The following is a 52,367-nucleotide window of genomic DNA, read 5'->3' on the forward strand; positions in this document are numbered from 1 at the left end:
GCTGCCGTAGGCGGCTGTCGGGATGTGGTGGCGGTGCATGAAGTCCTTGGCGAAGCTCTTGGAGCCCTCGAGCTGAGCGGCCTTTGCCGTGGGGCCGAAGCAGCGCCGGCCGGCGGTGCGGAAGGCATCCACCACGCCGGCGACCAGGGGTGCCTCGGGGCCGACCACGGTAAACGCGATGGCCTCGCGTTCGGCCAGGGCCAGCAGCGCGTCGATGTCGGTGACGCCGACGTCGACGTTCTCGCACTTGGCCTCGCGCGCGGTGCCCGCGTTGCCGGGGGCCACCAGCACGCGCTCGACGCGCGGCGACTGCGCCAGCTTCCAGGCCAGCGCATGCTCGCGCCCGCCGTTGCCGATTACCAGTACGTTCATCAGGACCTCAGTGGCGGAAGTGGCGCATGCCGGTGAACAGCATGGCGATGTCGTGCTCGTTGGCGGCGTCGATCACCTCCTGATCGCGCATCGAGCCGCCGGGCTGGATCACCGCGGTGATACCGGCCTCGGCCGCGGCGTCGATGCCGTCGCGGAACGGGAAGAAGGCATCCGAGGCCATCACCGAGCCGGCGACCTGCAGGCCTTCGTCCGCGGCCTTGATGCCGGCGATGCGCGCGGAGTATACGCGGCTCATCTGGCCCGCCCCGACCCCGATGGTCTGCTGGTCGCGGGTGTAGACGATGGCATTGGACTTGACGTACTTGGCGACCTGCCAGGCGAAGCACAGGTCCTTCATCTCCTGTTCCGACGGCGCGCGCGCGGTCACGGTCTTCAGTTCCACATCGGCCAGGCTGCCGCGGTCCGCATCCTGGACCAGCAGCCCGCCGCCGATGCGCTTGTAGTCCAGGCCCGGGCCAACGCCCGCCGGCGGGATCTCCAGTACCCGGACGTTCTTCTTGGTGGCCAGCGCGCGCAGCGCGCCCGGCGTGATCTCGGGGGCGATCACGACCTCGACGAACTGGCGGCTGACGATCGCATGCGCGGTGTCGCCGTCCAGTGGGCGGTTGAAGGCGATGATGCCGCCGAAGGCCGAGGTCGGGTCGGTCTGGAAGGCGCGCTCGTAGGCCATCAGCTGGCTCGGCGCGACCGCCACGCCGCAGGGGTTGGCGTGCTTGACGATCACGCAGGCCCCGGCTTCGAACTGGCGCACGCATTCCCAGGCGGCGTCGGCGTCCGCCAGGTTGTTGTAGGACAGCGATTTGCCCTGGTGCTGGCGGTAACTGGCCAGGGTGCCGGGTGTGGGCTGCGGATCGCGGTAGAACGCGGCGCGCTGGTGCGGATTCTCGCCGTAGCGCAGGGTCTCGACGCGCTCGAAGGTGGCGTTCAGCTGCCCGGGGAAGGGCGCCGTTTCACCGTCCTCGTCGAGGGCCGACAGATAGTTGCTGATCACGGCGTCGTAGCGCGCGACGTGATCGAAGGCCGCGACCGCCAGGCGGAAGCGCAGCGACTGCGGCACCTCGCCCTGGTCACCAATGGCCGCGGCGATCTCGCCGTACTGGTCGGGGCTAGTGGCCACCGCCACGTCACGGTAGTTCTTGGCCGCCGCACGCAGCATCGCGGGCCCGCCGATGTCGATGTTCTCGATGGCATCCTCCAGGCTGCACCCGGGCCGGGCCACGGTCGCCTCGAAGGGATAGAGGTTCACCACCAGCAGGTCGATCGGGGGGATGTCCTGCTCGGCCATCACCGCGGAGTCGATGTCGCGCCGCCCCAGCAGGCCCCCGTGGATGCGCGGGTGCAGGGTCTTGACCCGGCCATCCATGATCTCGGGGAAGCCCGTGTGCGCGGAAACCTCGGTCACCGGAAGGTTGTTTTCGGCCAGCAGGCGGGCCGTGCCGCCGGTGGACAGAAGCTCCACGCCGCGCTCGTGCAGGGCGCGGGCAAGCTCCACGACGCCGGTCTTCTCGGAGACCGACAAAAGGGCGCGCTGGATGGGGCGGCTGGGGGTCATGCGGGGCCTCGGGATCGCTGCAAAAACCGCCATTATATCGAACGCGTGACGCCCGTGGAGGCGGCTTCGACCCGGCCGCGGCACAGCGGGAGGGCTGGGGCTCAACTTGTAATTTTTGCGCAAAACCTTCAGGGTATAAAAACGATTTCGGACACAACGCCCGCGTTCAGACGCAGCGCGAGGCGCCGTAAACGATCCCCGAGCCAGGCGGGATGGGCCCGCCAGACCACGGCTCGGCATCCGGGTAATGAAGAGCCCTCCGGATGTGCAGGATGAACCGGCCAGGCCGGTAGCGGGCGCTGCGAACAACGCGCCCGTTGCATTGCTACCCGAACACCAGGCCTGGCCTGGGCGGATCGGGCGAATGGCGAGACCGCCGGGACATGCGGGGGTCGCGGTTCTCTGCGTTTGCGGGGTGTTGTGCCGACGGATCGGCCGCGGGCCGTCCGTTCACGCTTACGACAGCAGCAAAAGCCAAGAGGAACCAGCATGGCAGCGAACATCAAGAATGATCAGGATTTCGGTGACAAGCCGACCGAACGTCGCGATACCGAGAACTACCTCAACGAGTACACCACCGGTTTCGTCGACAAGTGGGACGACCTGATCGACTGGGACAACCGCGCCAAGAGCGAAGGCACCTTCTTTATCGAGGAACTGAAGAAGCGTGGCGCCAAGCGCGTGCTGGACGTGGCCGCCGGTACCGGTTTTCACTCCGTACAGCTGCGCGAAGCGGGCTTTGACGTGGTGACCGCCGACGGCGCCCCGGAGATGCTCGTCAAGGCCTTCGAGAACGGCCGCAAGCGCGGGCACATCCTGCGCACCGTGCAGGCCGACTGGCGCATGCTCAACCGCGATATCTACGGCCGTTACGACGCCGTGGTCTGTCTGGGCAACTCGTTCACCCACCTGTTCAACGAACATGACCGCCGCAAGGCCCTGGCCGAGTTCTACTCCGCCCTGAACCACGATGGCGTGCTGATCCTCGACCAGCGCAACTACGACACCATCATGGACCATGGCTACTCGTCCAAGCACACCTACTACTACTGCGGCGACGACGTGCAGGTGCAGCCGGCCCATGTCGACGAAGGCCTGGCCCGCTTCCAGTATCGCTTCCCGGATGGCTCCGAGTACTTCCTGAACATGTTCCCGCTGCGCAAGGCCTATGTGCGCCGCCTGATGCGCGAGGTCGGTTTCCAGAAGATCGAGACCTACGGGGACTTCCAGGAGACCTATCGCGAGACCGATCCCGACTTCTTCATCCACGTTGCCGACAAGCGTTATATCGAGGGCGAGGAACGATGAGCGAGAACTACTCCGACGTCGTCGAGACGGCTCGCGACTATTACAACAGCGAGGACGCCGACACCTTCTACAAGATGGTGTGGGGCGGTGAAGACCTCCATATCGGGCTGTACGAGTACAAGGACGAGCCGATCGGCGACGCCAGCCGGCGCACGGTCGCCCATATGTCCGACCTGCTCGGCGAGCCGCAGCCGGAATGGCGCGTGCTCGACATGGGCGCCGGTTACGGCGGTGTCGCGCGCTACCTGGTCGAGAACTACGGCTGCGAAGTCACCGCGCTGAACCTGTCCGAGAAGGAAAACGAGCGCGACCGCGAGATCAACAAGGCGCGCCACCTGGACCACAAGATCACCGTGGTCGACGGCAGCTTCGAGAAGGTCGACGAGCCGGACGCGTCCTATGACGTGGTTTGGTCCGAAGACTCGTTCCTGCATAGCGAGAACGAAAACAAGAAGAAGGTGATTCAGGAGGCCGCTCGAGTGCTGAAGCCGGGTGGCTGGCTGATCTTCACCGATCCGATGCAGACCGACGATTGCCCGGACGGCGTGCTGGACCCGATCCTCGCCCGCATCCATCTGGATTCGCTGGCTAGCCCCGAGTTTTACCGTGAGGCGGCCAAGGCAGCGGGTCTGGAAGAGGTCGGTTTCGAGGAGCATTCCAGCCAGATCGCGACCCACTACGGCCGCGTGAAGCAGGAGCTCGAGTCCCGCGAGGACGAGCTGAAGCACTACATCTCGCAGGACTACATCGACCGCATGAAGCAGGGCCTGCAGCACTGGGTCGATGGCGGCAACTCGGGCTACCTGACCTGGGGCATCTTCCGCTTCCGCAAGCCGGCCCGCTAGGTCGCGCTTGCGAAGCAGGGACCGAGGGGCTGGCCGCCGTCAGGCGGGCAGTCGCCTCCAGACCCCGTCCATGCGGCCTTCGAGCGGCTGGAAGCGGGTCTTGTATTCCATCTTCGGCGCCTGGTCGATCCAGTAGCCGAGGTAGACATGGGGCAGACCGAGGCGGTGCGCATGCGCCACCTGGGTCAGGATCGCGAGGGTGCCCAGGCCGCGGCGCGGCTGATCCGGATCGAAGAAGCTGTACATCGCCGACAGCCCCTGCGGGGTGCGGTCGGTGACGGCTACCGCGACCAGCGTGCCGGCCTGGCGGAATTCGATCAGATCCACCGGGCCGTTATGGTGGGCCAGCATGCCCGTGTATTCCTCGCGCCCCATCTGCTCCATGCCCCCGCCCGCGTGGCGGGCGGTCTGGTAGCGCGAGAACAACGGCATGTGCTCGTCGAGATCGGCGGCGGGCCCGGTGCCCGGCTGCTCCGGCGGGCGCCGGATCGCCACCGCGAGATCCTGATTGCGGTCCAGGCAACGGCGCTGGCTGCGATTCGGGCGAAAGCGCGCGACCGGAATGCGTACCGGCACGCAGGCGGCGCATTCGGGGCAGTGATGCCGGTAGACAAACTGACCGCTGCGGCGAAAGCCCTCGGCCAGTAGCTGGCCGAAGCGGGCACCGCCCAGGCTGACCGCGGGGTCGACCAGGAGGCTCTGCATCTCGCGGTCGTCCAGATAGGGGCAGGCCTGCGGGGCAGTGATGAACCAGCGGATTGGATGTTCCTGCATGGCGCTATCGTGACATCTCCGTGCACGGGCGCAAACAGGGGCATCCCAGACCGCCACGAGATACGAAAGAGCCTGCCGGAAGGGTGGGCTCCACGACCGGGATGGAACCCCGGCGTGTACACTTATCCCATTCGAAACCAATGGTGTACGGCACATGACGGCAACACGTAAAGATATCGAGAAGGCGCTGAAAGAGCGCATCCTGATCCTGGACGGCGGTATGGGAACCACCATCCAGCTGTACAAGCTGGACGAGGCCGACTACCGCGGCGAGCGCTTCAAGGACTGGGAGTCCGACCTGAAGGGCAACAACGACCTGCTGTCGCTGACCCGTCCGGACATCATCGAGCAGATCCACAACGACTATCTCGAGGCCGGCGCCGACATCATCGAGGCCAACACCTTCAACGGTACCCGCATCGCGATGGCGGACTACCACATGGAGGATCTGGTCCCCGAGCTGAACCGCGAATCCGCGAAGCTCGCGCGCAAGGCCGCCGATGCCTGGACCGAGAAGACCCCGGACAAGCCGCGTTACGTAGCTGGCATCCTCGGCCCGACCAACCGTACCGCGTCGATCTCGCCGGACGTGAACGACCCGGGCGCGCGGAACGTCGATTTCGACACCCTGGTCGAGGCCTACAAGGAGGCCGCCGAGGCTCTGGTCGAGGGCGGCGTGGACCTGCTGCTGATCGAGACGGTGTTCGACACCCTGAACGCCAAGGCCGCGATCTTCGCGGTGAAGACCCTGGAAGACGAGCTCGGGAAGGACCTCCCGATCATGATCTCCGGCACCATCACCGACGCCTCCGGCCGTACCCTGTCCGGCCAGACCACCGAGGCCTTCTGGAACTCGGTGCGTCATGCGAACCCGGTCTCCATCGGCCTGAACTGCGCGCTGGGTGCGAAAGAGATGCGCCAGTACGTGGAAGAGCTGTCGCGCATTGCCGACACGTTTGTGTCCGCGCACCCGAACGCCGGCCTGCCGAACGAGTTCGGTGACTATGACGAGTCGCCGGAGCAGATGGCCGCGGACGTTGGCCCCTGGGCCGAGCAGGGCCTGCTGAACATCATCGGCGGCTGCTGCGGCACGCTGCCGGAGCACATCCGCGCGATGCGCGAGGCGGTGGAGAAATTCCCGCCGCGCAAGGTGCCGGAGATCGCCCCGGCCTGCCGCCTGTCCGGCCTCGAGCCGTGCAACATCACCGACGACTCGCTGTTCGTGAACGTCGGCGAGCGCACCAACGTGACCGGCTCGCGCAAGTTCCTGCGTCTGATCCAGAACGAGGAATTCGACGTCGCGCTGGAAGTCGCACTGAACCAGGTCGAGGGCGGCGCCCAGATCATCGACATCAACATGGACGAGGGGATGCTGGAGTCGCAGGACGCGATGGTCCGCTTCCTTAACCTGCTGGCCGGCGAGCCGGACATCGCCCGCGTGCCGGTGATGATCGACTCCTCCAAGTTCGAGATCATCGAGGCCGGCCTGAAGTGCGTGCAGGGCAAGCCGGTGGTCAACTCGATCTCCATGAAGGAGGGCGAGGAGAATTTCATCAAGCAGGCCCAGCTGTGCCGCCGCTACGGCGCCGCGATCGTGGTCATGGCCTTCGACGAGGACGGCCAGGCCGACAACGAGGACCGCCGTGTCGAGATCTGCACCCGCGCCTACAAGCTGCTGACCGAGAAGGTCGGTTTTCCGGCCGAAGACATCATCTTCGACCCGAACATCTTCGCGGTCGCGACCGGTATCGAAGAGCACAACAACTACGGCGTGGACTTCATCGAGGCCACCCGCCGCATCAAGAACGACCTGCCGCACGCGCTGGTCTCCGGCGGCGTGTCCAACGTGTCGTTCTCCTTCCGCGGCAACGAACCGGTGCGCGAGGCGATCCACGCGGTGTTCCTGTACCACGCCATCAAGGCGGGCATGGACATGGGCATCGTCAACGCCGGCCAGCTCGCGGTCTACGACGACATCGACGAGAAGCTGAAGGAAGCGGTCGAGGATGTGGTCCTGAACCGTCGCGATGACGCGACCGAGCGACTGCTTGACCTGTCCGAGGAGTACAAGGGCCAGGGCGGCGGCAAGAAGGAGGAGAACCTCGAGTGGCGTGAATGGGAAGTCACCAAGCGCCTCGAGCACTCCCTGGTCAAGGGTATCGACACCTACGTGGTGGACGACACCGAAGAGGCCCGTCAGGCCTACGACCGCCCGATCCAGGTGATCGAAGGGCCGCTGATGGACGGCATGAACGTGGTCGGCGACCTGTTCGGCGAGGGCAAGATGTTCCTGCCGCAGGTGGTCAAGTCCGCCCGCGTGATGAAGAAGGCCGTGGCCCATCTGATCCCGTACATCGAGGCCGAGAAGACCGGCACCGAGAACAACGGCAAGATCCTGATGGCCACGGTGAAGGGCGACGTCCACGACATCGGCAAGAACATCGTCGGCGTCGTGCTGCAGTGCAACAACTTCGAGGTCATCGACATCGGCGTGATGCAGCCGGGCGCCGAGATCCTGAAGGCCGCCAAGGAACACGATGTGGACGTCATCGGCCTGTCCGGCCTGATAACCCCCTCGCTGGAGGAGATGGCCAACTTCGCCGCCGATCTCGAGCGCGAAGGCATGAAGACCCCGCTGATGATCGGGGGCGCGACCACCTCGCGCGCCCACACCGCGGTCAAGATCGAGCCGAACTACTCCGGTCCCGTGGTCTGGGTGAAGGACGCCTCGCGTGCGGTGGGTGTGGCCCAGAGCCTGATCAGCCCCGAACTGCGCGAGAAGTACGCCGCCGAGATCCGCGAGGAGTACGAAAAGCTGCGCGTGCAGAACGCCGGGCGCAAGAAAAAGACCCAGTGGGTCACGCTGGAGAAGGCGCGCGCCAACAAGCCGCAGATCGACTGGTCAAGCTATACCCCAACCAAGCCGAAGGCGCTGGAGACCGACAAGCTGCCGGGCGAGCCGACCGTGCTGCACCCGCATGGCGACGGCTCCGTGCTGCTGCGCTTCGACGACTACGATCTGAACGAGGTCGCCGAGTACATCGACTGGACGCCGTTCTTCCACTCCTGGCAGCTGCACGCCGCCTACCCGCGCATCCTGGATGACGAGAAGGTGGGTGAAGAGGCGCGCAAGCTGTTCAAGGACGCCCAGGAGATGCTGCAGCGCATGATCGACGAGAAGTGGGTCACCCTGCGGGGCGTGGTGGGCTTCTTCCCGGCGAACACCGTCAATAATGACGATATCGAGGTGTACACCGACGAGAATCGCTCCAAGGTGCTGAAGAAGCTGCATCACCTGCGTCAGCAGACCGAGAAGCGCCGGGGTCAGCCGAGCCACTCGCTGGCCGATTTCGTGATGCCGAAGGAGGCCGGCGGTCCCGACTACATCGGGGCCTTCGCGGTCAGTGCCGGTGGCGATGTCGACGCCAAGGCCGCGGAATTCGAGAAGGCCAACGACGACTACCACTCGATCCTCGTGAAGAGCCTGGCGGACCGCCTGGCCGAGGCCTTCGCCGAGTGCATGCATCAGCATGTGCGCCGCGAATTCTGGGGCTATGTCCCGGACGAGTCGCTCGAAAACGAGGACCTGATCGAGGAGAAGTACCAGGGCATTCGCCCGGCCCCGGGCTACCCGGCGTGCCCGGAGCACACCGAGAAGTCCACCCTGTGGGAGCTCCTGCAGCCGGAAGAGAACGCTGGCATGACGCTCACCGAGAGCTACGCCATGCTGCCGGTCTCGGCCGTGTCCGGCTGGTACTTCGCGCATCCGGAGTCGCGCTACTTCGGTCTCGGCAAGGTCAACCGCGACCAGGTCGAGGACTACGCCAAGCGCAAGGGTATGTCGTTCGAGGAGGCCGAGCGCTGGCTCGCGCCGAACATCGGCTACGACGACAGCGACGAGGCCAAGGCGGAAGCCAAGGCCGAGCGCGAAGCCCGGACCGCTTAACACCCCGGTCCCGTCTCCGGGCCGACCCGTGCGAGCGGGCGGGTCCGGCAAACTGCGAGCCCCGCATCAGGGAATCCCCGGTGCGGGGCTCGCTTTGTCTGGGTGGCCGCGCCAAACTGTTCGGGTCCGCCCGCAACCGGAGTTCGTGCATGTCCGCCCGTGAACCCGCGATCGACGCCCGACCGGCGATGTTCCGCAACCACCCGTTCGGTTTCATCCTCAGCCTGGTACTGATCCCGGCCTTCGGGCTCGGCCTGCTGATCCTGCTTTGGTGGTATCTGCAGACCCGCTCGGTACGGCTGCGCATCGATGCCGACCAGGTCCATCTCGAGCGCGGTCTGTTGTCGAAGTCGCATGTGGATCTGGATATCGGCCAGATCCGCACGGTGAAGGTGGACCAGAGCTTTTTCGACCGCATCTTCCGGGTGGGCCGCATCGCGGTGTACACCACTGGCGACAACCCGGAGTTCCGGGTCACCGGCATCCCCGACCCCAATCGCGTGCGCGAGTACGTGCGCGGTCGCCGCGAGGCCCTGGCATGAGCCGGAGTGATCGCTCCGACAGCCGCCTGGCGCTGCGCATCCTGCTGGGCACCTCGGCGCTGGTGGCGTTGCTGGTGGCCCTGCTGGTGCTGGCGGCGGCGGTCTCCCTGCCGGGGCTGTCGGACTGGGTGGCGCTGACCTTCGACGACGGCATGGGCCTGAAGAACGCCGCGCTGGTCGCGGCCATCGTGTCGGTCCTGATCTCGATCGTGTTTGCCCTGGCCGCCGGCGAGGGCCTGATCGGGGAACTGCAGTTCATGATCCCCGGCTTTTTCCTGTTCTTCGTCTTCTTCTGGCTGATGCTGGCCTGGATCTTTTGATCCCGGCCGGTGCACCGTGCATCCTGCGTTTCCTTCTCAATCCCCGGAGCCCCGAGCGTGACGACCGACGCGGACAACGAATCCAATCCCCAGCACCACCTCACCCTGCGGCCGACCCGGATCGAGGACTACGAGGACATCCGCGAGATCATGGAGCGGGTCTACCACGACCTGGACGGCGCCTGGAGCGAGGCGCAGTTCCGCTCCCAGGTGAAGCGTTTTCCCGAGGGCCAGATCTGCATCGAGGACAACGGCAAGGTGGTGGCCGCGGCGATCAGCCTGATCGTCGAATACAAGCGCTTCGGCGATCACCACAACTACTGGCAGATCACCGGCAACGGCTTCCTGACCACCCATGACCCGGACGGCGACACCCTCTACGGCGTGGATATCTTCGTGCATCCGGACTATCGCGGGCTGCGTCTGGGACGGCGGCTGTACGACGCGCGCAAGGAGCTGTGCGAGAAGCTGAACCTGCGGGCGATCGTCGCCGGCGGGCGCATCCCCGGCTACGAGCAGTACCGCGACGAGCTGACCCCGCAGCAGTACGTGCGCCGGGTGAAGAATCACGAGATCACCGACCCGATCCTGACCTTCCAGCTGGCGAACGACTTCCACGTCCGCAAGATCATCACCAACTACCTGCCGGACGACGAGAAGTCCGGGGCCTACGCCACCCTGATCGAGTGGCTCAACATCTACTACGAGGAGAAGGAGAAGCTGATCGGCGGCAGCCGCTCGGACGTGCGCATCGGCGTAGTCCAGTGGCAGATGCGCCCGACGGTGGATCTCGATGCCCTGTTCCAGCAGGTGGAGTACTTCGTGGATGCGGTCTCCGGCTACCGCGCGGATTGCGTGCTGTTCCCGGAATTCTTCAACGGCCCGCTGATGGGGGCGTTCAATCAGGACTACCCGGCCGAGGCCGTGCGCCGTCTGGCCGAATACACCGAGGCGGTGCGCGAGGAGATGGTGCGCCTGGCGCTGGCCTACAACATCAATATCGTGGCCGGGTCGATGCCCGAATACACCGAGGATGTGCTGCGCAATGTCTCCTACCTGTGCCGCCGCGACGGCACCTGGGACCGCCAGTACAAGGTCCACGTGACCCCCGACGAGGTCTCCTACTGGGGCCTGCAGGGGGGCGACGAGGTACACGTCTTCGATACCGACTTCGGCAAGATCGGCATCCTGATCTGCTACGACGTGGAATTCCCCGAACTGCCCCGGGTGATGGCCGATCATGGCCTGCAGATCCTGTTCGTCCCCTACTGGACCGACACCAAGAACGCCTACCTTCGGGTGCGGCGCTGTGCCCAGGCACGCGCCATCGAGAACGAGTGCTACGTGGTGATGTCCGGCTCGGTGGGCAACCTGCCCAAGGTCGAGAACATGGACATGCAGTATTCCCAGGCGGCGGTCTTCACCCCGTCCGACTTCGCCTTCCCGCATGATGCGGTGGCGGCGGAGGCGACCCCGAACACCGAGATGACCCTGATCGTCGATCTTGACCTGGACAACCTGAAGGAGCTGCGCAACCACGGCTCGGTGCGCAACCTGCGCGACCGCCGACGGGATCTCTACTCGGTCAAGTGGAAATCCAAGCCGGTGTAGCCCGCGCGGACAAAACGTGAACGCGTTCCGGTTGCCCGTTGGCTGCCACTGGCATCGGCGCGCCCGGCAACTTAGTCTTGTGCGTACAGGGAGGACCGGACTCGGCCAGAATGCGGCGGGTGACCGGGGTTCGCGCCGTCGCCAGGCGGGCGCCAGATAGTCAGGGGACAGCATGAGCGACCAGATTCCGGATCCGAAACGCACCGCGATTCTCGTGGTGGATGACTCCAAGGTCATCCGGGTCGCGTTGCAGCGTATCCTGCAGGACCAGCACACGGTCTACGAGGCCGCCGATGGCGAGCAGGCCCTGGAGCTGCTGCAGCAGTATCCGGATATCGGCCTGGTCCTGACCGATCTCTCGATGCCGGGGATCGACGGCCAGGATTTGCTGCTCCGTGTGCGCGATGGCATCGAGAATGTCCCTGCCGATCTCCCGGTGGCGATCGTGACCGGCCAGGAGAGCGACGAGGCCGCCAGCGACGAATGGCGTTCGCTGGGCGCCAGCGCCGTCCTGATGAAGCCGTTCGTGCCGACCCGTGTGCGCGAGGTGGTGGCCGAACTGCTGCCGCCGCCCCCGGAGCCGGAGCTCGCGAGCGCCGGCGCGGAAGTCGATACCGCCGAGGCCGCGGCGCTGCGCGAAGAGGTCGAGCGCCTGCGTCGCGAGCTGATGCTGCGCCAGCAGTCCGCCAACGAGCGCGAGGCGCAGAAGGAACTGGAGCGCCTGCGCAATGCCCTGGGCGAGGCTCGCGATGAATCCACGGCGGCCTTCCAGCGCGCCGAGGAACGCGAGCGCGAGATCGAGACCCTGCAGGCCCGGCTGGAGGAGACCGAGACGGCGCTGGCCGAGGCGCGGGCGCGCGACGAGGAGGCCGCGGCCGCCGGCGAGCAGGCCGAGGCCCGCGAGGCCGAACTGGCCACGCTGCGCGCGCGGGTCGAGGAGCTGGAGGCCGAGGAGGCCGGGGCACCCGCGGCGGCCAGCGAGGCGACCGAGCAACTGCGCAGCCGGGTGCGCGAACTGGAGGGCGAGAACGTTCGCCTGGATCATGACCTGGTCGAGCTGGAGCGCCAGCGCGACGCGGTGCAGAAAGAGCTGCAGGACGCGCGAGCCGAGGCCGATCGCCTGCGCCGCGAGCGCAATCAGCAGTGCGAGCGGGCGGCCGCCGCGGAGAAGGCCCAGGCGGAGGCGGAGCAGCGCTGCGCGGACACCGGGGACTCGGCGGCGGATCTGGGCGAGCGCCTGGTAGCGCGCGAACAGGAACTGGCCGAGTCTCAGCAGCGCAATCAGGAGCTGCGTGGCCGTATCCGCGATCTGGAACACGCCCTGACCGGACACAGCACCACGGCCGCCGCAGAGCCCGAGCGCCCGGCCGATCCCGAGGGGTCGGTCAAGGCGGAGCCGGAGGACCGCCTGCGCGCGCCAGCGTCAGACCCGCCGCACAGGCGTTCCGAGCGCCTGGGGCGCCGGCGCTGGTTCCGGGTGGCCTTCGTGGGAGTGCTGGCGGTTGTGGTCGCCCTGGGTGTGGCGATCTACCTGCGTGGATACTGACGTCGCCGGAGGGCCCGGCGATTCGATGAGTTGTTGGGAGGTGGCGGGCCCGGGTGACCCGGGGCCCGCCGGGGGCATTTCCTACTGGTGGCGGTCGCGGAGTACGCCCAGCAGATGGTTCCAGGAGTCGTGGTCCGCGCGGGCGTCATAGCCCACCGGCATGCCGAATTCCTCGGCAATGGCGTCGGCCCCGGGGTTGGTGAAGCTGTGCTTCACCCCGGAGAATTCCACCACGGTGTAGCGCGCCTCGGCATTCTGCATCTCGTCCTGGAAGCCGGCGATCTGTTCCGGCGGGATCATCGGATCCGCGGTGCCGGTGAAGCTGAGCAGTTCCGCCGTGACCTTGCCGGCCTCGGCCGGGTGCTCGGTCCCCAGGCCGCCGTGGAAGCTGGCCGCAATGTTCAGGTCCATCCCGGCGCGTGCAGCCTCCAGGGCCACAGTGCCACCGAAGCAGTAGCCGACCGCGGAGGGTGCGGCATCGGCCGCCGCATCATGCGCGCGCAGCCAGTCGTAGGCGGCCTGGAAACGGCCCAGCATCAGATCGCGGTTCTCGCGGATCTCGCCGGCGAATTCACCGGCGGTGGAGGGGTGGTCGGCCAGCTTGCCGCTGCCGTACATGTCCAGGGCGAAGGCCGTGTAGCCCTCGCGGGCGAGTTGCTCGGCGCGGTCGCGGGCGTAGTCGTTGTGGCCCCACCACTCGTGGATGACCAGGACCGCCGGATGCGGGCCGTCGCCTTCGGGGTAGGCGAGGTAGCCGGTCATCTCGTCACCGTCGTGGTCGTAAGCGACCTCTTCGGTCTGGATGCCGGCGAAGGCGAGGCCGGGCAGGAGTCCGGCCAGCAGGACGGCGAGCGGCGCGAAAGCGGGTTTGGCGAACATCGAACACCTCCTTGATCGTCGAATCGACTCTCGATAGACCCGGACCCTCGAGTATGGTTCGTTGCCCCGCCGGGTTACAACGATCGGGACAGCGGCTACAGTAGAGACGTCCGGGCCGTGTCAGCGCGCCGGCCCGGGAACAGGACGAGTGGGGCGAAGCGATCGGCGCTTCGCTCCGGCAAGAGGATCCATCCATGTCCGAGCGTTCCGCCAACGATTCCCTGGAGGCCCGGGTCCAGTCGGCCGACAAGCTGCTGGCGATGCCGCAGGTGGTATTCGAGGTCGCGCGTCTTCTGGAGGACGACAACGCGACCGCGGTCCAGATCGCGAACAGCCTGAGCCGCGACCCCGGCCTGGTGGCCCTGGTCCTGCGTATCGCCAATAGCCCCGCCTACGCCCCCGCGCGGACCATCGACTCGGTGGACCGCGCGATCGCGATGCTGGGGCGCGATGCCCTGCAGCGCCTGGTGGTGGCCAGTGCGATCACCCGCGCGACGGCCAGCATCCCCGATCAGGAACGCCTGCCGCTGGAAGTCTTCTGGCGGCATTCCGCTTACTGCGCGGTGATCGCGCGTCAGCTGGCGATGCGGGTGCTGCCACGCCAGGCCAGCGGGATCTTCCTGGCCGGTCTGCTGCATGACCTGGGCAAGCTGCTGCTGTTCTCGCAGTCGCCGGAATCGGCCCATCGGGCCTTCCTCTCCAGCCTGGATGTCGGTGATGGGCTCAGCCCGCAGGGCGCGGAACGCGCCCAGCTGGGGTTTGATCACGCGGAGCTGGGCGGGGCCCTGGCCGAGCACTGGGGACTGCCGGAGCTGCTGGTCGATTGCCTGGCCGGTCATCATCAGCCCATGCAGGCGCCGGAGCGCCACCGCACCGCCGTGATGCTGGTGCACCTGGCCAATACCGGCGCTCATCTGGCCGAGATCGACTCGCGCGACTGGGCCGACGCCCCACCGGTGGACCCGGCGGTCTGGGAGGCCCTGCACCTGGCCCCCGAGGTCCTGCTCTCCGCCGTGGAGGAGGCCCAGCACGAGGTGCTGGCGGTGCAGGACCTCTGCGATCCGGCGCACGACGCGGAGCCGCGCGCGTGAGAGCGTGGCGTGAACCCGCGCCGGCCTCCGGGGTCGGAAGCATTATGTCGATGTCCGCCTGTATCAACCCGGGTCTGCGCATGTGGTTCGCGGCCGTCCTGCTGTTCCTGCTGGCGGGCTGCGCCGGGGTGCCGGCGTCGCTGGCCCCGTTGCCGGCCGCGGCACCGGATCGCGAGCAGGTGCTCGCCGACCCCGAGGCGGTGAAGGGCGAGGTCGTGGTCTGGGGCGGAGTGATCGCGGCCATCGAGAACACCGACGGCGGCACCCGGCTGGAGGTGGTCGCCCGCGAACTGGATCGCCAGGGCCGCCCGCGGGAGGCTGACCGCTCCCCGGGGCGCTTTCGCGCGGTCAGCAGCGGGTTCCTGGACCCCCAGGTCTACGCCGAGGGCCGCGAGGTCACCGTACGCGGCGTCATCCAGGGCATCGAGGAAGGCAGTATCGGTGACTACGCCTATACCTTCGTGACCCTGCAGGCGGATGCGGTGTACCTGTGGCCGCGCCGGCCGCCGCCGTCCGAGCGGTATTATCGCGACCCGTTCTACGACCCCTTCTACGATCCGTTCTACAGCCCCTGGGGCCCGCGTTACGGGGTCTACGGGCGTTATCACCCGCATCCGTGGTACTGGTGAGTATGTCCCGATTCCGGTTTCCCCTGGCAGCCCTTCTGCTGCCCCTGTTCCTGATCGCCTGTGCCTCCGGGCCGCTGGAGGCGCCTGACGACCCGTCCGTGCAGGTCGAACCGCGGGCCGTCACGGCGGACAGCCTGCCCGCCGACGAGCAGGTCTGGGGCGGCGTCATCGCTCGGGTGGACAATCGCGCCGAGGCCACCTTCGTCGAGGTGGTTGGCTACCCACTGAGCCGCCAGGAGCCGCAGACCCGGCAGTCCACCACCGGACGCTTCCGCCTGCGGGTGGACGGCTTTGCCGACCCGGTGGACTATCGCGCCGGTCGCCGCATCACGGGCGTAGGCACGGTTACCGGCGTCGAGGAAGGGCGGATCGGTGAACTGGACTACGTCTTCCCGGTGCTGGATGCCCACTCGGTGCATCTGTGGCCGGAGCCCGAGCCGCCGCGCTCATCCGGCGGTGTGCGCTTCGGCATCGGGATCGGTATCGGCCTGTAGCGCGGGACCGGGTCGTCCCGGCGCGCGGGCACAACCATTCGAATTTGTCTGGGAGGTTCCATGCGAGCAGTGGTGTTTGACGAACCCGGCACCGCCGAGGTCCTGCGCCTGGACGAGGTGGCGGAACCGGCGTTGACGGCCCCCGACCAGGTCCGTGTCCGGATGCTGGCTGCCGGCGTCAACCCGGTGGATACCAAGGTGCGCGGCGGCGGCATGATCGTCCCCGGCGCCCCCCGCAACACCCCCGGTTGCGATGGCGTCGGCATCGTCGAGGAATGCGGCAGCGCGGTACACCACACGCGGCCGGGGCAACGTGTGGCCTTCTGTTTTGGCGGGGTCGGCGCCGATCCGGGTACCTACGCCGAGCAGGTGGTGGTGCCGGAGGCCGCGGTGGTCCCGGTACCCTCGGCGGTGTCCGATATCCAGGCCGCGGCCCTGCCGCTGACCTGGCTGACCGCGTGGGAGGCCCTGTTCGAGCGAGCCGATCTGCAGCGCGGACAGAGTGTGCTGGTGCATGCGGCGGCCGGTGGCGTGGGCCAGATGGCGGTGCAGATCGCGCGTGCGGCTGGCGCTCGGGTGCTGGGGCTGGTGCGGCGCGACGAGGCCGCCGCCATTGTCACGGCCCTGGGCGTGGATGTCGCCGATCTGCGCAAGCCGGATGCCGGGGAGGCCATTCGCCGGTACACCGATGGCCAGGGCTTCGATGTCGTGCTGGATACCGTGGGGGGCGAGACCTTCCGCGAGGGCCTGGCCCAGGTGGCCTATGGCGGCGACCTGGTGACCCTGCTGGCACCCCCGGCGGATGTCGACTGGAACCCCGCGCGGTTGCGCAACCCGAGTATCAGCCTGGAACTGATGCTGACCCCGATGCTGGAGAACGATCGCCGGCGCCTGAAGCACCAGGGGACCCTCGTGGCCGAGGGCCTGGCCCGACTGGCCAGCGGGCGGTTGCAGGTCAATGTCGAGGACACCCTGCCCCTGGCCGAGGCGGCCGAGGCCCACCGCCGCATCGAGGCCGGCGGCCGCCGCGGCAAACTCGTCCTGCGCATCCCCGAGTAGGTATTGGGTTCACCACGAAGCACACGAAGGCACGAAGAAGGGCAGGGTCAAGGGCGGATTAACCACAGAGGGCACAGAGGACACGGAGAAAGGCATTACTTGGTTTGAGAGCACCCGCAGGGATTGGCCGCTCACCGGACATAAGAATTACAGCGGAACCGGGTCAACGCAGCTGGAAGGATGGGCCCTTTCTCCGTGAACTCTGTGCCCTCTGTGGTTAATCCGCCCTTGACCTTGCCCTTCTTCGTGCCTTCGTGCCCTTCGTGGTGAAATCAATCAGCCCTTGCTAGCCGCCGAAGAGGTGGCTGAAGACGCGGGCGCCGCCGATGTAGGTGCCGGCGGCGGAGCCCAGGGTGGTCAGCAGGAAGACCAGCAGCACGCGCGAGACGCGGTTGCGCCACCAGCCGCGCGGGGTGGTGGTGTCCTGGCGCAGGCTGGCGAAGTCGGAGACCCGGGGCTTGCGCAGGAACAGCTCGGCCGCCGCCGCGACAAAGCCCACCCCGATGGTGGGGTTCAGCGAGGTCAGCGGGGCGGCCAGGGCGGCGGTTAGCACGGTCAGTGGGTGGGCCAGCGCTACGATCGCGCCGATCGCCGCCAGGCCGCCATTGATCAGGACCCAGTCGGTGACCATCTGCACCCCGATGTCCGGGTTGCGCGAGAAGCCGATGGCGAAGCCGGCCAGGATGACCCCGATCACCACCCACGGGATGACCTTCGGCCAGCGCGCCTTGGGCGGGGCCTGGTCGAGCGCCTCGAGGATCGCGTCTGGCGGGGTCAGGTGATCCTCGGCCTGTTCGGCAATCCCGGGCAGGTGCCCGGCCCCGACCACCGCGAGGATGCGGCGGGTGTCCGGGTTGGCCGCGAGCCGGCGCAGGTGGGCGGCCATGTAGTGGTCGCGCTCCTCGATCAGCGTGCGGTAGAGATCCTCGGACTGCTCGGCAAACTCGCTGAAGGTGGACTCCAGCATGTCGCCTTCCTTGAGCCGCTCGATCTCCGATTCGTCGATCTTCTCGCGCGACAGCACCGAGCCGAACAGGCCGCCGATCAGCCCCATGCGCTCCCACCAGCGTACGGCGCGGTAGGTGCGGCGCAGGGTCAGGCCGATGTCGCGGTCGATCAGGGCCAGCGGCAGGCCGCGGTCCAGGGCGCCGTCCATCGCCGCGCGCATCTCGGCCCCCGGCTCGATGCCGTACTGGTCGGCCAGGCGTTGTTGATAGGCGCCCAGCGCCAGGCTGGCGGCGATCATCGGGGCCTGGCCCTTGCGCATCACGCTGAACAGGTCCATGCGGCCGATGGCATCTGGATCCAGCATGGCTCGCTGGCGGCTCTCGCACAGCTCGATGGCGACGCTGTCGAAGGCGCCGGTGTCCACCAGCGCGCGCACCTTGTCGGCGCTGGCGCGCGAGACGTGCGCGGTCCCCAGCACCACGACCTCGGTGTCGCCCAGCTGCAGGACGCGGTGGGGTTCGTCGGCGATCAGTTCCTGGACGGCGGGATTCATGCGTGGCGGGCTCTTGCTCCGGTGGGCGGGCGTATTCTACGGCGAATGCGTGCGGCCCGCAGCGCCGGAAGGGGGCGTTGCGGGGAGGTGGTCAGGGGGCCTCGGGTTCGGCTTGCGGCACGTCGGCGGGCGGGGTCGCCTCGTCGGTCGCGGGCAGGGGTTCCGGCACGCGCAGGCTCTCCAGGCGCTCGATTACCCGCAGGGCGCGCTCGTGGGCGGTGATCAGTCCGGCGTGATCGGGGGCCAGGTCGAGCCCTTCCTGCCAGTGCTCCAGGGCCTCTTCGATGCGCCCGGCGGAGTAGTGCCCGCGCCCCGCTTCCAGCAGTTCCTCGGCGCGTGCGTCGCGGCGTTCGCGCCATTCCTCGCACAGCACGCGGTGCGCCCGCTGCGCGGCCTGGTCCGGGCCGGAGGCGTCGGCATCGGGGGTGATCTCGCTGCGGCACCAGCGCGCGGCCGTGGCCAGGTCGTCGGCCTCCAGGGCCTGGCGCAGGCGTGCGTTGATGGTGGAGCGCGGGACCTCGTCCTCGACCGCGGGGGCCTCGGCCTCGCGCAGTTCCTGCTCCAGTTCCGCGATGCGCCGCGCGCGTTCCGAGGCGGGTGCCAGGTTCTGGGCCAGGCGCAGCAGCTCCAGGCGTTCCTCGCCCTCGGTATCCGCGGCGTAGCCGTCCAGCGACCGGGCCAGGGGGTCGCGGCGCTGGGCCAGGCGGTCGGGATCGTCCGGCAGCTGTTCGCTGCGCCGCACCAGCGGACGCATCACCTCCAGCAGGCGCAGCTGCTGGACCAGGGCGCGGGCCTCGAGGATGTCGTGGCGTTGTTCCAGGGTCTGCAGGCCGACTTGCCGCTGGCGCTCGAGTTGCTCGATGTACTGGCGCCGTTCGCTGGCGGGCGGCAGCTTCTGCTCGGCGTCCTCGAGGATCTCCAGGGCGCGGGCCACGGCGCCCTCGGCCGAGGCGGCGCGCGCCTCGTCCATGGCCGCGGCCGCGCCGGTCTCGGCCGCGCGCTCGATTTCCTCACGGCGCTCGGTCCATTCCGCTTGCGGTTCCGGCTCGTGCTGCTCGATCAGCTCCAGGGCGCGCTGGTAGTCGCCGGCCTCCAGCGCGCGCTCGATGCGCTGCTCCGGCGGGGCGAAGGGGTCCAGGGCCGCGCAGCCCTGGACCAGCAGGACCGCCAGCAGGATGCCCGCGAGCGGGAGGAGGCCGCCGCGTGTGGTCATGCGCGGTCCAGGACCCGGGTGACCGGAACGGCCTCGCTGACGCCGTGCAGCTCGTGGGTGCCCCAGTCTTCGGTGCGGAAGTGTCCCTTCACCTGCTCGTGCTCCATGAATGCGGCGGTCGTGACCAGCCCGCCGGGGGGCGCGACCGTGACCAGGCGGGCGGCCAGGTTGACGGTGTCGCCGACTACGGTGAACTGCATGCGGTCCTCGGCCCCCATGTTGCCGGCCAGCATCTCGCCGGCGTTCAGGCCGATACGGAATTCCACCCGGGTCTCGCCCCGGCGTTCGCGTTCGGCATTGATCGAGGCGACGGTTTCCAGCAGGGCCAGGCCGGTTTGCACAGCGGTCAGACGGTGGTTGCCGGCGTCCGTCCCGAGGCCGAAGACCGCCATGGTACAGTCGCCCATGTACTTGTCCACCGTGCCTCCGTGACGGGCAATGCATTCCGACATCGGGCCGAAGAATTCGTTGAGCATCCGGCCCAGGGCCTCCGGGCTGCAGCGCTCTGACAGCGCCGTATAGCCCTGGATGTCGGCAAACAGGACCGAGCCCTCCACCGCGCGCCCGCCCAGCTCGACCCGGTCCAGGTTCTCCAGGATGTCCTGGGCGATGGCGTCCGATACGTAGCGGCGCAGGGCGGCCTCGACCTGGTCCTTGCGCAGCAGGTCGCGCGCCATGTCGTTGAAGGCATCGGTCAGCTGGGCGATCTCGTCCTGGCGCACCATGGGCAGGGGGTTGCCCTCGGCGTCCATCGGCCGGAAGCGCGAGCGCATGCTCTCGGCCAGGCGTTCCAGCGGCCGCACCAGGCGCTTGCTGATGTCGATCGCCAGCAACAGGCTCAGCAGGAAGACCCCGATGGCCGTGGCAATCCCGGCATTCAGGGTGTTGCGGATGAGTTCCTGCATGGGCGAGGTGTCGATATAGGCCTCGATGTAGCCCACCTGCACATCCTGGAAGAGGACCTCGCGGCGGTACGGTTCCACCGTGGGCGCCAGGGGCCACACGCCGTCGGTGAGAGACTGCTCCGGCGGGGTTCCGGCACGCGCGACCTGGCCGCGATCGATCGCGTAGGCGGCGATGGATTCGACCCGCCCCTCCTCCACCAGCGAGTTCAGCAGGGTCTCCAGGGTCAGGTAGTCCTCCGCCAGCATCAACTCGGCCGAAGTGCGCGCGACCGGCGCCACCGTGATCTCGGCCTGGGCGCGAATCTGGTTGTCCAGCACATTGCTGACCTGGTTCAGCACCACGGCCGACAGGGTCACGATCCCGGCCAGCGTAAGCCCGGCGATGGCCGCCACGATCTTCCATGCGATCGGCAGATAGCGGGGCGTGAAGTCGGCCCCGCCGACATTCAGGCGGGCGCTGACACCGCGCTTGCGCCGCCCGATCACGAGGCGTCCTCGCGTGGTGCGAGCCAGGGGGCCAGCCAGGCCCGCCAGTCGGCGAGCAGGGCGGAGGAGCGGGCCGCCACGGCGGAACGCTTGGCCAGGGAGCGACCAAACACCGGGCGGCCCCCGAGGTCGCACATGGCCCCGCCCGCGCGGGCGAGCATCAATCCGCCGGCCGCGCTGTCCCAGGGGGCCTGTCCGCCATGCAGGTACAGATCGGCGCGCCCGGCCGCCAGCCAGGCCCACTCCAGGGCGCAGGCCCCGAGGTTGCGTTGCGACCGGAACGGGGCATGGCTGGCCAGTTCGCGCGCCAGTGGGGCGTCCAGCCGCTTGTAGTCGACCAGGGCGATGGCGCGTTTCAGCTCCGGGACCGGCGGCCGCCGGGCCGCCGGCGGGGCGGCGGCGTTGAGCTCCAGCGCGGTGTTCTCGGTCGCGGTGAACAGTTCGTCGCGGACCGGGTCGTAGGTCGCCCCGTGGGTGACCCGGTCGCCTGCAATGCGGGCGATGGAGATGGCGAAGAAGGGCATGCCGCCGGCGAAATTGGAGGTGCCGTCGAGCGGGTCCACCAGCCAGAAGGCCGGGGCGGTCTCCAGGACCTGTGCCTGTTCCGCGCGCGCCTGCTCCTCGCTCAACACCGGTTCGCGCTGCCCGTGCAGTCGCAGCAGCTCGCGCACCCGGGCGTCCACCGCGTGGTCGGCCTCGGTGATCACGCTGCCGTCGGCCTTGTAGTCCACGTCGATGCCGGCTTCGAAGCGCGGCAGGAGTTCTTGCTGTCCGATCACGCGCAGACCCCGGGCGAGATCGGAAAAGGGGATGGAGGTGGCAGTCATGCAGCCCTGGCAACGCCGATTGCGGAGTGAGTGAGCCGGATGCGGCCCGGTCGGCCCGGGCGAACTCGGCTACGAATGTGCTTATCATACCGGTCCATGACCGGCTTGATCATAATCCTCGCCCTGGCACTGGTCGCGTTCTACGTGAATGACACCTGGCGGGCCAACGAGCGGGCTCGCCGGGTGGGGCGCCAGGCGTGTGAACGGGCGGGGGTCCAGCTGCTGGATGCGACCGTTGTGCGTACCGGTCAGCGCCTGACGTGGGGCGAGCGCGGCCTGGCCCTGCAACGACACTATCGCTTCGAGTTCTCCGCCGACGGGGCGGGCCGCCACCCCGGCGAGATCTCTCTGGAAGGTCGGCAACTGAAGCGTGTGACCCTGGACTGGCCGGATGGTGGTCGCGAGTTTCAGGGGCCGGAGCGCGACGACCCGAGCGCGGGTGGTCCGGGGTGACGCTGAACGAGCTGCGTTATGTGGTGGCCGTCGCGGATGCCCGGCACTTCGGGCATGCGGCCGAGGCCTGTCATGTCAGCCAGCCGTCGCTGTCGGTCGCGGTGCGCAAGTTCGAGGAGGAGCTGGGGGTCACGCTGTTCGAACGCGGCCGCGGCGAGGTCTCCGTGACGCCGGCGGGTGAACAGGTCATCGCGCAGGCGCGGCGGGTGCTGGCCGAGGTGGAGCAGTTGCGTTCGGTCGCGGTGCAGAGCCAGGATCAGCTGTCCGGCCCGCTGCGGCTGGGCGCGATCTACACCATCGGCCCCTATCTGCTGCCGGAGCTGATTCCGGCGCTGCGCGAGCGCGCCCCGCATATGCCGCTGGTGATCGAGGAGAACTACACCGCGCGGCTGCGTGAACGGCTCAAGCAGGGCGAGCTGGACGCGATCATCATCTCGCTGCCGTTCGAGGAGTCCGGGGTGGTCACCCTGCCCCTGTACGACGAGCCGTTCATGGCCGTGCTGCCGGCGGCGCACCCGCTGAAGGACAAGGATCCGCTGCGTCTGGAGGATATGGCCGATGCCACGCTGCTGATGCTGGGCGCGGGCCATTGCTTCCGCGATCAGGTGCTGGAGCGCTGCCCCGACTGCCAGCGGACCGTGACCGCGGACGGCAGTACGCCGCGCAACCTCGAGGGCTCCTCGCTGGAGACGATCCGCCACATGGTGGCCTCGGGAATGGGGGTCACCATTCTGCCGTGTACGGCGGTGGGGGCGGATCGCTATGCCCAGCGCCTGCTGGCCGTGCGGCGTTTCGAGGATCCGGCCCCCAGCCGCCGGGTAGCCCTGGCCTGGCGCGCCAGTTTCCCGCGCCCGGAGGCCATCGAGGCCCTGCGCCGGGCGGTGTTGTCGACCCCCCTGACCTGCGTCGATTTCATCCAGCCCGGCTCGGGTCAGGGCAACCCGGATTGACCCGCCCGCGGCGGGTGGATGTCAGTTGCCGGCCAGCACGCGGTTGCGGCCGGCCTGCTTGGCGGCGTACAGGGCCTCGTCGGCGGCTTGGTAGGCCGACTGCAGAGTGGTATTGGGCCCGATGCCGGCCACGCCGATGCTGGCGGTCACCTTGACCGCGCCATCGCTCTCGAGCGTGGACTGGTCGCCTGCCGTGGCGGCGGTTCGCAGTGCGCCGATGGCCAGGCGGATGCGCTCGGCGCATTCCATCGCACGGCTCAGGTCGGCACCGGGCAGGACCGCCAGGAACTCCTCGCCGCCCATGCGCACGCACAGGTCGGATTCACGGGTGGTGCTGCGCAGGGTCTGCGCGACCAGACGCAGGATGTCGTCCCCCACGCTGTGGCCGTATTCGTCGTTGATCTGCTTGAAGTGATCGAGATCGATGGCCAGCACCGACAAGGGCCGCCCCTGACGGCGGCAGTCGGCCAGCCAGCGGGCGCCCTGTTTCTCGAATGCGCGGCGGTTGCCCAGGCCGGTCAGTTCGTCGGTCTCCAGGTTCTCGTTCAGGCGCTTGAAGCGCAGGGCATTGGCAAGCGCCGGAGCGGCCAGGCCCAGCAGGGCCTCGATCAGTTGCTGTTCGTCGTCGCTGAAGCGGCGCCCGCGCATCAGGATCAGCGAGCCCATGGTTTCGCCGCTCGCGCTCATCCCGTATTCGATGCGATGGCGATCCTCGTCGCCGCCGGACCAGGTCTCGTCGCTTTCCTGCAGGATGAAGAACCAGCCGCTGTGGTGAACCTGGGCATGCAGATGTTCCTGCAGCCGGGCGAGGACCGTGCCCAGCTCCAGGCTGGATGACAGCGACTGGACAAACGCCAGGGCGTCAAAGGGGGTGCCGGCATCGCCGGTGGTCTTGCCCTTGGCGGATACCAGTCGCAGGTTGTGGGCGTTCCCGTCGCGGTTCATGGCTGTCTCGCTCGCAAAGATCCTGGGGTCGAAGGTAATGCGAGATCCGTGCCAGCGATGAAAATAACCTGGGAAACAGTGACTTGTTTGTCCTTTTGGTGTGCGAAAGACGGAATTCCGTCGGATTTTTGCCGCTTCCGGCAGGTGATGGCCGCCCGGACCGGCAGGAGGCGGCAATATCCTGACGCTGACGCTGGCCGCCGAGTCCCGCGCCATGACCGGATTACATGAGCGCGCCCTTCGCTTGCCCTACACTGCGCGGCATGATTCGACTTCAAGATATCGAGCTGCGCCGCGGCCGACAGGTCCTCCTGCAGCATGCCAGCCTGACCGTGCACGCCGGCTGGCGGGTGGGCCTGACCGGTGCCAACGGCTCCGGAAAGTCCAGTCTGCTGGCGGCGCTGCAGGGTGAGCTGAGCCTGGATGCCGGCGAGATCGACCGGCCAGCCGACTGGGTGGTGGCGCACCTGCCGCAGGAGGTCCCGGGGAGCGCGCGTTCAGCCGTGGACTACGTGCTGGACGGCGACGCCGAGTTGCGCGACCTGCAGGCGCGCCTGGAGCAGGTCGCCGACGGCGCCGAACAGGCGCGCCTGTATGCGGCCCTGGATGCGATCGACGGCTGGACGGCGGACGCCCGGGCGCGGCGGCTGCTCGCGGGGCTGGGCTTTGCGCCGGCCGATGCCGACCGGCCGATGAGCGACTTCTCCGGCGGCTGGCGCATGCGCCTGGGGCTGGCGCGCACGCTGATGACGCGCTCCGATCTGTTGTTGCTGGACGAGCCCACCAACCACCTCGATGTCGAGACCATCCTGTGGCTGGAGGACTGGCTGGCGCGCTACCCGGGGACGGTCATCGTGATCGCGCATGACCGGCGGTTTCTCGATTCCGTTTGTACCCATATCGCGCACATAGAGCGCGGGGGCATCGCGCTCTATGCGGGCAGCTATACCCATGCCGAGGCCAAGCGCGCGGAGGCGATCGCCCAGAGCGAGGCGGCGGCCGCGAAGGTCGCGGCCGAGCGTGCCCATCTGGAGGATTTCGTGCGCCGCTTCCGGGCCAAGGCGAGCAAGGCGCGCCAGGCCCAGAGCCGCCTGAAACGCCTGGAGCAGCTCGACGAGGTCGCCGTGATTCGGGCCGCACGGCCGATCCATCTGGAGATCCCGACCCCCGAGCGTCTGCCGGACCCGCTCCTGGCGCTGGACCATGCCGAGGTGCGCTCCGGGGACCGCACCCGCCTGCATGCGACGAGTTTACGTCTGCGGCCGGAGGACCGGATCGGTGTGCTGGGGCCCAATGGTGCCGGGAAGTCGACGCTTCTGACCCTGCTGGCCGGCGAGCTGGCGCCCACCGCCGGCGAGCGCCGGGTCGAGCCGAGCCTGAAGGTGGGCTATTTCGCCCAGCACCAGAGCGAGCAGCTGGATCTGGGCGCCTCGCCCCTCGTGCATCTGCAACGCCAGGATCCGCGCGCCGAGGAACAGCGGCTGCGCAACTTTCTCGGTGGCATGGGCTTTCCCGGGGAGAAGGCGGATGCCCCGGTTGGCCAGTGCTCGGGCGGGGAGCGCGTACGCCTGGTGCTGGCGCTGCTGATCTGGCAGGCGCCTTCCCTGCTGTTGCTGGACGAGCCCACCAACCACCTGGATCTGGATATGCGCGAGGCACTGGCCGAGGCGCTGGAGAACTATGCCGGCGGGCTGGTGGTCGTGGCGCATGACCGCGAATTGCTGGCGCGGGTGTGCGACCGTTTCTGGCGCGTCGAGGACGGCCATCTGAGAGATTTCGACGGGGACCTGGATGACTACGCCCGGGAACTGCAGGCGCGCGAGCGCGAGGCCTTTGCCGCGAGCGAACCCGGGACCGGCGAACCGGCAGCCCGCAGCGCCCCGGCCCCGTCGCAGAAGGAGCGGCGCCAGCAGGCCGCGCAGGCACGGGCGGCGCTCAAGCCGCTGAAGCAGCGCGCGGACCGCGCCGAGCAGGAATGCACCCGGGTGCAGGAGCGCCTGGAGGCCCTGGAGGCGGAGATGGCCGATCCTGCCCTTTACGAAGGCGAGGCGGCGGATCGCCTGGCGCAGCTGACCCGCGAGCAGGGGGAGCTGCGTGCCCGGCTGGAGTCGCTGGAGGGCGAGTGGATGGAGGCGCTGGAGGCCCTGGAGGCGGCGCAGGCCGAGCCGACGGAGTGAGAAGCGATTCAAAGACCAACCCTTGAGATCGGGTATTGCGAGGTCTATATAGGAGGGGAATGCACCGGAACGAGGAGTGACCCCATGAATGCACAGGAACTGAATCGTCGCTGTGTCGAGCTCTTTCACCACCCGGATGCAAAGCTGCATTGCTGGCACCCGCGCATGTTCTGGGAGACCCACATGCTGGAGAACCCGAAGCCGGAAGACCTGCAGGAGCCGAAGGTGGATCTGCGCGAACTGGAGGTGATGCTGGCCGAGGCCGCGCACGAGCCCTCGCAGTGCGCCGAGGAACTGGAGCAGGAGGAGCCGGGCCGGGCCACGCTGATCCGTCACATGATGGAGCGCGGCGAGATGCCGCTGCTGCACCGGCCCCACTGATCAGCGTTTTCTGAATGGCTTGGGCCCCCAACGGGGCCCGGGACTCCGGATGCGTCGTCCCGCTTGCCGACCCCGGTGGTCCCGACTGCCGGGGTCTTTTCGTTCGGGGTATCCGTCCGGACCTTCCGGGGCCACTACTGGCGGATGAAATCCGAGAAATACAGTGCGGCGATCCGCGGGGAGCCGGTGATCTCTTCGAGCAATTCGTTCAGCTCGTCCGTGGCCTGGTTGCGCAGATCCTCCCGGGCGCCGCTGCCGGTCAGGCTGTCGGGGCTGCGGCCGCCGAGGATGTGGATCAGGCGGTCGCGTACGGCGGGGATGTGTTCGCGGATGGCCCGGGCATCTTCCAGATTGTGGCCCTCCAGCTGGATGGAGGCCTGCAGGTAGCGTCCGCGATCGGCGGCCTCCATGTTCACGACCACGGGTTCCAGGGTCACGTAGTGGCTGTCCAGATCGTCCACGGCAAGAGCCAGGGGGGCAAGCAACAGCAGGAGAAGCCCCGACACGGTCGGGGGCAGGAAACGAAGGGGGCTCGAGGTCATGGTGCGTGCTCCGGGGCGGTTTGCGTGCTGGAGGCGATCCAGTCGCCGCGTCGATGCGGCTCCTGACCGAAGTATGCCACCAGGTGATCATAGATGGCGGGCAGCCGCTCGCGCAGCCGCGCGGGCTCGAAGAAGAAGGACTCCACCGCGACCGCCAGGAATTCCTCCGGGGCCGTGGCCGCGTACGGGTCCAGCGGCAGAGCCGACTCGTCGACCGTGCCGGCCTCCACCGCCTCGACAGTCTCCACGAAGCGGTCGAAGGCGCGGGAGAAATCCTCGGTCCAGGCGCGTGTGGACTGTCCGCGGGGGAGCGGGGGGAAGCCGTTGACCTCGCCGTTGCCGGCGTCCAGCACATGGGTCATCTCGTGGACGACCACGGCGCCGTCGCGTTCGACGTCATTCCACGACAGGATCACCGGCCCGCGCTCCCAGGCCTCGCCGGACTGGGGCATCGCGCCCTGATGCACGATGCCCGCCTCGTCTACCCACTCGTGTTCCGGCACGAAGGTATCCGGATAGAGGATCAGCGTGCGCCAGTCCCGGTACGGCGCCAGGCCCAGCTCCAGGATCGGGAGTGCCGCGTAGGCCGCGATCACCTGGCACTGCCACGGCTCGGGTTCCGCGGCGATCCCGATGAATTCCTTCTGCGCGAGGATCTGCCCGATCAGTTCGCGCAGCCGGGAGCGTTCCTCCGGTGTGAGGCGGGCGATGAACGGCACCCGCTGGCGCAGGGCCTCCCACTCGTCGTTGTCGAGGGGGACCGCCTCTGGTTCCAGTCCGGCGAACGGTCCCAGCAGGCGGCGGAACAGGCCTCGTAGTGGGAATTGCGGTGTCGAGTTCATCGCCCGATCGTCGCATGTTTGGCCGTGTCGCGTCCGCCTGCGGCAAAGGCTTGCCGGTGGCGGTTAAGGATTGCCGCTGTGCGGCCGTTAACCCTCTCGGGAATCCGTCCCGTTGAGGAACATCCATGCATATTGCCGATTATTCCATGCAGTTCTCGAGCCAGCGCCTGGCGCTGGAGGCTACCCGGCGCGAGATGCGCCTGACGGTGCGCGAAGGGGGCGGGGCCGCGCCCCCGGCGGAGCCCCGCCAGGGCGCCGGGCTGCCTGGACTTGTGAGCCCGGACCGGGGCGAACGGCCGGCCCCGGCCTCCGTTGCGGCCCTGCGCGCGCCCTTCGTGGGCGTGGCCCCGGCGGACAGTGAGCTGACGTCTGTGGACCAGCTGCGCACCGAACTGCTCCGGCTGATCCTGGAACGTTTTACCGGGCGCGAGATCCGCGTCGTGGACCCCGCGGACCTCCGGCCCGACGCGAACGCGGATGCGAACCCGCCGGCATTCCTCGAACCGCCCGCAGCCCGGCCCCCGGGCGCCCCGAGTGCGCCGGGCGGCCTTGCCGTGGCCTGGTCGGTGGAGCAGACCCGGGTGGAGATCGAGCGCACGGCCTTCCAGGCCCAGGGGCGGGTGCAGACGGCCGACGGCAAGACCAACGAGATCGACATTGCCCTGACCATGAGTCGCGAGTTCGTCGAGCACACCCGTATTCAGGGCGGTGTCGATGGCGAACTGCATGACCCGCTGGTGATCAATTTCGATGCCCCGGCGGCGGCATTGACCGAGACCCGTTTCGAATTCGACCTGGACGCCGATGGCTCACCGCAGCAGGTGGCCTTCCTGCAGCCCGGAAGCGGTTTTCTGGCCCTCGACCGATCGGGCAGCGGGCAGGTCGATGATGGCTCCGAGCTGTTCGGGCCGCTGACCGGGGACGGCTTCGCCGAACTGCGCCGCTTCGATCACGACGGCAATGGCTGGATCGATGCGGCGGACCCGGTCTATGACCGCCTGCGCGTCTGGACCCGCGACGCCCAGGGCCGCGATCAGTTGCTGGCCCTGGGCGAGGTGGGGGTGGGGGCGATCTACCTCGGACATGTCAGTACCCCCTTTGACCTGCGCCATGGCGGTGACAACAGCCTGCTGGGCCAGGTGCAGTCGACCGGCGTCTGGGTGGCCGAGGATGGCCGCAGCGGCAGCGTGCAGCAGATCGATCTGACGGCCTGACGGAACGCGGAGGCTCGTTCCTGCGTCGAGGGTTGCATAACGGCTACTCTGTGCTTTCATCCACTCCCCGCGAGCGACCCGGCGCATGCGATTCGAGACCCTCTTGTGTTGGCGGCGGTCGGACCGACCGCCCCTGAAGCGCCCGCTGCCCGCCACCTGCATGTCGCGGGGGGGCGGCCGCCTGTCCCTGCTCATGATCCTGGCCGTGGGACTGGCCGGCTGTGGGGGCGAGTCTTCCGAAGCGGCTGACGAGCCCGCTGGCGAGGCGGCGACCCCGATCGCGGCGGTGGAGATGCAGCCGCGGGACCTCTCGCGTGAACTGCGACTTTCCGCGCGGGTCGAGCCGCGGGCGCGGGTGCGCCTGGCGGCTCGTACGGATGGCGTGGTCAAGGCGGTCCATGTCGAGGAAGGCGACCGCGTCGGGCAGGGCGATATCCTGGTCGAGCTGGACGTGGCCGAGGAGCGCGCGGAGCTGGCGCGTGCCGTGGCGCACGCCGAGGAGGCGCGGCTGGAGTACGCCCGCAGCGCCGAGTTGCGGGACGAGGGGATTGCCAGCCGCGCCAGCTACGAACGGGCCCGCGCCGCGCTGCGTTCGGCCGAGAGCGAGCAGGCCTTGTGGCAGGCGCGGGTCGACTACGGGACGCTCGCTGCCGGCCGCGACGGCGTGATCACCGAGCGGATGGTGGAGCCTGGAGAGGCCGTCGCGGCGCGCGATGCGCTGCTGGAGCTGGTCGATATTACTACGCTGGTGCTGCGACCCGGGGTGTCCGAGCTGGACGTGCGCGACCTGGTCGTGGGCCAGGACGTGCCCATTCGGCTGGATGCCTTTCCTGATACTGACTACGTCGCCGAGATTCGTCGCATCTTCCCGGCGGCCTCGCCGGATTCCCAGCAGGTGACGGTGGAGATCGCGCTGCCGGCCGAGGCCGCCGACAACGGCGTGCGTCCGGGTAACCTCGCACGCATCCGCATGACCGTTGATGAGCGCCCGAACGCCCTGGCGGTGCCGGCCGCGGCGATCGGCGAGGACGATGACGCGCGCTATGTGTACGTGGTGGTGGATGAACAGCTGGAACGGCGCACGGTCGAGACCGGTGTGACCCGGGGCCCCTGGACCGAGATTACCGAGGGTCTGGAAGAAGGCGAGATCGTGCTGGCGACCAATCCGATCGACATGCGCGAGGGTCAGCGGGTGCGCATTGTCGGCTGGCGGGGCTAGGGCATGGCCGATGCGGGGGACTCCCAGCGCCCACACGGGCGGGTGACCAGCTTCTCCATCCGCCGGCCGGTCGCGATCATGGCGCTGGCCTCGGTGGTGATCGTGCTGGGCATGTTCTTTGTCGACCGCCTGCCGGTGGACCTGCTGCCGCATGTCGAGTACCCGCACATCCGGGTCACGGTGAACCACCCGGGCACCGCGCCGGAGGTCATGGAGGAGCAGGTCACACGAGTGCTGGAGCGCAATCTTGCGGCGACCGAGAACCTGACGCGCATCTACAGCCGTGCCTCCGAGGGGCGCACCAACGTCAACCTGCTGTTCGAGTACGGGACCAACCTGGATCTGGCGTTGCAGGATGCGGCGCGTCACCTGGAGCTGGCGCGCACCCAGTTGCCGGATGATTTCGAATCCCTGCGCCTGTACAAGTTCGACCCGTCGCAGGACCCGATCTGGGAGGCGGGCTTCTCCTCCACCGTGCGTTCCGAGACCGCAGTTCGCGACTGGGTGGAGCACGAGCTGGCCCCGCAGTTGATCGCCATCCACGGGATCTCCTCGGTGGAGGCCTCCGGCGGCCAGCAGCGCGAGCTGGAGGTGATCCTCGACCAGGAACGGGTGCGCGGCTACGGCCTGTCGCTGGCCGCGATCAGCGAGACGCTGGCGGACGAGAACCGTGAGGTGGCCGGTGGCTGGGTGACCTCCGACACCTTTGATGTGATGGCCAAGACCGAGGGCCTGTTCACTTCCGAGGCGGATGTGCGCAACGTGCTGATTCCGCTGCCGGGGCCGCAGTCGGCGCATGTGCGCCTGGGCGAGCTGGCCGAGGTGCGCGACGGCCACCGCGAGCAGCGCCTGTTCATCCGCCTGGATGGCACCCCGGCCGCGCGCGTGTCGGTGTTCAAGCTGCCGGAGGCCAATACCGTCGAATCGGTGGATGCCGTGCGCGGGACGCTCCAGCGGCTGGAGCGTTCCGGGTTTATCCCCGAGGACATCCAGTGGGAGGTGGTCAGCGACTCGGCCCCGTTTATCCGTGGCGCGGTGTCCTCCGTGGGCACCGCTGCAGTCCTCGGTGGCGTGCTGGCGATGCTGGCGGTGTTCCTGTTCCTCGGCAGTCTGCGCAAGAGCTTCATTATCGGGCTGTCGATCCCGATCGCGCTGATGGCGACCTTCGCGATGATGGGGCTGGGCGGATTGACCCTGAACATCATCAGCCTGGGCGGGCTCGCGCTGGGCGTGGGGCTGCTGCTCGACAACGCGATCGTGATGCTGGAGAACATCTACCGCCATCGTGACAAGCTCGGGAAATCGCCGGAGGAGGCTGCCCATGACGGGGCGGGCGAGGTCGTGTCGGCGGTCACCGCCGGCACGCTGACCAACCTGGCCGCGGTGCTCCCGTTCCTGCTGATTACGGGTATCGGCGCGCTGATCTTCCGCGAGCTGATCCTGACGCTGTCGTTCGCGATCATCGCCACACTGGCCGCAGCGATCACGCTGGTGCCGATGCTGGCGGCCCTGCTCGCGCGCATCCGCTGGGAGAGCGGGCTGGACCGGACCTGGCTGCTGCGCGGCTTCGACCGCGGGGTGCAGGGCTTGCGCCGACGTTACCGGCGTCTGCTGCCGAAGGTGCTGCGCGCGCGCTGGGTGGTGCTGGGCGCCGCCGGGGTCCTGCTGGTCGGCGCCATCCAGGTGGGCGGCGAGCTGGGTACCGAGTTCCTGCCGCAGGTGGACGATGGTCAGGTCAGCGTGCGCATGGTCCTGCCGCCGGGTACACCGCCGCACGAGACCGATGCCGCCGCCCGCGACATCGAGGCCGCACTCGAGGAGCTGCCGCATGTCGAGAGCGTGTTCGCCATGGTCGGCGGGCATCTGGGGGGTGGCGTGGTCAACGAGCGCCCGGGGACGTCCAATCTCACGGTGCAGCTCACCCCGGCCGGACAGCGTGAAATGACCGCCGGGCAATGGGTGGCCGAGGCACAGGCGGCGATGGACGAACTGGACCTGCCCGGGGCGCGGATTACCGTGCGCCCGCCGCGTATCGACGGGTTGCAGTTCAGCGTGACTGGCGACGACCTGTCGATCGGCGTGGTGGGGGCGGATCTGACCGAGATGCGTACCATCGCCCGCGAGATCGCGGGGCGCCTGGAGGGCATCCCGGGCCTTGAGGGCGTCGAGGTCGGGCGCGAGGACCAGAGCCCGATTCTGCGCGTACACGTGGATCGCGAGCGCGCGGCCGCGCTGGGCCTGCAGGTGGGCACGGTCGGTCAGACGATCCGCGATGCGGTGGAGGGTGCGGTACCGACCCAGTATGTACGCGATGACCGCGAATACGACTTGCGCGTCCGCCTGCCGCGCGAGGATGTACAGGACACGGCCACACTGGGACGGATGATCCTGTTCCGTGATAACGGCGATCCCGTACGGCTCGCCGACGTGGCCGAGTTCGAGATCGGCGAGGGGCCCGCCCATATCGAGCGCGAGAACCAGAGCCGGGTGGTGCGGGTGAACGGCGATATCAATACCGAGGTCAGCGACGTCGGTTCGGTGATGGCCGAGGTCGAACAGCGTCTGGCCGAGGTGGAGGTACCCGAGCACTACAGCCTGCTGATCGGGGGCGAGTGGGAGACCATCCAGGAGACGCAGCGCGAGATGGCCACCGTCGTTGCGCTGGCGATCTTCCTGGTCCTGGTGGTGCTGGCGGTTCAATACGAGCGCCTGGCCAATCCGCTGGTGATCGTGGCGGCGGCCCCGCTGTCGCTGATTGGCGTGGTCGCGATCCTGTGGGCCACGAACACGCCGGTCTCCGCGCCGGTGATGATCGGCGCGATCCTGCTGATCGGGGTGGTGGTGAACAACGCGATCCTGCTCGTCGAGTACATCGAACAGGGCCGTCGACGACGCGGCCTGAGCCCGGCGCGCGCGGTGGTGGAGGCGGGTGCACTGCGCCTGCGTCCGATCCTGATGACCACCCTGACCACGGTGCTCGGCATGTTGCCGCTGGCCATCGGCCTCGGTGAGGGTGCGGAGATCATGCGCCCGCTGGCGCTGACCGTGGTCGGCGGCCTGATCGCCGGGATGATCCTGACGCTGCTGGTGGTGCCCTGCCTGTACCTGGTGGTGAACCGCGCCGCGGAGCGCGTAAAGGGAACGCTGACAACCCGGTCACGTGAGCCCTCGGATATGGGGGCGATCAGTTAGGATGCCCGGCATCCGGAACATCACGAACGACGAGGAGAACGGGATGAGACGCATAATCGGAAGTGGCGCAGTGCTGTTGGCGATGCTGGCGGGAGGGGTACCCGCGCAGGCCGACGAACTGCATACGGTCGAGCAGCTGAGTCAGGCGCCGGCGGAGCTCGAGGGCGAAGAAGTGCGCCTGGAGGGCATCGTCGGGCGGGTGAACGAGGACATCATGGGCCGCAACTTCATCCACTTCGTGGACGGCACGGGAAGCGAGGGTGATTACATCACCATCACCTCCACCGAGCTGCCCGAGGTGGGCGACCGCGTTTCGGTCACCGGAACGCTGATCCTGGATCGTGACTTCGGGGCCGGCTACACCTATCCCGTGATCATCGAAGGCGCCTCGTTTTCCGAGGAATAGCCGCATGCCGTGATGGTGCATGTTGGAGGACTCCGACATGCACCCTGGCCGCACAAGGGAGTGCGGCTTTCAGACGTCCCATGGAGGGGAGGCGATGTCCATCAAGAACCTGCTGTTACGTTTCATACTGCTCTATTTCTCGCTGACGATCGTCGCGATGTTCGCAATCGCCCATTTCCATCTCGAGCAGTTCGGTACAACGATCGGAATGGGGATTCTGGGCCTGGCGGTGGCGTGGCCCTGCGAGGCCTTTGGACGCAGGAACGGCCGCTATCTGTCGCGCGCCGAGAAGTGGCGGGTGATTGCCGTCATGGTCGCTGTGCTCCTCGGTACGCAGCTTTCCCTGGCCTTCCTGGTGCTGTGGGCCGACGGCACAGTACTGGACAGTTTCATGCTCGCGGTCCTGGGCGTTGTCGCGTTGTTATATGCCGGCTTTGTGGTAGCGATGGTCAATCTCACCGGACGCCACCTGCGCAAGCGCGGTTTGGTCGGGGGAGAAACCGCGGGATAGCCCTACGGCCGGTCAGTCGCCCAGGTGGCGCTTGAGCCACTCGAGGCGCTCCTCTGGCCAGTCCGCGGCCGTGACCGCATGCCAGGCGTCGATGTAGTGCTCGGTGGCGTAGACATGGCCGTAGCCGCGCGGGGCAGCATCGCCGATGGTAACGTCTACCGCCAGTTGCAGCATGGTGACCACCGGGTACCACGTCAGGTCCGCTGACACGTCCGGGCCGCGCGGGTGCTGCATCCACTCGGGCTTGCGGTACAGCGCCTGGGGCTCGAAGAAGGTGACCGGGTCACTGGCGTACTGCAGGTAGACGATGCGCATCGGGCCCCATTCGGCGCCGGGGATATCCAGGTGGTTCTCCTGGTTGGTGAAGCGCACCACCGAGCTGTCGCGAAAGCGCGGCAGCCAGGCCGGGGAGTCCGGCTGGCGCTGGCGCGTGATGTCGCGCCAGGTCTCGCTACGAAACGGCGGGCCGGCCCACAGCGCGCCGGAGAACGGATCGCCGATCACGTCGTACAGATCCGCGGCGCGCTCGGAGTTCAGCGCGCCCAGACTCAGGCCGTAGAGGTACAGCTCCGGGCGGGCGTCCGCCGGCAGCTGCTTCCAGTAGCCGTAGATCTCCGCGAACACCGCCTGGGCCGTCTCGTGGCCGTACTGCGACTCGGCCATCAGCGACAGCCAGCTGGGCAGGTAGGAGTACTGCACGGCCACGGTTGCAACATCGCCGCCGTGCAAATACTCGACCGGCTGGATCGCGCGGTTGTCCACCCAGCCGCGCCCGGTGGGGGTGGCCAGCACCAGCACCGAACGGTCGAAGGCATTGACCCGCAGCATCTCCTGCAGGGCCAGCCGCGCGCGTTCCTCGATGGTCTCGGCGGCATTCAGGCCTACGTAGACGCGGATCGGGTCCAGGGCCTCGCCCGCGGCGAAATCGCGGATTGTGCTGGCATCCGGTGCCTGTCCGACGAAGCGCTGTCCCTGGCGCCCGAGCCCTTGCTCCCAGCTGACCAGCGAGGCCGGGCTGCCCGTACGGAACGTCGCCGTCGGTTGTTCGACCCCCGGGTATTCGCGCACGTCGAACTGCTGGAAGCTGCGGTCCGCGGTGCGCAGGCCGTATTCCAGAATCACCCCGTCAATGACCGCCCAGAACACCCCGGCGGCGACCAGCACACCGATCACGTTCGACAGCCGGCGCGGGATGAAACGGCGCAGATGGCGGGCGAGAAAGCGCACCAGCAGCTGAAACAGCCGTCCGACCGCCAGGGTGGCGGCAAACACCGCCGCCGCGATCAGCCCGAGTCGGATCGGGAAGCCGCCGTCTACCGGCTCCTGCTCCATCAGGGCGCGGATGCTGTTCTGCCACTCGGTGGCCTGCCACAGGAAGATCAGCACGATCAGCACGGCGCCGCCCCCAGCGATGACCACCAGGGTGTTGTGCGTGCGCTCGCCGAATTCCGGCAGCTCCAGATAGGACCACAGCCAGTGGAAGAACACGCCCAGCCCGTAGCCGGCCGCCAGCGACAGTCCGGACAGGATGCCCTGTACGTCGTCGGTACGCGGGATCAGGCTGGGGGTCAGCGACGCGGCAAAGAACAGCGTGGCCAGGATCAGCCCCGGGATCGACAGGGTCCCGAGGATACGGGTGGCCCAGCCGGGCCAGATGAAGCGCCGCAGGCGGGTTTGCAGGCGAGCGACGATGGACATCGCGTGAGCACTTCCTTGATGAACAGAAGGGCTTATCCTGTTCGCCCGCTCGGGCGGGTTCAAGTCTCCACCGTGAGCGCCGGCCTGCTTTGGAACCTACTGGGCGTTGTCGCCCGGGCTGCCAGCGTCGGCGTGGCGAAAGCGGAAGCAGCCCTCGACCATGCGCAGGGCCACGCCGAACAGCGCGACCTGCAGCAGGAGCCCGCCGGTGGCGGCGCCCAGTGCGAGGCCGGTGGCCAGCCCCAGGGCCATCAGCAGCATCAGCAGGGTGGCGGCGAGGCGGCTGCGCAGCCAGCCGCCGACCAGCGCCAGCAATGCCACGAGTGTGCCTTCGAGCATCGTGGGCATGTGCTGCACCAGCACGCCCAGCATCACCACGATGACCCCGGCGAAGACCAGGACCCAGCCGGCCACCCGCGCCAGGCGGCGGGCCTGCTCGGTGTCATGGATGGATTGCAGCAGCAGGAGCAGGTCGGCGCCGGCCCCGGCCCAGTGGCGCGATCGCGATTCGTTCATGTGACCACGGTACTACAGCGCCATGACGCCCGGGTGACAGGATTGGCGCGCGGTCATCGCCGGGTCAGTATCGACTCGAGATCGAAGGCCTCGGTCGCGGTTGCCCCGGACTCGGCCTGTTGCACCGAGCCATGGTCCGACCAGTGCAGCAGGCTGAGGTGGCCCGAGCGATCTTCCACCAGGGCCGTGCAGTGCTCGACCCAGTCACCGTCGTTGCAGTAGAGGATGTCGCCGAACGCCTGGACGTTCGGCTTGTGGATATGGCCGCAGATGCAGCCATCGAAGCCGCCCTTGCGCGCGGCGGTGACGGCGGCATGCTCGAAACGCTGGATGTATTCCCGCGCCGCCCCGCTCACGCGGGTCTTGAGCCAGGCCGACAGGGACCAGTACGGATGCCCGAGGCGGCGTCGGATGGTGTTCAGGTAGCGGCTGCCGCGCAGCAGCAGGTTGTAGCCAAGATCGCCCAGGGCGTGCACCAGGCGGCTGTGGCGTACGAGCCCGTCGAACTCGTCGCCATGCGTTACGCGGAAGCGCCGGCCATCGGCGGTCCAGTGCACCAGTTCGCGTTCGATGCGCACGCCGCGGATCTCCGAACCGACAAAGCCGCGCACCAGTTCGTCGTGGTTGCCGGGGATGTAGATGACCTCGACTCCGTGCAGGGCGAGCGACAGGACCTGCTCGACCACCGCCGCCTGGGTCGCGTCCCAGAAGATGCGCCGGCGCATGGCCCAGATGTCGAATACATCGCCGACCAGTACCAGGCGATCGCAATTGACTTGGCGCAGCAGGTCCAGCAGGTAGTCCGCGCGGCACTCCCGGGTGCCCAGGTGCAGGTCGGACAGGAACAGGCTGCGGCAATCCAGGGTGGCCATCGAGAAGCTCCTGCTCGTGGTTTTCCCGAGGGTCGCGCATCCACGTGACGCGGCCGTGGCGCCGTGGTGACGATTGCGTGATGCGCGGGTTGCGGGCCTACGGCCAGAGGACCAGCAGCCAGATCAGGGTGGCGTTGGCAAAGCCCAGCAGCACGGCGGCCGATCCCATGTCCAAGGGAGACGCTGATTTAATCGCACGTCCGCGTTGGTGCCCCCTGTTTCCCGAGACAAGGCGTGTCGTGCAGCGGGTAGTGGTTCTACCCGCCCGTTTTTGATGGATTCGGGGCGCAACGCAGGATCGGGTAACAGGGGGCACCAACCCCACAATCCATTGAAAGCAGGGGCTCGGCCGCCCGTTGTTATCAAAAACGGGCGTGGGAACGGCGTTGCGGTTCCCTTGTGCAGAATGACTGCACGGCGGTCACCGCGCCTTGTTCGCCCGCAAAAGCGACTCGAGCGCGGACGTGCGATTAAATCAGCGTCTCCCTTGGCACGCGCGGCCAGCCTGTGGCGTTCCGGACCGAAGCGGTCCACGGTGGCCTCGATGCCCGAGTTCAGTACCTCGATGATCAGGATCAGGAACAGACTGCCGAGCAGCAGTGCGCGTTCCACTCCGGTATTGCCAACCACCAGCGAGAGTGGCGCCAGGATGACCACCAGGATCAGTTCCTGACGAAAGGCCTCCTCGTGGCGAAAGGTGGCGCGCAGGCCTTTCCAGGAGTACCCAAAGGCCCGCAGGATGCGGGTGATGCCGGTAGCGCCGCCGTTGGCCATGGTCGCTTGGTCCGCTGGAGTGGGAAGGGCCGTCAGCGAGGACGGTCGGCCGCGGTATGCGGGGTGCCGAGCGCGTCGGCCGGGCTCAGCAGATCCTGATACACGGTCAGCAATTGTTCGGCCATACGCCGCTCGCTCCATTCCCGCGCCCATGCGGCGTGGGCTGCGCGCATGGCGCGCTGGCGTTCGGGATCATCGAGGACGCGGGCGACCCGCTCGGCAAACACCGCGGGCTCCTCGGGAGCGACTTCGGCACCGGATGCGTCGGTGAGGATGTCGAGCGTGCCCAGGCGCGCCGTGGAGACCACGGGCAGCCCGCAGGCCATGGCCTCCAGCAGGACCAGACCCTGCGTCTCGGTTGCGGAGGCAAACACGAATGCATGCCCGGCGCGGTAGCAGTCGACGAGCGATGTCTCGCGGTCCAGATACCCGCACCAGTGCAGGTTGTCCTCCAGGCCCATCTGCGCGGCCTGGCGCTGCAGGGCAGCCCGGGCCGGTCCCTCGCCCGCGATCAGCAGCAGGACGCCGGGGCGACGCTCGCGCAGGTGCTGGAGCATCTGCAGCAGAAAGCCGATGTTTTTTTCGAAGGCGATGCGCGACACATGTACCAGCATCTCGCGGCCGGGTGCGATGCCCCGCTCCGCCCGGAACAGGTGGCCGTCGCCTCCGGTCCAGGCCTGTGGGTCGATCCCGGTGGGCAGGCGCACGATGGGCGTCTTGATCCCGTACTCCAGCAGGGCCTGGTGCAGGGCGGTCGACGGGGCGATCACCCGGTCGACCGCGTTGCACTGCGCGCGCGAGATGCGCCGCGCCAGCCCCCGCAGCCATTTGGCGGGCAGCCACGGCAGGTAATGCTGCAGATACTCTTCGAAGAAGGTGTGGTAGGTCTCGATGACCGGGACCTGCCAGTCGCGTGCCAGCTTGAGCCCGGCGTAGTGCGCCACGAAGGGGGTGTGGACATGGACCACGTCGGCCCGCTCGATCCCGGCTTCCCGCAGGGAGCGGCGGATGAGGCGAGGCTTCAGGATGCGGTCCTCCGGATCCACTACCAGGTAGCGCGACGGGATGCGGATCAGGTCCGGGTCCTGCGGGTCGGGGCCGGGGTGCGCGCCCAGTCCGGGGTAGGCCGGCACCACCAGCGTGACGCGATGGCCCAGTTGTCGGAGCTGTGCGCGGAAACTGGCCAGCGAGGTGGAGACCCCGTTGATCCGGGGGAAGTACACGTCGCTCAGCATCAGAATGTGCACGGCTGCACCTTGGGGCGAGACTCAGGTCCCGGAGTGTGGACCGGGGGTGTGACCAGGTGATGACGACATTGCGACGGAATTGTTGCGCGCGTAGACCGCCGGTTCGGGTTTCGGGCCGTACCGCGTACCCCCGCCCGATGCGCCTTATTCGGTCGTAGAGGGCTCGGACGATCGCCCCTGTTGCAGCTCGCGCAGGCGTTCGGTGATGCCGGGGTGGTCGAATTCGCGCGCGCCGATGGCGCGATAGGCGATGCGGCCCTCGGGGTCGATCACGAAGGTGGTGGGGATGCCGCGCACCGGCCAGGTATCGATCGCGCTGGCCGCGCGGTCCAGCAGCAGGGGAAAATCCACCGGGTAGTCGGCGGTGAAGAAAAAGATGCGATCGGCGTCCTCGCCGACGTTTACCCCGAGTACCACCAGCCCGTCGGGGCCCAGTCCCTCCCATAGTCGCTGCAGGGAGGGCAGTTCGTCCCGGCACGGCGGGCACCAGGTCGCCCAGAAGTTCACGACCACGACGCGGCCGCGGTAGTCGCGCAGGTCGTGTGCATGACCGTCGAGGTCCTCCAGTGTCAGGGGAGGAGCGTCCGGGCGTGGCTCGATCGCGGTGAGGGACTCGGTCGCGGCCGGGGCGGTCATGGCGGCCAGGATTAACAGGATCAGGAGGGTCGCGAGCTTTGGCATGGCGATCATCCTCCCGCCTCGCCGGCGCAGCGCAGGTCGGGCAGCCGCGCCTCGTGGAGCTCCCCGGCCGCGCGCCAGCGCAGGGTCAGATCAAAGGGCGTGCCCGGCGGATGGTCGAACAGGATCATGCCCATCAGCCAGTCGCCGGGTTCGAAACGGTGTTCGCCGGGGAACAGGGCCCAGCGAAAGGCGATGCGGGCGGCTTCGGGGGCCTGCCGTCGGTCCCAGGTTGCCTCCCAGTCCCGGTTCGGGCGCGGGCGGATGAGCCCCTCCGGCCCCTGGCTGCTCCAGTCGTGGAGATTGACCTCGATGGGGGTGTGTGGGCGGTTGTTGCGCAGGATCGCCTGGAAGACGCAGTGCGCCGCAATGAGATCGGCATGTTCGGTCTCGAAGCCGCGTCCCAGGAAGAACGCGCGGGTCTGATCGGGCAGCAGCTGCGCAAGCTCCAGCGAGACGCCATCGCCCTGCCACGTCCAGGTGATCAGGCCGCTGGTGGCGTCCGTGCGAGCCTGCAGGGTTTCCGTGGCGCTGGCCGACGCCATGGGCGTGGCCAGCGCCAGAAGGGCCAGGACGCGGATCAAGGTCTCGCGGGCAAGCGATCCATTGGGGCCGGGCCGCCTACGGTCCGCCGAGGACATGATCGAGCAGCGCCTCGAAGGCCGGTTCGGCGTTCTTCGCCGCGCGCTCCAGGCTCGGATGCGGCTGCAGGGTGGTCATGAACTTCGGGTGCAGCATGGACAGTTTTGTGTTGCCGTTCTCTTCGTACAGACCGATATGGCCGCAGGGCATCATCGCGCCGACGTGCAGGCCGGCATCCAGGATGTCGGGCCCCAGCGGCAGGTAGCAGACCTTCAGGGCGGTGATGTCGCCACCGGCCAGGCCGAACTCGGCCAGGAAGATCCAGTCCTCCTCGTTCTCCGCATACTCGCGAATGGCCCGGGCCAGGTCCTCGCGGGACTGTTCGCAGTCGCGGATGATGAAGTGATCGTCGGGCTCGGACGCCGCCAACGGGGCGGCCAGGCCCAGCGCAAGGGCGGCGGTGATGGCCAGTGCCAGGGTCGTGATCGGGTGTTGTGCGCTCATGGCAATGCCTCCTTGGGTTGTTATCGGGTGGCCACGTACCAGTTGTTCTGGGGGTCGTGCGCCAGTTGGTGGACGCGGATGTCGTGGAATCCCGCGCGCTCTAGGTATTCGCGGGCGCGGGGTTCGCCCCACATCGCACCCAGGCCGGGGCCGTCCCGGGCGAGCGATACCGGCATGCAGTGCATGCAGGAGACCGTGTAGAGGAAGGGCCCGAGCGGGTGGTCGAGGTCGCCGGGGATCTCCCCGGAGCCGCGGATGTCCTGCATCAGGTAGATCCCTTCGGGTACCAGCGCGCGATGGATGCCGCGCAGGACCCCCTGGGGATCGGCCTGGTCGTGGATGGCGTCGAAGGTGGTGATCAGTTCGAAGCTCCGGGCCTCGAGACGGTGCCCCATCTCGGCGGCGTCGGCCTCGATGAACACGACGTTGTCTAGCCCCTCCGCTTTTGCCTCGGCGCGCCCGCGCGCGATGGCCTGTGGCGAGAGATCCAGTCCGGTGAATTCGCTGCGAGGGTAGCGCCCCGCCAGGTGGTTGATGATGCGCCCGCTGCCGCAGCCGACATCCAGCACGCGGATGCCGCGCTCGAGATGATCGGTCAGGCCCGGCACCAGCGGCAGGATGGCGCTCTCCAGCGAGGACAGGACGGACTGGCCGCTGTCCTCGGCCATGACTTCGTGGAAACGTGTGTAGCGTTCGTAGGGCACGCCGTCACCGGTCTGGAACGCGGTGGCAATCGCATCCTCCACGGCGCCCAGCACTGCGATGTACTGGGCGAACACCGCCAGGTTGTCGGCCGCGGTGGCGCGGGTGAGGCACGTGGCATGCGCCGGCGGCAGGGCAAACCGTGGCCCGGCGGGTTCCACCGTGACGATCCCCGCCGTGGCCATCGCGCCGAGCCATTCGCGGACATAGCGTTCGTTCAGGCCGCTCGCTGCGGCGATTGCCTCGGACGTTGACGGGGGTCGCCCGCGCAGGGCATCGAACAGTCCGGTCCGGTGCCCGAGCGAGAGCATCAGGCACAGCGCACCGTGATTGAGGACCTCGACCAGGTGGCCGGCAAAGGCCTCCACGGCCTGTGGTGACGCAGGGTATTCCGGGTCGGACGGCATGCGGGTGACCTCCGCGATGGCGCCGGGGGTTGGCTTTACCCGGAGCCTAGGCCGTGCGGTGATCCCCCGCGGTCACGGGCTTGCGGTGCGGGGGCGAATCTTGCGGTTGTGCGTCAGGGTGTTTCGGGGCCGTCCGCGCGGGTGATTGGCGGCTCCCCGTACTGATCACGGTAGGCGCCGGGTGCCATGCCGAAGGCCTGCCGGAAGTGGCGGGCCAGTTGTTGCGGGGTGTAGCCGGTGGCCGTCGCGATCTCGCCGATGCTCGCGTGCGACTCGGTCAGCAAGGCGCGCGCCCGCTCCAGACGCAGCTGGGTCAGGTAGCGGTGGGGCGGCTGGCCGTGGGTCTCGCGGAAGGCGCGGGCGAAGTGCCAGGGGGAGAGGTCGCACAGCGCGGCGAGTTCAGCGAGACGGATCGGCTGGTCGAGGTAAGTCTGCATGTAGTCGATGACCTGTGCCGAGCGGTGCGGTGCGAGGCCGCCCCGGCAGCGGTCGGCCGGGGCGGCATGGCTGGTCAGGCGGGCCAGGCGCACCACCAGTGCGGCCATCATGCTGTCCACGAACACGTGTGCGGCGGGGTCCTCGCGACCCATTTCCTGCCACAGACACTCCAGGCCCTGGGCGATCAGCGGGTCGCTGTGGTGGCGGTTGTGAACGGGGCCGAAATCCAGCGGGTCGTCGGCGGGCCGGTCCAGGCAACGGCGGGCCAGGTCGGCGGGGATGGCGATAAACCGTACCCTCGCCGCGTCCGTGACCCGGCACCAGGGCGTGGCCCCCGGGGCCACGGCCACGAAATCGCGGGTGCGGGTGTGTCCCGAGAAGCGCCCGGCGCCGAGATCGCAGACGTAGCGGAATGGGGCCCCGGACGACTGGCTCAGGACCAGGTCATCGGAGGCCGGGGTGTGGAACAGGCCCGGTGGCTGACGGGTCTCCAGCATGGCGACCGCTGGCGAGGCAGCCGCGCGGATCTCGCGCAGGTGCGGTCCCCCGTTCCCGCGGGCGTAGTGCTCCAGCATGTTAGGCCATGGTTGCGGCATTTTCTCACCCCGCATGTCCTGTATAGGCCATGCCGGTGCCGCCTGCCAGATTCAGCGGTAGACGCGAACCTCCTGGGCCCAGCCGTCCACGCCGCGATTGGCACAGAACGCCTGGACGTGGCCGTCGGCGTAGCGGATCTCGACGTTGAAACCAGCCCCGGGCGGGTGGTTCAGGGCCACCCGCCGGTGCTCGCCGGGCGCGATCTCGCCCTCGCGAATGCTGGATTCGGACAGGTCGTGCCCGAAATCGAAGTGCACCGCGCGGATGGTCGTGTCGCTGTCATTGTGCAGCGTGACCATCAACGCGCCCTCGGTCGGGGGGCGCTCCACGCCCCAGTGCATCAGCCCCGCACCCATCGCGAGTCCGAGCACGAACAGCCCGGTGGCAGGGGCGCGCAGGGCGTCTACCAGGATCTCGTCCCAGCTGCGGCGTTGTGTGTCCGGTTCCATGCGGCGCCCGATGTCTTGTGTATAAGAAAAACCTAATTTAATAGGACCGGCAGGGCAAGGTCATCCGCGCCTTGCGTGGGAGCCGTCTCCTGATCGGCGTTGCGCGGTTTTCGGGTGCCGGTCGACGGTGCATGTGACCCCGCAGGCGCATTCGGGTATGTTCGCCGGGTTTGATTGGAGCAGGACAGCACGCCCGTGGGAACCGACGAACGCAATCTGCAGGGACTGGTCGCGCAGCTGGCGGAGCGCCTGGCGGGCACCGGCCTGCACGGGCGCATTGGCCTGGAGAAGGAGACCCTGCGCGTCGGCCCGCAAGGGTCGCCAGCCCTGACCCCGCACCCGGCGGCGCTGGGTTCGGCGCTGACCCACCCGAATATCACGACCGACTACTCCGAGGCCCTGCTGGAGCTGGTGACCCCGCCGTTTGACGATGTGCGCGAGACGCTGGGCTTCCTGCATGACCTGCAGGCCTTCGCCGCGGCCAATGTCGGCGACGAGACCCTGTGGTCGACCTCCATGCCCTGCGTGACCGCCGATGACAACGCGATCCCGGTCGCGCAGTACGGCACGTCCAACGCCGGGCGCATGAAGACCGTCTATCGCGTCGGGCTGGGGCACCGCTACGGACGCAAGATGCAGGTGATCGCCGGGGTGCACTTCAACTATTCCCCGCGCCCCGAGTTCTGGCCGGCGCTGGCGCAGGTGCTGGGCGAGCAGGATGACCGCGCGTTCCGCGACGAGCGCATGATGGGCATGATCCGCAACCTGCTGCGCTTCGGCTGGCTGGTGCCGTATCTGTTCGGGGCCTCGCCGGCCGTGTGCAATTCCTTCCTCGAGGGCCACGGCGCGGTGCTGGAGGACTTTGACGACGACACCTCTTACCTCCCGCATGCCACCAGCCTGCGCATGGGTGACATCGGCTACACCAACCGCAAGGAGGCGGACACCGGCATCAAGGCGGACTACAACTCGCTGGGCGGCTACGTCGACTCGCTGCGCTGCGCGATCAATACGCTCAGCCCCGAGTGGGAGCGCATCGGCGTGAAGGTCGACGGCGAATACCGCCAGCTGAACGCCAACATCCTGCAGATCGAGAACGAGTACTACTCCACCGTGCGCCCGAAGCAGCCGCTGGAGCGCTTCGAGAAGCCCACCGATGCGCTGGAGGCACGCGGGATCGAGTACGTCGAGCTGCGCTCGGTGGACATCAACGCGCAGCACCCGCTGGGGGTGGACGAGACCCAGCTGCGCTTTCTCGAGGTGTTTGCCCTGACCTGCCTGCTGCAGCCCAGTCCTTTGCTGGCGGACGGCGAACTCGACGCGATCGACCGCAACCTGCTCGATGTGGCGCATTACGGCCGCCGCCCCGGCCTCGAGCTGCGCCGGCAGGACGAGCAGGTACTGCTGCAGGACTGGGCGCGCGAACTGCTGGCCCTGATGCGCCCGGTCGCCGCGATCCTCGACCAGGAACTGCCGGGCGACCCCTACCGTAGAGCGCTAAGCGAGCAGTGGGGCAAGGTCGAGCAGGCCGACCTCACGCCCTCGGCGCGCATGCTGGAGGACATGATGGCGCGCGAGGAGGGCTTCTACCGCTACGCCAGCCGCCTGTCCGCGCAGCACCGCGAGGCGTTTCGCTTCAACGGCCCGCTGCCGCGCGCCGAGACGCTGGAGGCCCTGGCGCGCCAGAGCCTGGCGGAGCAGGCCGCGATCGAGGCGGCCGATACCCTGGACTTCGATACCTTCCTTGCCCGCTACTTCGACGGCACGCTGCGCGCCTCCTGAGGGAGACGCTGATTTAATCGCACGTCCGCGTTGGTGCCCCCTGTTTTCCGAGACAAGGCGCGTCGTGCAGCGGGTAGTGGTTCTACCCGCAAGCGGCGCAACGCAGGATCGGGGAACAGGGGGCACCAACCCCACAAGCCATTGAAAGCAGGGGCTCGGCCGCCCGTTGTTGATCAAAAACGGGCGCGGGAACGGCGTTGCGGTTCCCTTGTGCAGAATGACTGCACGGCAGTCACCGCGCCTTGTTCGCACGCAAAAGCGACTCGAGCGCGGACGTGCGATTAAATCAGCGTCTCCCTGAGCGGCCTATCCCTCAGTCGGTTCGGTATTTTCGAACTATCGGGCGGAAATAACGCGATTTATTTTCGATTTTATCGACAGGATAATCGACCCTATCATCCGTAACCGTGGCGGCTGGACCGCTGCAGAGGGAACCCCATGAGTCTCCTGATCAACGGCGAACTGCGCGAAGGCTGGCTGGAAGAGGAGTCCGACGAGAACGGCGAGTTCGTGCGCCAGGACCAGCAGTACCGCAACTACGTGACCGCCGACGGCTCCGCGGGTCCCCTGGGCGAGGGCGGCTACCCGGCCGAGTCCGGGCGCTATCACCTGTACGTCTCCTATGCCTGCCCCTGGGCGCATCGCGCGCTGATCCTGCGCAAGCTCAAGGGCCTGGAGTCGCACATCGGGTTGTCGGTCGTGCACCACTACATGGGCGATGCCGGCTGGTCCTTCGATGACTGCGACGGCTGCACCGGTGACCGGGTGCACGGCTCACGCTACATGCACGAGCTCTACACCCGCACCGATCCGAGATACACGGGTATCGTGACCGTGCCGGTGCTGTTCGACACCCGGACCGACCGGATCGTGAACAACGAGTCGGAAGACTTGGTGCGCATGTTCAACAGCGCCTTCGACGGCATCACCGGCAATACGCTGGATTTCTACCCGGAGGACCTGCGCGAGGAGATCCACTCGGTCAACGAGCGCGTCTACGAGAACGTGAACAACGGGGTCTACCGCTCCGGGTTCGCGACCAGCCAGAAGGCCTACGATGCCGCCTGGGACCGTCTCTTCGAGACCCTCGACTGGCTGGAGGAGCGCCTGGCACGCCAGCCGTTCCTGGTGGGCGACCGGATCACCGAGGCCGACTGGCGGCTGTTTACCACGCTGGTGCGCTTCGATCCGGTCTACTACAGCCATTTCAAGTGCAATAGACAGCGCATCATCGACTTCCCGGCGCTGTCGGCCTACCTGCGCATGCTCTACCAGCGCCCCGGCGTGGCCGAGACCGTGCGCATGGATCACATCAAGGCGCACTACTACGGCAGCCACCCGATGCTGAACCCCAGCGGCATCGTGCCGAAGGGCCCGGTGATCGACTACACCCGGCCGCACGATCGTCCCCTGGGCGATCTGCCGGCCGCGCTGCGGAACGCCGGTGAAACGTGACGGTCGTTACACTAGGGAAACACTGATTTATCAGCGATTCCGTGCAGTCGCTGAAAAAGCCAGGACTGCTGTATTCAGCGCGTCTAACGGAACGTACAACCCTGGCCCGGTCAGGGGGCACCGCACTGTCCCCTGACCGGGCCGCATTCATGTAGGGGCATCGACAAGTGAAGGCGATTGGCGGGTTTCTGGGACTGGTCCTGGTGGTGGCGGTCGTCGCTGCTGCCTGGTACGCGTTTGGCCCGGAAGCGGGGGATGACGTGGCCAGCGACGCGCCTGCCGCCGAACGCGACGACCGCACGCCGGTGCGCGTTAGCGAGGTCGTCCCGCGCACCTTCGAGACCGTTGTCGAATCCCTGGGTACGGTGCAGGCCAACGAGTCCGTGGTGGTCACCGCCAGCGTCACCGAGCGCGTGGTCGAGGTCCTGTTCGACGACGGCGACACGGTGGAGGCCGGGGATGTTCTGGTCCGTCTCGATGCCGACGAGGAGCGTGCGGCCCTGCGCGAGAGCCGTGTCCAGGTGGACGAGGCGCGGCGGGAGCTGGAGCGCGTGCGCGACCGCGTGGCCGATGGCGTGGTCACGCAGCAGCAGGTGGACCAGCAGCGTTCGCGGCTGAACGAGGCGGAAGCCCGCCTGGCGGCCGCGGAGGCGCGTGTGGCCAACCGCGTCATCCGGGCCCCGTTCTCCGGCCGTCTGGGCCTGCGTCAGGTCAGCGCTGGCTCCCTGGTCAGTCCGGGGACTGCGATCGTTGAACTCGATGACGTCTCGGTGGTGAAGGTCGATTTCGCGGTACCCGAGCGGCACACCTCGGCGATCCACCTGGGCCTGGAAGTTCAGGGGCGCAGCGCGAATGGCGAGTTCGAGGGGCAGGTCTCGGCTGTCAGCAACCGTCTGGACGTGGCGACCCGCACCCTCACCGTGCGTGCCCTGGTCGAGAATCCCGACCTGCTGCTGCGCCCCGGCATGCTGGTGAACATCCGCCTGCCGCTGGACCCGGTCGAGCGCCTGGCCGTCCCGGAGGGCGCGATCCGCCAGGTCGCCGACCAGCACTTCGTGTTCCGGCTGCGTGACGACGACACGGTCGAGCGGGTGCGCATCCGCATCGGGCGACGCGATCCGGGGCATGCCGAAGTGCTGGAGGGCCTGGAGCCGGGGGATACCGTCGTCTCCGAGGGCGTGTCGCGGGTGCGCGACGGCCGCGAGGTACGCGTGCTGCCGCCGCGTGCGCCGGATAATGGCGAGGCCGGGGACGGGGCATGATCATCTCCGATGTCGCCAATCGCCGGCCGGTGCTGGCGATTGTCTTCAATCTGCTGCTGATCACCTTCGGTCTGATCGCCTACGACAGCCTGCCACTGCGCGAATACCCGGATGTGGACCCACCGGTGGTCACGGTGGACACCATCTACCCCGGGGCCAGCGGCGAGATCATCGAGCGTGAGGTCACCCAGCGGATCGAGGATCGCATCGCCGGGATCGAGGGGATCCGGTTTATCCAGTCCTCCAGCGAGGACGGCCGCTCGCGTATCACCATCGAATTCAACCTCAGTCGCGACATCGACGCCGCCGCGAACGACGTGCGCGAGGCGGTCAGTCGCGTGCTGGGCGACCTGCCCGACGAGGTCGACCCGCCCGAGGTAACCAAGGCGGACGCCGATGCCAACCCGATCCTGTGGCTGAACCTTTCCAGCACCACCATGGATGCGCTGGAGCTGGCGGACTACGCCGAGCGCAACCTGATTGATCGCCTGTCGGTGGTGGACGGCGTCGGGCTGGTGCGCCGGGGCGGCGCGCGCAGCTACGCGATGCGCATATGGGTCGACCGCGAGGCCCTGGCCGCGCGCGAGCTGACCGTCACCGACATCGCCGACGCCCTGCAGCAGGAAAACGTGGAACTGCCGGCGGGGCGTCTCGACTCGCTGGAGCGCGAATTCACCGTGCGCGTGGAGCGCCAGTACCGCACCCCCGAAGATTTCGCCGGGCTGGTGCTCAAGCGCGGGGAGGGCGGGCAGCTGGTGCGCCTGGGCGATGTCGCCGAGGTGAATATCGGCGCGGATACCGAGCGCAGCGAGTTCCGCGGCAACGGCGAGGACATGATCGGGCTCGGCATCATCCGCCAGTCCAACGCCAATGTGTTGGAGGTCGCCAATGGCGTGAAGGCCATGGCGGACCGCCTGCAGGACTCCCTGCCGGAGGGCACCTCGCTGGTCACCACCTACGACGAGTCGGTCTTCATCGAGGGGGCGATCCGCGAGGTCTACATCACCCTGGCGGTCGCGACTGCCGCGGTGGTGTTCGTGATCTACCTGTTTCTGGGCAGCTGGCGGGCGACCCTGATCCCGGCGGTGACCGTGCCGGTCGCGATTACCGCCGCGTTCATCGGTATCAGCCTGTTCGGGTTTTCGGTCAACCTGCTGACGCTGCTGGCGCTGGTGCTGGCGGTCGGACTGGTGGTGGACGACGCGATCGTAATGCTGGAGAACATCCACCGGCGCATCGAACGGGGCGAGCCGGGGCTGCTGGCGGCCTACCGCGGTGCGGGCCAGGTCGGGTTCGCGATTGTGGCGACCACCTCGGTACTGATCGCGGTGTTCGTGCCCCTGGCCTTCCTCGACGGCACGGTGGGCCAGCTGTTCACCGAGTTCGCGATCGCCATGGCCATCGCGGTCTTCTTCTCCAGCATTGTGGCGCTGACCCTGGCGCCGGTGCTCTCCGGGCGCCTGATGCACAAGGGCGATGACCAGACCGGTGCCGCCCACTACATCGGCCGCGGCTTTGCGGCGCTGGAGGCCGGTTACGGCCGCGTGCTGGCGACCGGGCTCAAGGGGTCGTGGCTGGTGGTACCGCTATTGGCCGCGGTGCTGGCCGGGGCCTGGTATCTGTTCGACGCGCTGCCCGAGGAGTTTGCGCCGCAGGAGGATCGCGGGTCCTTCTTCGTCCTGGTTGACGGACCCGAGGGGGCGAACTTCGAGTACATGAGCCGCCAGATGGCCGAGGTCGAGGCCCGGATCCAGCCGCTGATCGAGGACGGCCCGATCCGCCGCGCCCTGGTGCGTACGCCACGCGGCTTCGGCGGCTCCGAGCTGATGAACAACGGGTTTGTGATCGCGATCCTGGAGCACTGGGACGACCGCGACGTGTCCGGTCAGGAGGTGATCGACGAGATCCGCGGCATCATCAACGAGATGCCCGGGGTAGAGGCGCGCGTGGTCATGCGCCAGGGCCTTTCTCGCGGTCGCGTCGGGCCGCCGGTCCAGTTCGTGATCTCCGGGCCGGATTACGACCAGCTCGAGGAGTGGGGCGAAATCATGCGCGAGGCCGCCGAAGGCATCGAGGGCCTGACCCGGGTGGATCTCGATTACGAGCCTACCCAGCCACAGCTGAACGTGCGTCTGGATCGCGACCGGGCGGGCGACCTTGGTGTCTCCATGCGCGATGTCGGCCGTACGCTGGACATCGTGCTCGGCGGGCGCGACGTGACCACCTTCGTCGATCGCGGCGAGGAGTACGACGTGATCATCGAGGGCCTGGCCGATCAGCGCCGCACGCCGGGCGATATCGACAACCTCTACGTACGCTCCAGTTCCGGCGCCATGGTGCCGCTGTCCAGCCTGGTCACCTACGAGGAACAGGCCGGTCCGTCCTCGCTGGAACGCTACAACCGCTCGCGGGCGGTCACCCTGACCGCCGGGCTGCGCGACGGCATGACCCTGGGCGAGGCGCTGGACACGCTGGATGCCAAGGCCGCCGAGCTCCTGCCGGCCGAGGCGGGCATCGACTACAAGGGCGAATCGCTGGATCTGCGCACCGGCTCGGAGGCGATCCTGTTTGTCTTCGCGCTGGCCCTGCTGGTGGTCTTCCTGGTGCTGGCGGCGCAGTTCGAGAGCTTCGTGCACCCGTTCGTGATCATGCTGACCGTCCCGCTGGCGGTGGTGGGTGCCCTGATCGGCCTGACCGTTACCGGCCAGACGCTGAATATCTACAGTCAGATCGGCATGGTCATGCTGATCGGCCTGGCGGCGAAGAACGGCATCCTGATCGTCGAATTCGCCAACCAGTTGCGCGACCGCGGGCGTGATTTCGACGCCGCGATCATCGAGGCCGCGCGCATGCGGCTGCGGCCGGTGCTGATGACGGCGCTGACCACGGTTGCGGGCTCCATTCCGCTGATCCTGGCCTCCGGGCCGGGCGAGGAGACGCGCTTCGTGATCGGGGTGGCGGTGTTCTCCGGTGTGCTGTTCGCGACGCTGTTTACGCTGTTCGTGATTCCGGCGGCCTACAGCCTGGTCGCGCGCGGCACCACCTCGCCGCTGGCGACCACGCGCCGCCTGCACGAGCTGGACGACGAGATCGACGATGTCGACGGCGAGCGCCGCGGGGTCCGCGCCGCCACTGCACCGCGCGCCGAACCCTGATCACTCGGTGCCTGCTGCCTGCCCTGTTGAGGCTGGTCCTGGTTCGTCATCCGGTGTTTACGTGCCTCCGGTCCGCCGCCTGCCTCGTGGTGGCTGGTCCTGGTTCGGCATCGGTGTTTACGGTGGCTCCGGTCCACATACTGCCAGGCGCTGACTCGCCAGCGCGCCCCGAGGTCCTTTCTTGCTTGCCCAAGAAAGTGAACCGCCCCGGGTTTCCCGGAGACCCGTTGGTTTGGGTCACGCTGCACGAACGGACCCCTGAAGTGGTTGATGGTACTGCGCTTCGATGATTGCCGGCGGTCGATACCCGTTGGATTCCAACAGGCGTCGCCGGTTGAACCAGTCGACCCACTGGAGCGTAGCCCACTCGACGTCGCGTCGATCGTTAAGACGTCCCCAGTAGGCCCGGACCTCGGTCTTGTACAGCCCGTTGATGGTCTCCGCCAGGGCGTTGTCGTAGGAGTCACCGACCCGGCCCACCGAGGGCTGGAGCCCG

General features: G+C 68.1%; 46 protein-coding genes and 1 pseudogene (1 of these 47 only partly in view). 24 read left to right on the plus strand and 23 right to left on the minus strand.

The window, feature by feature from the left end:
- On the minus strand, nt 1-372 hold the 5' end (the start) of the coding sequence (purD, locus tag F627_RS0104255; protein ID WP_019583384.1) for a phosphoribosylamine--glycine ligase. It extends 918 nt beyond the left edge of the window; 372 of the gene's 1,290 nt are visible here — the first part of the coding sequence; the start codon lies at nt 370-372; its stop codon lies off the left edge, out of view.
- A 7-nt stretch (nt 373-379) separates the two neighbouring features.
- Nucleotides 380-1,945, minus strand: coding sequence for a bifunctional phosphoribosylaminoimidazolecarboxamide formyltransferase/IMP cyclohydrolase (gene purH, locus F627_RS0104260; RefSeq protein WP_019583385.1), 1,566 nt, complete (start codon nt 1,943-1,945; stop codon nt 380-382).
- Nucleotides 1,946-2,434: 489 nt separating this feature from the next.
- Between purH and F627_RS0104265 the strand changes: the two genes are divergently transcribed.
- On the plus strand, nt 2,435-3,253 hold the full coding sequence (locus F627_RS0104265) for a class I SAM-dependent methyltransferase (RefSeq protein WP_018866715.1): 819 nt from the start codon (nt 2,435-2,437) through the stop codon (nt 3,251-3,253).
- Entirely contained in the window at nt 3,250-4,098 is an 849-nt protein-coding gene (locus F627_RS0104270) for a methyltransferase domain-containing protein (protein ID WP_018876893.1), read from the plus strand. The genes F627_RS0104265 and F627_RS0104270 overlap by 4 nt, the downstream gene beginning before the upstream one ends.
- Nucleotides 4,099-4,137: 39 nt before the next feature.
- Here F627_RS0104270 and F627_RS0104275 read toward each other — a convergent pair whose 3' ends face one another.
- Nucleotides 4,138-4,872: an arginyltransferase gene (locus F627_RS0104275; RefSeq protein ID WP_018878482.1), complete on the minus strand. Its 735-nt coding sequence runs from the start codon at nt 4,870-4,872 to the stop codon at nt 4,138-4,140.
- A gap of 154 nt (nt 4,873-5,026) precedes the next feature.
- Between F627_RS0104275 and metH the strand changes: the two genes are divergently transcribed.
- The 5 genes from metH (at nt 5,027) to F627_RS0104300 (ending at nt 12,837) form a co-directional block, all read left to right on the plus strand.
- Nucleotides 5,027-8,818 carry a methionine synthase gene (metH, locus tag F627_RS0104280; protein WP_019583386.1) on the plus strand — a complete coding sequence of 1,264 codons (3,792 nt, stop codon included), beginning with the start codon at nt 5,027-5,029 and terminating at the stop codon, nt 8,816-8,818.
- A 149-nt stretch (nt 8,819-8,967) separates the two neighbouring features.
- On the plus strand, nt 8,968-9,360 hold the full coding sequence (locus tag F627_RS0104285) for a PH domain-containing protein (RefSeq protein ID WP_018876895.1): 393 nt from the start codon (nt 8,968-8,970) through the stop codon (nt 9,358-9,360).
- Nucleotides 9,357-9,680, plus strand: coding sequence for a hypothetical protein (locus F627_RS0104290; protein WP_018878480.1), 324 nt, complete (start codon nt 9,357-9,359; stop codon nt 9,678-9,680). The genes F627_RS0104285 and F627_RS0104290 overlap by 4 nt, the downstream gene beginning before the upstream one ends.
- A gap of 57 nt (nt 9,681-9,737) precedes the next feature.
- Nucleotides 9,738-11,291, plus strand: a complete 1,554-nt coding sequence (locus F627_RS0104295) for a bifunctional GNAT family N-acetyltransferase/carbon-nitrogen hydrolase family protein (RefSeq protein WP_018866721.1) — start codon at nt 9,738-9,740, stop codon at nt 11,289-11,291.
- A 172-nt stretch (nt 11,292-11,463) separates the two neighbouring features.
- Nucleotides 11,464-12,837 (plus strand): response regulator, encoded by a 1,374-nt coding sequence (locus F627_RS0104300; protein WP_019583387.1) that lies wholly within the window; start codon nt 11,464-11,466, stop codon nt 12,835-12,837.
- 81 nt (nt 12,838-12,918) lie between these two features.
- Here F627_RS0104300 and F627_RS0104305 read toward each other — a convergent pair whose 3' ends face one another.
- Complete coding sequence (locus tag F627_RS0104305; RefSeq protein ID WP_018866723.1) at nt 12,919-13,716, minus strand: dienelactone hydrolase family protein; 798 nt, start codon at nt 13,714-13,716, stop codon at nt 12,919-12,921.
- A 194-nt stretch (nt 13,717-13,910) separates the two neighbouring features.
- Here F627_RS0104305 and F627_RS0104310 point away from each other — a divergent pair, with 194 nt between their 5' ends.
- The 4 genes from F627_RS0104310 to F627_RS0104325 are packed head-to-tail and all read left to right on the plus strand — an operon-like array spanning nt 13,911 to nt 16,989.
- Nucleotides 13,911-14,807 (plus strand): HDOD domain-containing protein, encoded by an 897-nt coding sequence (locus F627_RS0104310; protein ID WP_018866724.1) that lies wholly within the window; start codon nt 13,911-13,913, stop codon nt 14,805-14,807.
- Between the two features lie 44 nt (nt 14,808-14,851).
- Nucleotides 14,852-15,436 (plus strand): Slp family lipoprotein, encoded by a 585-nt coding sequence (locus F627_RS0104315; RefSeq protein ID WP_019583388.1) that lies wholly within the window; start codon nt 14,852-14,854, stop codon nt 15,434-15,436.
- A 2-nt stretch (nt 15,437-15,438) separates the two neighbouring features.
- Nucleotides 15,439-15,930, plus strand: coding sequence for a Slp family lipoprotein (locus tag F627_RS0104320; protein WP_018881592.1), 492 nt, complete (start codon nt 15,439-15,441; stop codon nt 15,928-15,930).
- 60 nt (nt 15,931-15,990) lie between these two features.
- Nucleotides 15,991-16,989, plus strand: coding sequence for a zinc-binding dehydrogenase (locus F627_RS0104325; RefSeq protein ID WP_026332022.1), 999 nt, complete (start codon nt 15,991-15,993; stop codon nt 16,987-16,989).
- A gap of 286 nt (nt 16,990-17,275) precedes the next feature.
- Here the strand turns inward: F627_RS0104325 and F627_RS0104330 are convergent, their stop codons facing one another.
- The 4 genes from F627_RS0104330 to F627_RS0104345 all read right to left on the minus strand — a co-directional run bounded on the left by F627_RS0104330 (nt 17,276) and on the right by F627_RS0104345 (nt 21,921).
- Complete coding sequence (locus F627_RS0104330; protein WP_018866728.1) at nt 17,276-18,490, minus strand: TraB/GumN family protein; 1,215 nt, start codon at nt 18,488-18,490, stop codon at nt 17,276-17,278.
- Nucleotides 18,491-18,581: 91 nt separating this feature from the next.
- The gene (locus F627_RS0104335; RefSeq protein WP_019583390.1) at nt 18,582-19,703 is read right to left on the minus strand and encodes a hypothetical protein; all 1,122 of its coding nucleotides are present in this window, start codon (nt 19,701-19,703) and stop codon (nt 18,582-18,584) included.
- Nucleotides 19,700-21,094: an adenylate/guanylate cyclase domain-containing protein gene (locus F627_RS0104340; protein ID WP_018866730.1), complete on the minus strand. Its 1,395-nt coding sequence runs from the start codon at nt 21,092-21,094 to the stop codon at nt 19,700-19,702. The genes F627_RS0104335 and F627_RS0104340 overlap by 4 nt, the downstream gene beginning before the upstream one ends.
- A complete protein-coding gene (locus F627_RS0104345; protein ID WP_018879712.1) occupies nt 21,091-21,921 on the minus strand; it encodes an inositol monophosphatase family protein in 831 nt (276 codons plus the stop codon). Before F627_RS0104345 ends, F627_RS0104340 begins: the two co-directional genes overlap by 4 nt.
- A gap of 96 nt (nt 21,922-22,017) precedes the next feature.
- Between F627_RS0104345 and F627_RS0104350 the strand changes: the two genes are divergently transcribed.
- Both F627_RS0104350 and F627_RS0104355 read left to right on the plus strand, forming a co-directional pair.
- The gene (locus F627_RS0104350) at nt 22,018-22,374 is read left to right on the plus strand and encodes a DUF3301 domain-containing protein (protein ID WP_018866732.1); all 357 of its coding nucleotides are present in this window, start codon (nt 22,018-22,020) and stop codon (nt 22,372-22,374) included.
- Nucleotides 22,371-23,324 (plus strand): hydrogen peroxide-inducible genes activator, encoded by a 954-nt coding sequence (locus tag F627_RS0104355; protein WP_018876902.1) that lies wholly within the window; start codon nt 22,371-22,373, stop codon nt 23,322-23,324. Before F627_RS0104350 ends, F627_RS0104355 begins: the two co-directional genes overlap by 4 nt.
- A 21-nt stretch (nt 23,325-23,345) precedes the next feature.
- Here the strand turns inward: F627_RS0104355 and F627_RS0104360 are convergent, their stop codons facing one another.
- Nucleotides 23,346-24,269 carry a GGDEF domain-containing protein gene (locus F627_RS0104360; protein ID WP_019583391.1) on the minus strand — a complete coding sequence of 308 codons (924 nt, stop codon included), beginning with the start codon at nt 24,267-24,269 and terminating at the stop codon, nt 23,346-23,348.
- 263 nt (nt 24,270-24,532) lie between these two features.
- Between F627_RS0104360 and F627_RS0104365 the strand changes: the two genes are divergently transcribed.
- Entirely contained in the window at nt 24,533-26,446 is a 1,914-nt protein-coding gene (locus F627_RS0104365; RefSeq protein WP_019583392.1) for an ABC-F family ATP-binding cassette domain-containing protein, read from the plus strand.
- 84 nt (nt 26,447-26,530) lie between these two features.
- Nucleotides 26,531-26,827: a hypothetical protein gene (locus F627_RS0104370; protein ID WP_018866736.1), complete on the plus strand. Its 297-nt coding sequence runs from the start codon at nt 26,531-26,533 to the stop codon at nt 26,825-26,827.
- Between the two features lie 134 nt (nt 26,828-26,961).
- On the opposite strand, the gene fliL is transcribed toward F627_RS0104370, so the two are convergent.
- Together fliL and F627_RS0104380 are read right to left on the minus strand one after the other, a co-directional pair.
- Complete coding sequence (fliL, locus tag F627_RS0104375) at nt 26,962-27,369, minus strand: flagellar basal body-associated protein FliL (RefSeq protein ID WP_019583393.1); 408 nt, start codon at nt 27,367-27,369, stop codon at nt 26,962-26,964.
- A complete protein-coding gene (locus F627_RS0104380) occupies nt 27,366-28,211 on the minus strand; it encodes a zinc-dependent peptidase (protein WP_019583394.1) in 846 nt (281 codons plus the stop codon). The genes fliL and F627_RS0104380 overlap by 4 nt, the downstream gene beginning before the upstream one ends.
- A gap of 125 nt (nt 28,212-28,336) precedes the next feature.
- Between F627_RS0104380 and F627_RS0104385 the strand changes: the two genes are divergently transcribed.
- From F627_RS0104385 to F627_RS0104405, 5 genes are all read left to right on the plus strand, one after another.
- Nucleotides 28,337-29,425 carry a hypothetical protein gene (locus F627_RS0104385; RefSeq protein WP_019583395.1) on the plus strand — a complete coding sequence of 363 codons (1,089 nt, stop codon included), beginning with the start codon at nt 28,337-28,339 and terminating at the stop codon, nt 29,423-29,425.
- A gap of 160 nt (nt 29,426-29,585) precedes the next feature.
- Nucleotides 29,586-30,644 carry an efflux RND transporter periplasmic adaptor subunit gene (locus tag F627_RS0104390; RefSeq protein ID WP_019583396.1) on the plus strand — a complete coding sequence of 353 codons (1,059 nt, stop codon included), beginning with the start codon at nt 29,586-29,588 and terminating at the stop codon, nt 30,642-30,644.
- A 3-nt stretch (nt 30,645-30,647) separates the two neighbouring features.
- Nucleotides 30,648-33,836, plus strand: coding sequence for an efflux RND transporter permease subunit (locus F627_RS0104395; protein WP_019583397.1), 3,189 nt, complete (start codon nt 30,648-30,650; stop codon nt 33,834-33,836).
- A gap of 43 nt (nt 33,837-33,879) precedes the next feature.
- The gene (locus tag F627_RS0104400) at nt 33,880-34,242 is read left to right on the plus strand and encodes a hypothetical protein (protein WP_026332023.1); all 363 of its coding nucleotides are present in this window, start codon (nt 33,880-33,882) and stop codon (nt 34,240-34,242) included.
- Nucleotides 34,243-34,336: 94 nt separating this feature from the next.
- A complete protein-coding gene (locus F627_RS0104405; protein WP_026280622.1) occupies nt 34,337-34,753 on the plus strand; it encodes an ABZJ_00895 family protein in 417 nt (138 codons plus the stop codon).
- Between the two features lie 12 nt (nt 34,754-34,765).
- On the opposite strand, the gene F627_RS0104410 is transcribed toward F627_RS0104405, so the two are convergent.
- The 11 genes and pseudogenes from F627_RS0104410 to F627_RS0104455 all read right to left on the minus strand — a co-directional run bounded on the left by F627_RS0104410 (nt 34,766) and on the right by F627_RS0104455 (nt 44,217).
- Nucleotides 34,766-36,451, minus strand: a complete 1,686-nt coding sequence (locus F627_RS0104410) for an alpha/beta-hydrolase family protein (protein ID WP_018879702.1) — start codon at nt 36,449-36,451, stop codon at nt 34,766-34,768.
- A 96-nt stretch (nt 36,452-36,547) separates the two neighbouring features.
- Entirely contained in the window at nt 36,548-36,967 is a 420-nt protein-coding gene (locus tag F627_RS0104415; RefSeq protein WP_018877119.1) for a hypothetical protein, read from the minus strand.
- Between the two features lie 53 nt (nt 36,968-37,020).
- Nucleotides 37,021-37,839, minus strand: a complete 819-nt coding sequence (locus F627_RS0104420; RefSeq protein WP_018866746.1) for a UDP-2,3-diacylglucosamine diphosphatase — start codon at nt 37,837-37,839, stop codon at nt 37,021-37,023.
- A gap of 486 nt (nt 37,840-38,325) precedes the next feature.
- Nucleotides 38,326-38,613 (minus strand): annotated as a pseudogene (locus tag F627_RS16275) (diacylglycerol kinase); the annotation flags it as partial.
- A gap of 32 nt (nt 38,614-38,645) precedes the next feature.
- A complete protein-coding gene (locus F627_RS0104425) occupies nt 38,646-39,848 on the minus strand; it encodes a glycosyltransferase (protein WP_019583398.1) in 1,203 nt (400 codons plus the stop codon).
- Between the two features lie 156 nt (nt 39,849-40,004).
- Nucleotides 40,005-40,550 (minus strand): TlpA disulfide reductase family protein, encoded by a 546-nt coding sequence (locus tag F627_RS0104430; protein WP_018879700.1) that lies wholly within the window; start codon nt 40,548-40,550, stop codon nt 40,005-40,007.
- On the minus strand, nt 40,547-41,122 hold the full coding sequence (locus F627_RS0104435) for a hypothetical protein (RefSeq protein ID WP_019583399.1): 576 nt from the start codon (nt 41,120-41,122) through the stop codon (nt 40,547-40,549). Before F627_RS0104435 ends, F627_RS0104430 begins: the two co-directional genes overlap by 4 nt.
- A gap of 37 nt (nt 41,123-41,159) precedes the next feature.
- The gene (locus F627_RS0104440) at nt 41,160-41,624 is read right to left on the minus strand and encodes a DUF302 domain-containing protein (protein ID WP_018882857.1); all 465 of its coding nucleotides are present in this window, start codon (nt 41,622-41,624) and stop codon (nt 41,160-41,162) included.
- A gap of 20 nt (nt 41,625-41,644) precedes the next feature.
- On the minus strand, nt 41,645-42,733 hold the full coding sequence (locus tag F627_RS0104445) for a methyltransferase domain-containing protein (protein ID WP_026332024.1): 1,089 nt from the start codon (nt 42,731-42,733) through the stop codon (nt 41,645-41,647).
- Between the two features lie 113 nt (nt 42,734-42,846).
- Nucleotides 42,847-43,767: an AraC family transcriptional regulator gene (locus F627_RS0104450; RefSeq protein WP_026332025.1), complete on the minus strand. Its 921-nt coding sequence runs from the start codon at nt 43,765-43,767 to the stop codon at nt 42,847-42,849.
- Between the two features lie 51 nt (nt 43,768-43,818).
- The gene (locus F627_RS0104455; RefSeq protein ID WP_018866753.1) at nt 43,819-44,217 is read right to left on the minus strand and encodes a hypothetical protein; all 399 of its coding nucleotides are present in this window, start codon (nt 44,215-44,217) and stop codon (nt 43,819-43,821) included.
- A 195-nt stretch (nt 44,218-44,412) separates the two neighbouring features.
- On the opposite strand from F627_RS0104455, the gene gshA reads away from it, so the two are divergent.
- The 4 genes from gshA to F627_RS0104475 all read left to right on the plus strand — a co-directional run bounded on the left by gshA (nt 44,413) and on the right by F627_RS0104475 (nt 51,871).
- The gene (gshA, locus tag F627_RS0104460; protein ID WP_019583402.1) at nt 44,413-45,999 is read left to right on the plus strand and encodes a glutamate--cysteine ligase; all 1,587 of its coding nucleotides are present in this window, start codon (nt 44,413-44,415) and stop codon (nt 45,997-45,999) included.
- Nucleotides 46,000-46,437: 438 nt separating this feature from the next.
- Nucleotides 46,438-47,454 carry a glutathione S-transferase family protein gene (locus tag F627_RS0104465; protein WP_019559105.1) on the plus strand — a complete coding sequence of 339 codons (1,017 nt, stop codon included), beginning with the start codon at nt 46,438-46,440 and terminating at the stop codon, nt 47,452-47,454.
- A gap of 167 nt (nt 47,455-47,621) precedes the next feature.
- Entirely contained in the window at nt 47,622-48,716 is a 1,095-nt protein-coding gene (locus F627_RS0104470) for an efflux RND transporter periplasmic adaptor subunit (protein WP_019583403.1), read from the plus strand.
- Nucleotides 48,713-51,871: an efflux RND transporter permease subunit gene (locus tag F627_RS0104475; protein ID WP_019583404.1), complete on the plus strand. Its 3,159-nt coding sequence runs from the start codon at nt 48,713-48,715 to the stop codon at nt 51,869-51,871. Before F627_RS0104470 ends, F627_RS0104475 begins: the two co-directional genes overlap by 4 nt.
- A 237-nt stretch (nt 51,872-52,108) precedes the next feature.
- On the opposite strand, the gene F627_RS0104480 is transcribed toward F627_RS0104475, so the two are convergent.
- A partial coding sequence (locus tag F627_RS0104480) for an integrase core domain-containing protein (RefSeq protein ID WP_019583405.1) occupies nt 52,109-52,367 on the minus strand: 259 nt, incomplete at its 5' end.

It is taken from the genome of Thioalkalivibrio sp. ALE16 (assembly GCF_000381305.1).
In the GTDB taxonomy this organism is placed as follows: Bacteria; Pseudomonadota; Gammaproteobacteria; order Ectothiorhodospirales; family Ectothiorhodospiraceae; genus Thioalkalivibrio.

Bases quoted from the DNA above. Each gene is read 5' to 3' on its own strand.
- purH (WP_019583385.1), bottom strand. From the start codon at position 1,945: ATGACCCCCAGCCGCCCCATCCAGCGCGCCCTTTTGTCGGTCTCCGAG.
- F627_RS0104265 (WP_018866715.1), top strand. From the start codon at position 2,435: ATGGCAGCGAACATCAAGAATGATCAGGATTTCGGTGACAAGCCGACC.
- F627_RS0104270 (WP_018876893.1), top strand. From the start codon at position 3,250: ATGAGCGAGAACTACTCCGACGTCGTCGAGACGGCTCGCGACTATTAC.
- F627_RS0104275 (WP_018878482.1), bottom strand. From the start codon at position 4,872: ATGCAGGAACATCCAATCCGCTGGTTCATCACTGCCCCGCAGGCCTGC.
- metH (WP_019583386.1), top strand. From the start codon at position 5,027: ATGACGGCAACACGTAAAGATATCGAGAAGGCGCTGAAAGAGCGCATC.
- F627_RS0104285 (WP_018876895.1), top strand. From the start codon at position 8,968: ATGTCCGCCCGTGAACCCGCGATCGACGCCCGACCGGCGATGTTCCGC.
- F627_RS0104290 (WP_018878480.1), top strand. From the start codon at position 9,357: ATGAGCCGGAGTGATCGCTCCGACAGCCGCCTGGCGCTGCGCATCCTG.
- F627_RS0104300 (WP_019583387.1), top strand. From the start codon at position 11,464: ATGAGCGACCAGATTCCGGATCCGAAACGCACCGCGATTCTCGTGGTG.
- F627_RS0104305 (WP_018866723.1), bottom strand. From the start codon at position 13,716: ATGTTCGCCAAACCCGCTTTCGCGCCGCTCGCCGTCCTGCTGGCCGGA.
- F627_RS0104310 (WP_018866724.1), top strand. From the start codon at position 13,911: ATGTCCGAGCGTTCCGCCAACGATTCCCTGGAGGCCCGGGTCCAGTCG.
- F627_RS0104315 (WP_019583388.1), top strand. From the start codon at position 14,852: ATGTCGATGTCCGCCTGTATCAACCCGGGTCTGCGCATGTGGTTCGCG.
- F627_RS0104320 (WP_018881592.1), top strand. From the start codon at position 15,439: ATGTCCCGATTCCGGTTTCCCCTGGCAGCCCTTCTGCTGCCCCTGTTC.
- F627_RS0104325 (WP_026332022.1), top strand. From the start codon at position 15,991: ATGCGAGCAGTGGTGTTTGACGAACCCGGCACCGCCGAGGTCCTGCGC.
- F627_RS0104330 (WP_018866728.1), bottom strand. From the start codon at position 18,490: ATGAATCCCGCCGTCCAGGAACTGATCGCCGACGAACCCCACCGCGTC.
- F627_RS0104335 (WP_019583390.1), bottom strand. From the start codon at position 19,703: ATGACCACACGCGGCGGCCTCCTCCCGCTCGCGGGCATCCTGCTGGCG.
- F627_RS0104345 (WP_018879712.1), bottom strand. From the start codon at position 21,921: ATGACTGCCACCTCCATCCCCTTTTCCGATCTCGCCCGGGGTCTGCGC.
- F627_RS0104350 (WP_018866732.1), top strand. From the start codon at position 22,018: ATGACCGGCTTGATCATAATCCTCGCCCTGGCACTGGTCGCGTTCTAC.
- F627_RS0104360 (WP_019583391.1), bottom strand. From the start codon at position 24,269: ATGAACCGCGACGGGAACGCCCACAACCTGCGACTGGTATCCGCCAAG.
- F627_RS0104365 (WP_019583392.1), top strand. From the start codon at position 24,533: ATGATTCGACTTCAAGATATCGAGCTGCGCCGCGGCCGACAGGTCCTC.
- F627_RS0104370 (WP_018866736.1), top strand. From the start codon at position 26,531: ATGAATGCACAGGAACTGAATCGTCGCTGTGTCGAGCTCTTTCACCAC.
- fliL (WP_019583393.1), bottom strand. From the start codon at position 27,369: ATGACCTCGAGCCCCCTTCGTTTCCTGCCCCCGACCGTGTCGGGGCTT.
- F627_RS0104380 (WP_019583394.1), bottom strand. From the start codon at position 28,211: ATGAACTCGACACCGCAATTCCCACTACGAGGCCTGTTCCGCCGCCTG.
- F627_RS0104385 (WP_019583395.1), top strand. From the start codon at position 28,337: ATGCATATTGCCGATTATTCCATGCAGTTCTCGAGCCAGCGCCTGGCG.
- F627_RS0104390 (WP_019583396.1), top strand. From the start codon at position 29,586: ATGTCGCGGGGGGGCGGCCGCCTGTCCCTGCTCATGATCCTGGCCGTG.
- F627_RS0104395 (WP_019583397.1), top strand. From the start codon at position 30,648: ATGGCCGATGCGGGGGACTCCCAGCGCCCACACGGGCGGGTGACCAGC.
- F627_RS0104400 (WP_026332023.1), top strand. From the start codon at position 33,880: ATGAGACGCATAATCGGAAGTGGCGCAGTGCTGTTGGCGATGCTGGCG.
- F627_RS0104405 (WP_026280622.1), top strand. From the start codon at position 34,337: ATGTCCATCAAGAACCTGCTGTTACGTTTCATACTGCTCTATTTCTCG.
- F627_RS0104410 (WP_018879702.1), bottom strand. From the start codon at position 36,451: ATGTCCATCGTCGCTCGCCTGCAAACCCGCCTGCGGCGCTTCATCTGG.
- F627_RS0104415 (WP_018877119.1), bottom strand. From the start codon at position 36,967: ATGAACGAATCGCGATCGCGCCACTGGGCCGGGGCCGGCGCCGACCTG.
- F627_RS0104420 (WP_018866746.1), bottom strand. From the start codon at position 37,839: ATGGCCACCCTGGATTGCCGCAGCCTGTTCCTGTCCGACCTGCACCTG.
- F627_RS0104425 (WP_019583398.1), bottom strand. From the start codon at position 39,848: ATGCTGAGCGACGTGTACTTCCCCCGGATCAACGGGGTCTCCACCTCG.
- F627_RS0104430 (WP_018879700.1), bottom strand. From the start codon at position 40,550: ATGATCGCCATGCCAAAGCTCGCGACCCTCCTGATCCTGTTAATCCTG.
- F627_RS0104440 (WP_018882857.1), bottom strand. From the start codon at position 41,624: ATGAGCGCACAACACCCGATCACGACCCTGGCACTGGCCATCACCGCC.
- F627_RS0104445 (WP_026332024.1), bottom strand. From the start codon at position 42,733: ATGCCGTCCGACCCGGAATACCCTGCGTCACCACAGGCCGTGGAGGCC.
- F627_RS0104450 (WP_026332025.1), bottom strand. From the start codon at position 43,767: ATGCCGCAACCATGGCCTAACATGCTGGAGCACTACGCCCGCGGGAAC.
- F627_RS0104455 (WP_018866753.1), bottom strand. From the start codon at position 44,217: ATGGAACCGGACACACAACGCCGCAGCTGGGACGAGATCCTGGTAGAC.
- F627_RS0104465 (WP_019559105.1), top strand. From the start codon at position 46,438: ATGAGTCTCCTGATCAACGGCGAACTGCGCGAAGGCTGGCTGGAAGAG.
- F627_RS0104475 (WP_019583404.1), top strand. From the start codon at position 48,713: ATGATCATCTCCGATGTCGCCAATCGCCGGCCGGTGCTGGCGATTGTC.